Source organism: Sphingobium sp. SA2 (genome assembly GCF_032227065.1).
GTDB lineage: Bacteria > Pseudomonadota > Alphaproteobacteria > Sphingomonadales > Sphingomonadaceae > Sphingobium.
On the sequence record NZ_JAPMXX010000006.1, the window covers coordinates 2315368 to 2373038 of the forward strand.

Here is a 57671-nt window from a genome sequence, read left to right on the forward strand (position 1 = left end):
GTGCGCCTCAACGACACCCGTCGGCTCGCGGCCGTCATCGCGCACGCCTTATCCCTGCAGCTGCTCGAAGAGGGCGGGACGATCCGCTTGTCCCCGACATAAAAATCTTTCGTCCGGTTTAGGGTAGAGCCGGACTTTCACAATGTCCCCGTCAGAGCCCGCCAACACCGGGCCTGCCACAACTGGGGGACATTCCATGCATAACGCCCGTCATTGGGTGGCAAGCAGCCTGCTTGCCATCGCGGTCGCTCACACCCTTCCAAAGGCATCCGCGCGCGACGAGGTCAGCGCCCCTGTCATGATCGATTTGCCAGCGCAGCCGCTTACCAAGACATTGCTGGCGATCGGGACACTGACAGGAAGGCAGATCATTTTCCCTGGAGATGCGATGGCTGGCCTCTCCGCGCCCGGGATTGAGGGGCGTCTCACCGCACCGCAGGCACTGGCACGTGCCCTGATGGGGACGGGTTTTAAGGTCGAAATGGGTTCGGACGCCATTTACATTCGCCTTCCCTCCGGGGCTGCCGGGGGACAGGGAGCCGAGCAAAGGGGCGAAGCCATTGTCGTGACAGGATCGCGCATAAGGGGCGTGGCATCAGCGTCGCAGGTCTACAGCTATGAGACCGCACAGGCGCGAGACCAGGGGATTACCGACATGCGCGGTCTCGCGGCCGCAATCCCGCAGAATTTCACCGGTGGTCAAAGCCCAGGGGTCGGCAACGGCGCCGAGGCATCGGGAAGCAGAAACACGGATTCCTCAACCGCGCTCAACCTGCGCGGGCTTGGACCCGGCTCCACATTGACGCTGCTCAACGGTCACCGGCTCGCCTATAATCTGAGCAATCAGTCGGTGGATTTCTCCAGCATCCCTTTCGCGGCGGTAGAACGGGTCGAAATCATGCCTGATGGTGCGTCCGCGCTCTATGGTTCCGATGCGATCGGCGGCGTTGCGAACATCGTGCTCAAAAAGGATCTTCGCGGCGTAACCGCCAACGCCGTGCTCGGCGCGGCGACGGACGGAGGCTATTCCACCCAGAATTACAATATCGCCGCCGGCACGCTCTGGCGATCCGGCGGCGTGCTGCTGACGGGCAATTATGACCGCAACACGGAGATTCTGGCGGGGGACCGCAGCTTCGCTTCCGGCGTGAATGAACATCTCACCCTGTATCCCAAGATCGAAAGCTACGCTATCGTCGGCAGTGGCCATCAGGATGTTGGCGAAAATCTGGTCCTCGCGCTTGATGCCCTCTATTCACACCGGGACGCCGTGCGCGCCAGCCCCTACACCAATAACGCGCCGGTCGAGGTGTCGGGGATCGTCTTTTCGACGTCCAGCTGGAATTTGAGTGTCGCGCCCTCAGCGACGCTTCGCATGAGCGATTGGCAATTCTCGTTAGTCGGCATCTATGGGCGTAGTCATCTCAGGAGCCGCTCGCAAATTTTCCCCAGCTATTTCAGCAGCGCGGTACTGGAAAATGAGACGATCGGAAGCGAAATCTCGGGCGATGGACCACTGGTCGCCATTCCTGGCGGCGACATCCGCCTGGCTTTTGGAGGCGGCTATCGGCGGGACGCCTTCATCTCGCGTGCGGCGAGCAATCCGATCGATGCACATCAGGAGAATATATTCGGCTATGCCGAACTCAGCATCCCACTGTCTTCGCCAGACCAGGAGATCCCTGGCTTCTATCGCACCTCGCTTTCAGCGGCCGTTCGTTATGAGGACTATCCCGGCATCGGAAGGCTCGCGACGCCAAAGCTGGGTTTCGTCTGGTCACCCAATGCGGATGTCGACTTCAAACTGAGCTGGGGCCGCTCTTTCAAGTCGCCGACCCTCTATCAGCGGCTCAATCCCGTTACCGTCTATCTGTTTCCCGGAAACCTCTACGGCGAGCGGCCGGGCGCTCCAGCGGGTCAGACGATATTGGCCGTCTATGGCGGCAATAGCGAACTGAAACCCGAAAAGGCGGACAGCCTTTCCGCGAGCCTCGTCTTCCATCCAAGTCGGATACCTGGTCTCGATCTCTCGCTCAGCTATTTCAGGGTCAACTACCGGAATAGAATCGTCGACCCGATCTCGTCGCTGAACCGCGTGCTGATCGATCCGGTGTTTGGAAACCTCGTCCAATTCTCACCCACGCCCCAAGACATAGCCGCTACGATCGCCATGGCACCGCTGGGCCTTGAAAATCAGACCGGGTCCGGTGCTCCGTTCGACCCTGCAAGCGTCTACGCCACTATCGATGGCCGTTCGCAGAATGTAGCGAAAGACCAGATTTCAGGCGTCGATCTTAGCTTGAGCTATCGCTTCGATGCCGGAATCCTGGGAACGCTCTCCCTCTTTAGCAATGCAACTTATCTGCGCTCCAGCCGCATTCTCATCGAGGGGATGCCGAAGATCGACCTTGCAGGCACCATTTTCAATCCTCCCCATTTCAAGCTGCGCGGCGGGGTGGGCTGGTCGCTCGACAGCCTTCTCGTGAATGCCGTGATCAACTACATCGGAGGCGTCACCGATAATCGGCGCGTTGACACCGTCGAACTCAAGGGCATGGCCAGCGTCGATTTGTCGGTCAAATATCATGTCGATGTTGCAGGTGGCGTCGATGTACAGGTGAGCGCTCTCAACATCCTCAATGCCAAGCCTGATATCATCCGGAACTCGGGCAATTATATGCCAGTCGACAGCACCAACTACCCTACCATCGGCCGCTACATGAGCCTCTCGCTCACCAAGAGCTTCTGACGATGCTGGCTCTGATGGCTGTCGCCGCGCTCGCCCTGTCCCAGGCGGCACCGCCGCCGCAGGCAGATCGATGCACAGAACGTCTGCACTGGCGTTCGGCTGAAGGCTCGACGCGACCTTCCGATATCGAAGTCCTGGTGGAACTGCGCGATATCGGCGGACAGGCGGATGCCGAAGCGCCCTTCACCGTCTCGCCCGATGGAAGGAAGATCGCTCTGACTCTACGACGCGCAGACGCAGGACGGAATGACTTTTGCCAGGGCATAGTGATCCTCGATATCCGGTCCGGGCAGGTTAGTGCGCCCATCCTCGTAGGAGGCGGCGTTTCGCTTAATCGTTACGATCTTCCCGAAATTCCCGATTTTTCAGGCGGGGTCATAGCTGCCGTCATACCGCGCTGGTCACCTGATGGAAAATGGCTGGCCTATACCGAGCGCCGCGATGGCATCGTTCAGATCATGCGGGTGGCAGTGGCCGGGGGAGATCCTCTGCAGGTGACGCGCTCGCCGGTGGACGTTCGGGATTTTTCCTGGACCAAGGACGGCAAGGAGATCGAATATGCCACGCGGCCGGATGACCCGTCCGCCGCTCAGGCCGTGATTGAAGAAGGAAAGGACGGCTATCGTTTTGACGAGCGGTGGATGCCCGAATGGCGCTTCTCGCCTTTCCCCGGGCCTACGGCGACCAGGCGCTTTGCCGTAGCGCTAGCTTCAGGGGCCATTAGGGCAGCAGATCCTGCTACTGCGGAAAGCGTCGGACCAGGAAGCGCGATCAATGCGTCAGGCTTCGAGGCGCGCATCGCTTTTCGGACCACGGGTCTGATCAACGGGCCGAAATTTATCACGGCGTCCAGGAAGGGTGGCGAACGAATTGAATGCCGTGACGCCGCTTGCGCCAAGGCGCGCCAGCTCTGGTGGCGCGATGAGCGCAGACTGTTGTTTTCCAGCGAAACCGGACCCGCCGACAGCCTGACCGAGATTGTGAGTTGGGACCTCACCACGAGCCAGAGGCACCGCCTGCTACTGACATCTGATCACGTGGTTGGCTGTCGGCCCTCCGCGGAAGGTCTGGTCTGCGCCGTTGAAAGCTCGACGGTTCCGCGTCGGTTGGTGGTGATCGACTATGACACGGGCGCCGAGCGAGAGCTGCTCGACCCCAATCCCGAGTGGCGGGCGATCGCGCTGGGCGAGGTTCGTCGTCTCCACTGGAAAAACGATATCGGCCTCGAAAGCTCTGGCGATCTTGTCCTTCCACCGGGCGTGACCAAGGCGGCCGGCTTGCCGCTCGTCGTCGTGGGCTATCAGTCGCGCGGCTTTCTGCGCGGAGGCACGGGCGATCTTTTTCCCATATTCCCTTTGGCCGCCAGGGGGTTTGCCGTGCTCGTCTACACGCGCCCTGCGTTTTTTGGCTATCTGAAGCCAGTGGAGACTCAAGCCGAGGCCGATCGCCGGGGCTTTGACGGATGGGCGGACAAGAAGAGCGGGGCCTCCTCGATCCTGGCCGCAATTGCGATGCTGGAGAAGGAGGGTGTCGTTGATCCGAACCGCATCGGCCTAACCGGCTTTAGCGACGGCGTCGACAAGGCGACCTATCTGCTCATCCATCATAATGTCTTTCGCGCAGTCGCCATGGCGGGCTGCTGCAGCGATCCTCTGATGGTAAACGCCTCGATTGGCCCCTATCTCGCGAAGGTCGCCACGGCGGCAGGCTTTCCCGCCTATAAGGACCGCAACAGCGAGCGCGTTCGAGAATATTCGCTTGCCGCCAATGCGGCCGATGTCGACACGCCCATCCTGATCCAGTCGGCCGACCGCGAATATATGCATTCGCTCGAGGTCGAGGCTGCATTTCGGCAGGAGGGCAAGCCGCTCAGCCTCTATGTTTTTCCAGACGAATATCATATATTCTGGCAACCCGCGCATCGCAGGGCTGCCTATGCCCGCAATATAGAGTGGTTCGAATATCATCTGCTTGCAGATGGCAAAGGTCCGCTGCCGCGCTCGCTTGCTCCGATGGTGCAGCCGCAACAGGCGAGCTATCCACGCTGATAGCGGCACCAGATTTCGGCATCGACAAGCTCTAACAGGCGCAGATAGTCCAGGTCTCGAACGGGAGGTTCGCGCTCGCAATAGCGTCTAACAGCGTCCGCATCGACAATCTGTTTTTCGACGAGCATACCCTCGATGAGGAACGCCTTCAGGTCGTGGCGGTAGGTCTCGAAATAGCGGGCATGCATCTGGAGCGGCGACCCCTTGCTTCGTCGTTCTGCAATCTCGGGCGGGAGTGTGGTGGCGGCCTGTCGGGCGATGGACCTGTCGATGCCGCCGTCACACCACATCCAGCTGGGGATGCTCAGACACGCCTCAACGATCGGTGCCAGGAGAAGGGGTGACAGGCTGACCGTCGATGCTGATCGCGGAAAGCGCTCGAGATAATTATGCGCCCTGATGAGCACGGCGATATGGGCTGTCGATCCGCGAAGCGCATCGCAAGGCGCATCCAGCCAGGGATGGAGCTTCCGGGGAGCGGTCCGCTCCGCGACCTCCGCGGTGAGAAAGATGGGCTCGCGCGGCCAGGCATAGGCGTTCACCGGTTGAAATCGCGTGCGCAGCGTTCTTGCGACATGGCGTGCAAGATCCATATAGGAGGCCGATGTGATCCGTCTGAGGTCGCCAAGCATCTGCCAGACGCCAGCCAGAGAGGGACGAGCCTGGAGCAGATCGCCAAGCGCATAGGGCGGTGCCATGCCGCAAAAACTATTGTCTCCCCCAAATCCGCCCAAGACGGCGCCATGCCCGCCTAGATAGCTCTGATCGAGCAGCCTTGCGTTGATCAGCCCAGCGATCGTTCGATAGGTCGGCCGCGGCAGAAACATGTCAGACCGGCAACTGGTCGGAAAATCTGGCGCTCGATAAGGGACCGCTGTCAACGGTGCTTCGCATGTCCTGGCAACGATCGCGGCAAAGGCGCGTTCATCTCCATATGGATCGCCGTCGGTGTAGAATGTAAGAAGCCGCGCGTCCTTCGTGAACTGCGCTATCTGTGTGGCAACGATGGAGGAATCGAGGCCGCCCGAGACCGTGATGAGGGGGTGTGAATATCTGGCCGCAAGCGCCTGATGCACAAGAGTGAATGCGCTTTCGAGACGGTCGATCGCTTCCTCCACCGTCTCCACCGGTGACATTGCAGGATCCCAGGGAGTCCATGCGGCTTTCGTCTCGATCCCCTGCGCTGTGACGGTCATTTCTTCGCCGGCGAGCAGTTCGTATACCCCCGTCAGCCCCGTCCGGGCTGTGAAATGGTTGATGAACAGAAGCTCTTCGGCAACTTCCGTCCAGTCGATGTCCAGGGGACGTCGATCATAGAGGCGCAGCAGATCGACATCGGAGGCGACTATCCAGCCACCCTCATGTCGTCGATAATAGCAGGGCAGTTGACCGGATGGATCGCGAACAAGGCTGACCTGCCCAGGCTCTGTGGCGTGGATGGCGACAAAAGCACCCCAGTGTCGGGCCAGAAGAGCTTTGGCCGGGTCGTTCGTGCCGGACTCATCCGCCCTCGTCATCTCTCTTGGGAAGGCAAGGCCCAGGACGACATAGTCTCCTTCCGCTGGCTTTGAGACCTCGATCGGTCCGCTCACATGCAGGGAAAGTCCTTGTGCTTCCAGAACAGCGCGGAAGCCGGAAGGCGCCTTTTGGGGGAGCGTTCCGACAGATCGTCTGTCCATCGCCATGTCGATGAAGCAGATATAGCGGCCGCCCATATCAGACCGTCAGGATCGGCGAGAAGCTGCGCGCAGTCTCGAGATCGTCATTGACCAGCAGCCCGTCGAGCTGGACCCAGCAATGGGCCGAGAAAGGGGCCGTTCGCACGCCAATGACCAGCGTTGCGGGAATGTCCCGGTCGAGCATGGCCATCATGAGGGCTATCGAAATCGAGAGGCAGCGATCGTCAGTCGGGAAAAAGGGGCCAGTGCGTGCGAATGCCTGCGCCACCAGTCCCGCTTTGACCTGATCAATGCGCGATTTTTTGAGGTTCCGTTTTCTTGCTTCCAGGCGGCCGATCACCCGATCGACAGGCGCGATGCGGAGCCAGGCAATGGCATAGGCGCGCAGAAAAAGGGCGCGCGCAAAAAGCGCCCCCCCGGCTGACTGTTGTTGGCATGGGAGTTTGCCCTCCACCGCCTGGAGCCTGTCGGTCCTGGAATCGGCTTGAGGCGAACCCGGCTGCAGGCCAGCAGGGCCGAGCAGGTCGGCAAGTGCGGCCAGGTCAGCGGCATTCTGCTCCCCAGCCGCCACGACACGCAGGAAGCTTCCATGCAAGACCCGTGGGACAGCAAAATAGCGGTCCTGTTCGAGGTCGAGAAGGATGATGTCATCCTGGCAGATGGCGTGAACCAGGCCGGGCCGTAATTGCATGGACATGGAGAGCCTCCCCCTAGCCGGACGCGCGCGGACGCGCGTCCGGTGCCGATCACTCGGCGTTGAGGCCCATCTGGAAAATGCGCTGGGACGAGGGATCGTCCTGCGGTCCATTATTGTTGAGGCCCTTGGTCACGATCGTCGCCGCGCCGAGGTCGATGAGCTGGTGGCTGTCCTGATCCTTCTTCGTCATGTCATGCTCCTTGGTTGTACCGCCGAATCGCGGTTTCCAGAGCATCGCGCCAGAAGCGATTTTGATAAAATGGAGATGGTCCGAAAGTCGGACAATGTTGCGCGAATATTTCGCAAATATCATCTGGTATCAGTAGTTTTTGGAACATGGCTAATATTTGATGGAAGCCGTTTGAGGGGAAGGGTGAGCGGCTTGCATATAGATTTTTGCAGGCGCTTTCCCATGACTATCAGTTCTCTTGGCCTCGCAGCGGCGAGGCTCGTCCATCGGCTTGGCGGCAAGTGGCAGACGCACGGCGCGATGTGTCACTGCCCCGCGCATGACGACAGGATCCCAAGCCTCTCGATCCGTGTCGGCCACAGCAGCCTCCTGTTCAAATGCTTTGCAGGATGCGACACGCTCGATGTCCTGCGGGCGATCAGGCGCCTTGACTTGCGCGTGCCCGTGGAAAGGTCCGCGGCCTTTGACATGGCGCGCGCGATCGCGCCAAGGACGGGCGAGCTTGCCCGGTCGCTCTGGAACTGCGGCCACGGACTCGCCGACACGCCGGGCGACATCTATCTGCGCGCGCGGGGCATCGATGCCTGCTCGCAGGCGCTGCGCTGGCATCCACGAACGCCATTGGGCCGCGGCAGGGATGTGCAGTTTCGGCCAGCGCTCCTGGCGGGGATCGAGGCGCAAGAGAGGATCGTTGCGGTGCAACGGCTCTTCCTGGAGCGCGATGGCCGCGCGCTCGCACATGATCTCAGCCGACCAAAACGGACCCTGGGCCGTCCCCTCTGCGGCGCTGTCCGCCTGTGCGAAGCAGGGCCGCGCCTCGGACTTGCCGAGGGTATAGAGAGCGCCCAGTCCGCGTCGATCCTTCTTGGGCTCCCCGTTTGGGCCGTCCTCGGCGCAGAGCGGCTTCACCAGATTCGCGTGCCCCCGGCGGTGGAGGAGATACTGCTTCTCCCCGACTATGATGCTGCAGGCCAGAGAGCCGAACGCCTGGCTCGTGCAACCTATCTTTCCCAGGGCTTCGCAGTCGAGACCCTATGGCCCTGGCGCGGCCATAACGACTGGAACGACGTGCTGCGGGAAGGGGGGAGGGAGAAAGTGAGCCGGGCGCGGATAGCGGTCTGACAGGCAGGCGGCTGCGCGTTCACGGAGAAACAGGATGACGACACCCTCCATCGCTTATGTGCTCGCGCGCGACTGCTTCAAATCGCCCGACAATGTGCGCACGCACAGCGACCCCTCGGCCGATGCCGAGCTCAAAGCCAATATCGCTGCCAGCGGCTTCCTGCTGGAAAATCTGATCGGCGTGCGTGTGAGCCGCGGCGCGCGCAAGGGGCAGGTCGAAATCTATGGCGGCGGCCGCCGACTCGAGGCGACCCGCGCCAATATCGACGAGGGCGCGCTCCATCCCGACTTCATGGTCCCCGTCCTTATCGCGAAAAATGCGAGGGACGCGATCGAGATGAGCCTTGCTGAAAATTTCTACCAGCTGCCGATGAATCCGGCGGACGAGGGCTGCGCCTTCCGGATGATCATTGAGCGCGAGAAGAAGTCGCCCGCCGAGGTCGCAAAGCGCTTCGGCAAGACTGAAACCTTCGTGCTTGGGCGCCTGCGCCTCGCCAATCTGGCCGATCCCGTCTTTGCCGCCCTGCGCGCGCTCGAGATCACGCTCGACGTCGCCAAGGCCTATGGGAGCACGGCGGACAAGGAACGGCAGGCCCGGGTCTTCGAGCAGGTGCAGGCGAGCTATCATCGCAACAATCCAAACGAGATTCGTCGGCTACTCGCCACAGGTTCATTCTGCGGTGCCGATCCCAAGGCGATGCTGGTCGGGCGCGACGCCTATATTGCGGCCGGCGGACGGATCGAGGAGGATCTGTTCACCGACGCCGGCAGCGAAATCTGGCGCGACGGCGAGATCGTCGAGAGACTAGCGCAAGAGGCGCTTGAGACAGCCGCGCAGGCGATCCGGGCGCGCGAAGGCTTTGCCGAGGTGCGCGTCGTTCCAGCGACCATGATCCCCTACAGCATGACCTATCAATTGCCGTGTGCGATCGAACCCGAGCCCGGTCCGCTCAGCCCCGATGGCGCCGAGCGACAGGTCGAGATCGAGGCCGAACTGGCGACGATTGAGGAAGCAGCGCAAGGCGCTGATGACTATTCGCCAGAGCAGGTCGAGCGCATCGAGGCGCTCCATGCCGAGCTCGACGCCATGATGCCACAGGAGGCCGCCCTGACGCCTGCCCAAAAGGCCGGTGCCATCGCCTTTGTGATGATCGATGCGGACGGTAAGCCCCGGCTACACGACAGTTTCTATGCGCTCGAGGACCTGTCCGCCGAAGACGACGGTCTCGATGATGACGATATGACGGACGAGGCCGGTGAGGATGACGCTGGCGGGCGCGATCCCGGCGCGGGGGACGAGGAAGGCGAGGCCGACGGGGCCATCGCCTATAGCGGACGGCTTCGCGATGAGCTTGCGATGATGAAGACCGAACTGCTTGCGCTGCACGTCGCCAACGATCCCCAATTCGCGCTCAACCTCGCCATCTTCATCATGGTCGACAAGGCGCTCGGTACCGGCTGGACGGGCATGCCAAGCGAACTTTCCGCCCGGGCCGCGACAGCGCGGGTCCATGGCTATGAAAGCGACACCGCGGCCGCCAGGGGTTGGACGCAATTTGAGCAGGGGCTCGAACGGGCATGGCATGATCATGACACGCTCGAGGCGCGCTATGACGCTTTCTGCGCGCTCGATGAGGCGGCGCGCGCCGCCTGGCTCGGCTGGGCGGTCGCCCGTACGATCAATGCGGTTCCCGACGGCCACAGCGGCAGCAGCTTCCTCACCCATCTGGGTGCCAAGCTTGGTATCGACGCGGTGCGCTGGTGGCGGCCGACCGCGCGCAACTTCTTCGATCGGCTGACCAAGCCGATGATCCTTGGCCTATTCGAGCTGATCGGCGGCCTTGCCCTGAAGAACCGCTATGCCAGCTCGCGCAAGTTCGAACTTGCCGTTTCGGCTGAGAAGCTCTTCGCAGGAGACGTCATCGCGGACGCCGACGTCAAGGCGCGTGCCTTGTCCTGGCTTCCGGACGAGATGCGGTTCGGACCGGACGCGGGGCCGCCCAGCGACGATGCACTGATAGGTGAGTTCGATGACGAGGGCGCCCGGGAGCCTGAAGCGGCGGCGCAATCGGGCGATGACGCCGCTTCGCCGGCAATACCGCAGGCGGCCTGAGCATCGAGACGAACCAGGGACCGCGCGCCATCGCGGTCCCTGGCGCTTTTTAGCCCTCAGTAGCGGTGACGTCCCCTCAACCCATCGCCGGGAGGAAGGGGGGAGAGCGTCAGGCGAGGGCGCTTGCGTCCTTTGTGCCCATTTCGGAGAAGATCATGACCCTGCCTCTATTCGCTGCGCCCATTGACGGGCCTTGTTCCGATCCCATGGCCCCGGCGCTTTTTGCGACCGCCCGAATCCTCGCCGAGCGGCTCGGCCAGGGCGGTGCGATCAGCCGCAAGGCCCTATCCAGCCTGATGCGTGCGCATGTCGGCGGTTCGGACGCCTGCGGCGACTGGTCGATGCGCGACGCCTATGATGCGCTCGAGATGGCGCAGGTCCTGCGCGTGCTCGACGTGGGGAGCAGCCTTGTCGCCTGGGACGACCCGGCAAGCGCGTTCGCCGCTCGTGCGGCCCTTGGCCATCAGCTTCCGACCCAGCGCTATCGGTCCGAGCGACAGATCGACCTTCAGCAATTCTCGACCCCGCTCGGCCTCGCCTGGTTCGTCGCCTGCGCCGCAGGGATCGAGCCCACTGATCTTGTCCTTGAACCCTCGGCCGGAACGGGCATGCTCGCGGTCCATGCCAAGGCTCGCGGCGCACGGATGCTCCTCAACGAGCGCGACCCGCGCCGCGCAGCCCTGCTTTCACTCGCCTTTGGGCAGCCCGTCACGCAGCATGACGGCGAGCATATCGATGCGCTGCTTGGCCAAGGCAAGCGTCCGAACCTCATCCTCATCAACCCGCCCTTCGCGCGGTCGCAAAGCCGGGGCCAAGACCCCCATGCCGGCGCGCGTCATCTTCACGCGGCCCTCGAGTGCCTAGCGCCCGGTGGGCGCTGCGTCGCGATCATGCCGCCCGGCTTTGCAAGGAACGGGTCGGGCGCCAAAGACTATGGAACCGTTGCAGAGCGCGTGCCACCCAGATGGGAATGCACGATCGACGGCCAGACCTTTGCCGCCCACGGAACCTCGATTTCGGTACGGATCATTCTCTTCGACAAGGGTTGGCACGGCAGTGCCCTGCGGCACCATGTAGAAAGTCTTGGTGAGGCCGAGGCGCTGCTCGCGACAATCCCTTCGCGACTGAGTGGTCCTGGAGCGGCGGTATCGCCGCTGTTGCCGCGGCCCGGCGTGCCGGCCCTTCCACGCGGCTCGGGCGGCGTTTTTGCAGGGCTCAGCGCCAAGCGGCCGATCGCACCCACCGCAGCGGGCGATGACGGCGGCGAGCCTGAGCTTCTATCCTACGACATCATTGAAGAGGCGCCCGCGGCGCAGGAACCGATCGGCATCTATGTCCCCTGGCAAATGAAGCGCATGCGCATTCCTGGCGCTGCGCCGCATCCCGATCGCCTTGTCGAGTCGATGGCGATGTCGTCGATACTGCCGCCCGTTCCAAGCTACCGGCCGATGCTTCCGCCGCGCGCGGTCGGGACCCTGTCGGACGCGCAGATCGAGACCGTCATCTATGCAGGCCAGGCCTTCGAGCGCGATTTGCCCGGGCGCTTTGTGCCCAATGAAGCAGGCACGCTGCTGCACGCCCATGCCGAGGGCGCGACCTACCGCGCGGGCTTCATGGTCGGCGACGGGACCGGCGTCGGCAAGGGACGTCAGATCGCAGCCTGTATCATGGACCAGTGGTGCGGGGGTCGGCGGCGCGCGGTCTGGATCTCGAAGAGTGCGAGCCTCCTTGAAGATGCGCGGCGCGACTGGACCGCGCTTGGCGGCCTCTCGATCGACATCCAGCCGCTTGATGCCACGCCGGTCGGCGGCCGTCTTACAATGGAGAGCGGCATCCTCTTTCTCACCTATGCGACGCTGCGATCGCAGCGCGACGATCGTCAGTCGCGGCTCCAGCAGATCCTCGCTTGGCTGGGATCCGATTTCGAGGGCGTCATCGCCTTCGACGAGGCCCATGAGATGGCGAACGCGGCGGGGACGCAGACGATATTCGGGGGGCAGAAGGGCTCCGAACAGGGGCTTGCGGGCGTGCGCCTCCAGAACCTCCAGCCGCGTGCGCGGATCCTCTACAACAGCGCGACCGGCGCCACCGATCCGGCCAATCTCTGCTACGCCGCACGGCTTGGCCTCTGGGGCAATGCCGCGTTCGCGACACGCGAGGCGTTCATGGCTGCGATCAGCGACGGCGGGATCGCGGCGATGGAGATTGTCGCGCGCGATCTCAAAGCCATGGGCTTCTATACAGCGCGTGCGCTGACCTTCGAGGGCGTCGAATATGATCCGCTCGAGCATCGCCTGACGAGCGAGCAGATCGAGATCTATGACGCCTATGCGGACGCCTGGGCGCTCATCCACCGCAATCTCGATGAGGCGCTCAAGGCCACCGCGATCACCGACCGCATGATCGGCAAGTCTCTGAACGCGCAGGCCAAGGGCGCTGCGCTGTCACGCTTTGAAAGCGCCAAACAGCGCTTCTTCGCCCAGCTCCTCATCGCGATGAAGCTGCCGACGCTAATCAAAGCGGTCGAGACTGATATGGCAAGCGGCCGACAGGCCGTGATGCAGCTGGTGACCACCGCCCAGGCAATGCTCGACCGGCATCTGGCCAGCCTGTCGGCGCAGGAGCGCGCCCATCTCGATATCGAGCTCAGCCCGCGCGAGCTCATGATTCACTATGTGCAGGCCGCCTTTCCGACCCGGCAGATGAAGATATTCAAGGATCCAGGCGGTGAGGCCCGCTCCGAGCCGATGACGGATGCGGTCGGCAATGCGGTTCATTCCCCCACTGCGCTGCGCGCCCGCGACGATCTTGTCGAGCAGCTGTGCGCTATGCCCGCCATTCCTGGCGCGCTTGATGCCCTCATCGCGCATTTTGGTCCCGACCAGATCGCCGAGGTCACCGGCCGGTCCCGCCGAATACTGTGCGATGGTAAGGGCCGGCAAAGACTCGAGCGCCGTACGCCAGCCAGCAATATTGCTGAAACCAACGCCTTCATGGCAGGCCTAAAGCCCGGCCTCATCTTCTCCGATGCAGGCGGGACGGGCCGAAGCTATCATGCCGACCGCAGCTGCGGCTCTGCGCACAAGCGGCGGGTCCATTATCTGCTCGAGCCGGGCTGGCGCGCCGCTGCTGCGATCCAGGGACTTGGACGCACGAACCGGACCAACCAGGTGACGGCGCCCATCTTCCGGCCAGTGACGACCGACTGCAGGGGCGAGCGACGCTTTATCAGTACGATCGCCCGCCGGCTCGACAGTCTGGGGGCGCTCACGCGCGGACAGCGACAGACCGGGGGCCAGAATCTTTTCGATCCGATGGATAATCTGGAAAGCGACTATGCGCGCGACGCGCTCCTGCAATGGTATTCGCTGCTGTATCGCGGCAAGCTCAAGAGCACGACCCTCGAGCGCTTCGTCGAAATGACGGGATTGAAGCTGCTGTCCGACGAGGGTGGCGGCCTGCTTGACGACCTGCCGCCAATCCAGCGCTGGCTCAACCGCCTGCTGGCGCTGCGGATCGGGACCCAGAACGCCATCTTCGAGGAATATATGGCGCTCATCCAGGCGCGCATCGATGCGGCGCGCGAGCGCGGCACCCTTGATGTCGGCGTCGAGACCATCATCGTCGAGAAGATCGTATCGGTCGAAAAGCTGCTCCTGCGCCGCGATCCTGGTACCGGGGCTGAGACCTGGCTTTCCCGCCTCGAACTCCATCGCCGTCGCCGACCGACCTTGCTGGCCCATGTCCAGGCACGCTGGGAGACGTCGCAGCGTGTGGCGTATCTTCGCAATGCGCGGTCCGGGCGGGTGGCGCTGCGGGTCCCATCCTGGTCGATCCTCGACAATGAGGGCGAGGAGATATGCGTCTGGGAGCTGGTGCGACCCGGGGGTGCCGAACGCGTGCGCGACGACCGGCTTGCCGAGACCGCATGGGAACCGGTCGGGCGGAGTGAGTTTGCAGCCGCCTGGGCCGTTGAAGTCTCAGAACTGGGCAGCCGCATCGACGTCGAATCAATCAATATCGCTACCGGTCTTCTTCTCCCGGTCTGGAACCGGCTACCCGACGATGATCTAAGGGTCTGGCGGATCGCGGATGCTGAAGGCAAGTCAGTTCTGGGCCGCATCATCTCGCCAGCGGGCCTTGCCAAGCTGGCCTCGGCCTTTGGCATCGACATGGCCCTCGCTTTGTCGCCTGGCGAACTGATCGCGGGTGCGCGAGGGGTGCATGGTGTTCCCATCCCCTGGCTCTCGGGCGCGCGTCTGGCACGGGTGCATGTGAATGATGCGATCCGCCTCGAGATCAAGGACTATCCGACCGCGCAGCTCTCCGCGCTCAAGGCGCTCGGCTGCTTTACCGAGATCATTCAATATCGCACCCGTCTGTTCGTGCCAGCGAACCGCGCTGCAGAGGTGCTGGGCAGCATGCAGGCAGCGCTGGACGAAGGACCAGCCAGCGCGGCAGCCTGACCGCCCAATCGTTGCGGGCTGCCCGCACTGATCGTCGCACGACCATGCAGGCAAAGGCCTCATCGCCAATCGCAGGAGAGCTGTATGAACGACCCCAGCATCGAGCAGTGGCGCGCGCTGCTCCTCTTTCGCCAGCGCCATGGCCGGACCTGGAAATCGGCGCTTAGCCTGCACTGGATGAACGGGACCGACGAAAATGAGCCCTTGGGCGCTGCGTTGCGCATGGTGCGCAACCAGTTCGGGCCGAGCTGGCTCCACGCGCTGCGGCCCAAGGCGTTTGCAGAGGCCGAGCAGCGTATCGCCTTGCTCGACCGGTTGCCGGTGATGTGCGCGACCTATCATGGAGAGACGGGCGATCCCATCATCCTCAAACGCGGCGAGAGCGGTCACTGGCGGATGCCGGGCGATATGACAGTGGAGCAATTCAACGCCACCTTCTTGCCTACACCCGGCAAGATTGCCGCTATGGGAGCCGGATCGGTCTTGGGGTGGGACATGCCTGCCGCGGATCCGGCGAATTACGACGCTGCCGGGCGACTGAAGTGCAATTCCTGAAAAGCTGCGCCGCCTGTGCAACGCAATGCCGCCGTCTGCTTGGGCATTGTTGAATTTGTTCATCAAGCCTGTTATAGAAAACAAGTTCAACGAGGAGGATCGGGATGACCCGCGCTGTTGCCAAATCGGGTGTCGATATCGATCAGATCCTGCGCGATCGGATTTTGGCAAGCACCGACCGAATCATCAAGATGATGCCGCTCGCAGCCAAGACGGCTGCGGCAAGCAGCGTCGATATCGCCTCGCTCGTCTTCAATATTGCAAGGAGCATCCCGGCGGTCGAAGCCGGTGATCCGGGTGAGGCTGAGGATATCACCAATGCCATCGCCTTCAAGCGGCGGATGATCGAGGGGGCCGGCGGCGCGTTCGATGCCGAGGCTGTCCGCAGGCTCCTTGGCCACAAGACCGTGCAGGCGGTCTACAAGGCGGCGCGCGAGCATCGGCTCCTTATGGTCGATGACAATGGATCCAAGCTCTTTCCGGCCTGCCAGTTCGACGGCAATGCGGTTCGCCCAGCCATAGGGCGCATTCTCGCCGCGTCCGCCGATCTTGGCGGCTGGGCGGTGCTCCAGTTCCTGGTCTGTGGTGACGAGGCCCTGGGCGATGCGCGGCCGCTCGACCTCCTGGCCGGAAGCGAGGCCGATATCGCGCGGCTTGTGCGCGCGGCGCAGGCGCGCGCGGACTGACGATGGCCGGCTCGACCATGCCGCCGGTTTCGCGCATCGCGGCAGGCCAGCGTCTCTTCCGCGTCCATGCTCTTTCCCGCGGCGCGCACTGGTATGGGCGCAAGGATGCGCAATGGCGCTGGGACGATCCGGACCGGCGCTATGGTGTGCTCTATCTCGGCAAAAGCCTTGTCGGACCCTTTGCCGAGACGATCCTGCGCACGCCAGCCGAGCGCGACATTCTCTGGGATGTCATAGCGAGCAAGCGCTTTTCCACGTTCATGACCACGCGCGCGGTTCGGCTGGCACGCGTCCATGGTCCAGGTCTCGCCTGGTTCCGGACCACATCTGCCACCGTCTCCGCAGACTTTGATCCGGCCTTGCCGGGAACGCCCTATGAGGCGACCCAGCGTATCTCGGCGATGGCCCATGCTCTTGGCGGGCTCGACGGCATTCAATATCGCTCGCGCCTGGATTCCGACGCGCTTTGCGTCGCGCTGTTCGACCGCGCCGATGATGCGATCAGGCTCGAGACGGAAGGGTGCAGGCTCGAGAAAGACTGGGTGCGCGCGATCCTCCGACCGCGCGGCTATCGTCTGATCGAGAGCTAAGAGGCGGTATCGGGGCAGGGAGGAAGGGGGAGTGCTGACGTTGGGCTCGCAAGGAAGCGGGTCCAATCTGTCAGCAGGAGACCTCCATGACCGCACTTTCCTCGCTCGACCGGCCCGCCACCGGGGGCTTCAAGGTTGATATCAGCCGCGGCCACAATATCGGCTGCGTCTCGTCCGAATGGTTCAACCGTCCCGACGACGAGCGTTTCCTCTCGCTCGAGACGCTCTACAATCGCGTCCGTGCCCGCGCGGACGTCGCCTCGACACGCATCGTCGAGAGCCGCGCCATCCGTGTCCAGGCGCAGAGCGACAACTCCGAGCGTCTGGCGCTTGTCTCGCCAGGCTCGTCGGCCCCGGTTGCGCCGACCCACTGGTCCTTCGGCCAGCTCTGCAGCCTGGTCGGCGCGCCGGCAGGCTATCTGCGCGACCTTCCCGCCGCCCTTGCCGGCATCAATCTCCAGCATGGCCTCATCGCCCATAGGGGTGAGCATGTGAAGCTGCTCGAGACCAGCGATGGCAGGACGGAACTGCGCGCCGTCACCGGTCCCGACTATGGCCGCATCTGGGACCATGAGCTGGTCGAGGCCGTCATGCGTTTTGCCGGAAACGGCACGGGCGACACGCGCTGGAAGGTGCCCGGCGTCCTCGACTGGGGCAGCATGGTCTACAACCCCCATGTCGATATCAGCGCCGAGACGACGACCCTTTATGCCTCGGACCGCGACGTCTTCCTCTTCCTCGTCGACGACACCCACCCGATCGAGGCGGGCAAGCTGCCCAATGGCGATCCCGATCTCTATTTTCGGGGCTTTTACTGCTGGAACAGCGAGGTCGGTGCCAAGTCGCTGGGGATCGCGACCTTCTATCTCCGGGCTGTTTGCATGAACCGCAATCTTTGGGGCGTCGAGAATTTCGAGGAGATCAGCATCCGCCATTCGAAATTCGCCGCGAACCGGTTCGCCGCCCAGGCAGCGCCCGCTCTCACGCAGTTCGCTGACTCTTCGCCCGGCGATTTCATCCAGGGCATCCGCGCCGCTCGGGACCGGATCGTCGCGCGCAAGGACGAGGACCGCGAGAGCTTCCTGCGGACCCAGGGGTTTTCGAAGGGCGACACGGCAAGGATCATCGCCCAGGTCCTGGACGAAGAAGGCCACCCGCCCGCCAGCGTCTATGATTTCGTGCAGGGGATCACCGCGCTCGCCCGCACGCGCGCCAACCAGGATTCCCGTCTCGAACTGGAAGGCAAGGCGAAGCGGCTCCTCCAGAAGGTCAACTGAAACAGCGGTACCCGAGCCCGGTGTCCGGGCGCCAGCGCATCTCAGACAACCCTAACATCAGGAGAATGGCGATGACCCATCAGCTGCACCAGCATCCGTGCGCCTATATCGTATCGATCCGGTTCGAGACCGACGGTATTAATTTCGCGCAGGAGCGTTACCGGATCGAGGCATCCGACCCTTGTGAGGCCGCGCGCCTAGGCCGGGCCCGGGCGCGCGACAGCGTCTATCATAATGAGCGCATTCCTGGCCTTCGCCTTGTCGCGCAGGTTGAGGAAGGGGGCCGCACGAGCCGGATGACGATCCCGATCATGATCCAGGCGGGACGCCTGGGGCGCCGGCTTCAAGTGCCCCGGGGCGTAGCAGAAGACGGCGATCTTCGAGGGCCTTGTGCAGGATGAGCGGGATGCCCAGATTTACCCATTCGCGCTGGCGCCATGGCGGCTGGTATGTCCACGGCATCCTCTATCCTGGCGGCGCTATCGGCTGCGTGTCGCGCAACTATGCCGATCGACGCTGGCGCATCGTCTGTGACCCGCGTCCGTTAAAGGTGCGCCCGACCTTCAGGAGAAGGGGCGATGCGGCGCTTGCCGAATGGCGTCTGGCGGACGCCGAACGCCAGTCCGGCGCCGTGTTCTGCACGCACTGAGGTGGCGCGACCTTGGTAAAGGGGAGGGGGCGATAGGGGGGCGCCGCAGGCTATGGCGCCTTTCGGTTGCCTGGGAGATTGTCCATGGAACTTGTCACCCCTGAAATTACGCAAATGCTGCTGGAGAATGGCGCGCGGCTCGTGCGCGAGCCGGATTTCGATCCCTGTCCTGTCGTGAAGTTCTTTACGCCGGACGCGGCAGGTACCTGGCTCATCGCCTGGGCCGAGGCTGACGGGCAAGATCTCATGCTTTGGGGGCTTTGCGATCTGGGCCTTGGCTATCCCGAACTCGGGCCTGTCCTCCTCTCCGAGCTGCTGGCAGTGCGCGGACATCTTGGACTGGGCGTCGAGCGCGACCCCAGTTTTTGCGCGCGCAAGCCGCTCAGCGACTATTGCGCGCAGGCGATCATCGCCGGGGCGATCCGGACGTGAGGCGGGAGGCGGCCAATGACGAGGGCGCGCCGGACCTCTTGTGCAACGCTGCGCATAGTGCGCCCTTCGCGCATGCGGCCCGCGCCCGGCTCGCCTCCTTCCCTCACGCCTATGCGGTTGCGGTCCGTTTGCGCGAGAGCAGCGGCGACAGGCAATATGTGATCCGCACGGCCTGTCCCCTGCAGCCGGTGCGGGTGAGCGTCTCGCCGCCAGCTATGCATGAAGTGCTGATGGCGCTTGTGGTCTGAGCGATGGGGTTGGCTTAATCGCCGGTTTTCAGCCCTGCAGCCTCGAGCGCGTCCCAAAATCGCGTGACAAATTTCTCTGCCCTTCGCGCCGACATCACCGCCAGAGCGTCTATGGGCGTGAGGTGGGTCGTTTGCATGAGCCGCGGCGGCAACAGCCTGCGGTTGAATGCACGGGTCTGAATATGTTGGGTGGCGGCCCTGGCAGCGCCCATGAATGCGCGCAGCTGTTCCGCGCGACCAAGCTCGCGGGCGACCTCGAACACCAGGTTGGGGAAGATGACAGCCCGGGAGATGCCGGCGATCTGGCTGGAATTGAGCAACAGCTCGGCCATGACCATCGCGGCATGGGTCTGGTCGAGCGTCTCGCTCGTCAGCAGGCGGGCATAGTCGCGCAGGCGGTCATTGGCCGTCCACGCGCTGTCCTGCAGTTCACCTATGACATCGGCGGTGTTGAACTGGACGAAGGCATGATTGGCATCGAAGAGGGCACCTATGATCTGCCGATATTCTGGATGGGTGATCGCCTGCAAACTCAGCGCCACCTGGGCCAGCGGCTGCGTCCAGCAGACCTGTGCGCCGGCCGCCTGCGCGATCACCCGCAAGCCCAGATCATCGGTCAGGAGCGCGCGTCTGGGCGCCAGGGCCGCGATCAGGCTGTCATGATAGGCTGGGTCGAGGTCGGCAATCAGTTCGGCGACACCCTCAGGCAGGGCCTGATCGGATTCGGCGGCCACGAGCGGAAGGCTTCGGGCGAGATCGAGCGCGGACCTGGCGTCGGCGAGCTGCTGCGCAGCGGCCTCCGGCGTCATCTCGATAAAGAAATATCGCTCGCCATCATAACCGAACGTGCCCGTTTTGCGGCCGCGACGGCCTTCGCGTTCCTCGACCAGCTGCCGCAGCGAATCGATGGTGGACTGAACGATGGCGAGGCGATTGGAGAGCTTGGCGATCACCGCGCCAAGACCCATGCGCGCCCAGGCATAGACGCAGAGTGGGGCCACCACCGCGATGCCAGCCTGTGCTCCCGCCCGTCCGGTCGCGAACTCGTCTTCCACGCCCATCGCGACTTTGAGACCAAGGCTGTTCTTCTGCCTGAAATTCTCCCAAATTTCGAAAATATCCGCCCCGCTCAGCCGCGCGAACATGGGGATCGGGATTACCCCGTCGCGATAAAGCGTTTCGAGCTGCTGCCCCTTCGCGGCCCGGTTGCGGGCCATGGCGAACATCTCCTCGAACCGGTCATCGCCCTTGCTCTCGTCGATCGTGAACGAGCCGAACGCAGGATTGTCGGGGAAGAGGGTCGGAAACTGCCGCATGGTCCGACGAAAGGCGAACAGGGATGGGGTCTGGATCTCGCCCACCCGATAGCTTTGCGGTCCGACGCCCAGCTTCGTAAACGCGATGCTGTCGCCCACGTGCAGTCCCAGTAGCCGTTTTGCCAAGGGGTCGTCGGGGGAGAGCTCGTCCCGTTCGACAGCCGGGGCCGGCCCCGTCTCGATGATCCTGTGCAGTTCCTCACCCGTCGCGTCATTGATGAGGACGACGCCCGCGCCGGCTTGGATCACCTGGGGCGCCGCCATCGTCACGCTGCTGGCGCGGCCGCCCACGATCAGGCCCAGGGCGTAAGCAAGATGGATCCTTGGCTGCCCATAGCCGGTTCGCAAGGCACGATAGCCCAGCGACAGCGCCTTGGTTGCATTACTCAGATAGCGGTCGACCAGCTGCGCGAGGGCGATAAGCTCGATCGGCGTACCCTCGATATCTTCAGATACCCGGTCCAGCCAGCCGCGCATTTCGTCGGAGCGGCCGAGGCGGACGAGAAGCTGGATCCAGATGAGCCTGTTGCGCAGCACGTCATGCTGCTGGAGCGCGCTCTCCAGAAGCTTGAGCGCCGGCTTCAACAGCCCGGCGCTTTCGTAAATGGCGACGCCGACGGCGAGATAGGCATCCGAGGCGCGCTGCGCAGGTGGGAGCGTTTCGAACAGCCTGCGTGCCTCTGCCCGCCGGTCCGCAAGGTTGAGCGACTGCAGCCGGCGTCGCAGCGCGTAATTATCTTGCCCTCCGTGCACGGCCGCATAAAGATCCGCGGCCATGCCATAATGGCCCTGCGCATAAAGGGTCTCGGCCGCGTGCATGCGCTCGCGCAGGCTCAGGTCACCCTGCGCAAGACTGCTGATTTCGCTCGCCAGCTTTGCGCGCAGAGGATCCTCCGCCTCAAGGGCATCGTACAGCACGGATCGCACGACGATCGATCCTGGTCGTTTCGCAATGGCGTCGGTAATGAGCGCAGCGGCATCGGCGCTGCCCAACATAGCGGCATGGACCTGCATCGCCTCGACGAGTTCGGCCCGTTCGGCCATCGCGGGCTGCCCGACATCGGCCGACTGCATCCGCCCGGCCCAGAGGACCGCGCCGGCGCCATCCTTCAACTGGAGTGCGGCGTGGGTCCTCAACAAGAAAGCGTCGAAGGTCAGCGCGTCCTGCGGCAGCGCATCGAGCGTGGCCGCGACTGCGCGCCAGTCGTCGTTGGCTGCAGATCGGCGAGCCGCGAATATAGCGAGCGGCTCATAATGGGGAAAAACGCCAAGCGCTTCATCGAGAATCTGATCGGCCTCCGCCTCGCGCCCGACGATGCCGAGCAGGCTGATAAGGTTCGCCGAAACATGCCGCCCCTGAAAGCTGGAATCCTGGTCTAGAAGCTTCCTCCATGCTGTCTTGAGGAGCCCGATCGCGCGTTCCACGTCTGCGTGGAGATGGGCAGGCACATCATGGGTGATCCCCAGCCCGTCGAGCGCGGAGAGCGGCTGGACCAGCGCTTCTCCCAGCGTCGCCATGGCGCGCCAGTCCTCAGGCGCGATTGCAAGAGCCGCCTGCGCACGGGCAAGGTGGCGATCGGCATCGCCAATTTCACCCGACCGCAGCGCCAGACGAAGCTGGATGTCGAGCGTGTCGACAAGCGCGGGTGGGAGCGCGGTTTCGATCTGCGCTATGGGCCGATCGAGCGGCATCGTGTCGATCCAGATGCCTGCATTGCGGACCGACGTCCGGTCGTCCTCGAAAGCGGCGCTGGCGATCGGCTCGGCCTCCTCGCGCTTGCCCTCCAGGAGAAGCGCCATCGCCCTGGTTGCCCTGGCGTTGGAGAAATCCGGATGCGCCTCGAAGGCTGCATGGAACAGTGCGATCGCATGGTCTTCCTCGCCCAGCGCATAATGGGCATTGCCGAGGCTTGCGAGGAGGCGATAGCGCGCGAGCGGGCTGGCGGTTGCGTCATGGTCTGCCTGTATCCGCTCAAGCGCCCGGATGGCGGCACGCGGCGATCCGTCGCTGATGAGCTTGCCGATCTCCGTGACCTGCGCGGCGAGGGGATCGTCAGGGCTGGTCGCTTCCCGGGATTGCGTGAGCATCCGCGTAGCGCTGCGTATCAGCATGTCCATCTGTGCGAAGCCCGCGGCATTCTGCTCGGCGCCTGCGGCGATCTGGCCAATCACGTCGACGGGCGCGAGATCCCGATAATATTTGAGCAGCACTTCCTGATCGTCGGCGACAAAGCTGCGCAGCGTCGTCCAGCCCGTGACCCTGACGTCGAACAGGCCAAGTCTGGCATGAGCTTGGCTAATCTCACGCGCGATTCTCTGGATCGCCTGGTCATTGGGCGCGGTGGTCGCCAGGATGAAGACGTCGAGCGGCGGCTGGAACGTCCGCGCCTTTGCAACCTCGTCCCGCAGCTCGGTTGCCGTGACCGCCGCGCGCAGGTCGCCATCCTTCCCCTTGCACTGGACACCGATATATTTCTGCTCGACCCTGTCGGTGCCATAGACATCGACGCCCGCCTGCGGCTGCCCCTGGCGCCCATGCAACTCGGCATCGTTGGTCTTCCACAATCTTCGATAGACGTCGAAGGCCAGATTCTCAAAATCCTGCCAGCTTTTAGGCGCTGGCAATTCTCGCGATATGACGGACATCGCCCCAGCCTATATGTTCGTGCTTTGATCTGGAAGCGCGGATTGCCGTCGCATGCCTCAGCAATGCGGAAAGGGCGTGGCGAACAGGCCATGTGCTGGCGCGGGAGAAGGGCAATGGGTGGCGGCTGCCCGCTGCGCGGGCACCGCGGCTCTTATCTCCGCTGCGCTCCGACCGAGCGCCGGCTTCGCCGGATCTCGGCCCTGCCGGGTTGCGATCCGCTGCCGGAAAGACAGGGCGCGGGCGAGAAAGGAGAGATGAGTCAGCGCGGGCGTGCGAACGGCTTTGGGTGCGTCGGCGCTTGCATCGAGGTCGGCCTCCCGTGCGCTGCGCGCCGGCGCTGGCGCGCGTGGGCGGCGATCGTCCTGACTGTATCGCGTTCATGGCCGCTCGAACTGCCTGCAAAATAGCTTGTGACCGGCGATATTTACTGGAGGCCAAGACCGTCCCGTCGATGCTGCGGCGTGTCTGGAACAGGCTGAGCGCAGGAGAGTGGAGGGGGCCTTTGGCGGGTGTCGTTTCGGATTGGCCGAGCGACAAATTGTCGAAGGAAAGTCTCATGAACATCGGTGAATTCAAGATCGTCAACGGCCGCATCATCGGCTGGATCGCCACGCGGACGATCGACCTCCCCAAGCTTGGTCTCCGCAAGGTCGACAGCGCCCACGCCATGGCGCCCGTCTTCGAGATACTCGCGCTCAATGTCGGCAACCGCTGGGTGCAGATCGGCGCGCTCTGGGAGGCGGTCGCCAAGAACACGACCGGCGAACTGTTCCTCCAGGGATCGATCGACGATCCGAGCCTGGGTGAGCCGCTCCCGATCGCGCTCTTTGGCAATGAGGAGGAAGGCTATCGAGTCGCCTGGCGGCGCAAGCAGCCGCGCGATGCCTTCGGTCCGAGCCGGAGCGCGGACAGCGGCCGTGACTATGCGCCGCGGGGCGAGGGCGGCTTTGGCGGCAGCACCGCGGGCGATGACGGCGGCCTGATGGAGGCGGGCACCTCCCTCGATCAGGAAATCCCGTTCGCCTGATAGCGTGTCCCCGGGGAGGCCCAGCCCTCCCCGGGGCCTTTCTTCTCATGCCCATGGAGCATCGTCATGACCAGTATCGCAGCGCAGAGCGTGCACCGCTTCGCTGACTTGAGCCAGCTATATTCAGAGATGACCGCCAGCCCCGAGTTCCAGGCCGTGTTCGGAGAGCCGCTTGGCCTCACCGTCTCCGGGCCGGGCGAAGCGCCCGCCGAACTCGACATGCCCGAACCGCTCGCGGTCCAGGCCGATTGCGGGGGCGTCATTGCCTGTCTGTTTGATCTTCTTGGCGACACCCGGCTCGAAGCGCTCGCGCCCGAGATCGCCTGGGGGTTCGTCAACTCCTTCCACTTTGTTGCCAGCAAGCTCGAGCGGCGCGAAGACGGCCTTGCGCGGGAACTGGGCGACCTTGCCCGTTCCTATGATCCAAGCGAGGTCTATGCGCGCGAGCTCGAGGAAAAGCAGCTGCTGTGCCAGACCGTGGCCGAGCAGCGCGCCGCAGTCGAGACGATGCGCGATTTCGCTGCGGAAACCTATCGCGCGCTCTCGGGCTGGCCCTGGTCACCGTCCCGTGGCAGCAAGCCCACGGCGCGCGGCGCAAGCCAGATCGACGCGCTCGATTTCCTGCGCGCCCGGCAGCTTGCGGCCCGTGAACGGCACATGCCCCAGGGCCCCATCGTGGTCTTTTCAGGACCCGCGCTCTGGCATGATTTCCAGCAGATCTGGGACAGGCTCGATGCAATCCACGCGCGCGTGCCGAACATGACGCTCGTCACGACAGGGCAGCGCAAGGGAGCTGACGCGATCGCCGCGGCCTGGGCAGCGCGGCCCGAAAAGCGGGTTCCGCTAGTGACCTACGGGCTCTACGGCACTGGTTCCAAGGTCGCCTTTGCGCGCAACCGCAAGCTGGTCGATCTCGCGCCCGTCGAGGCGCTCCTGTGCGAGGGATCGGGGCTTCAGGCCAATCTCTACCAGCTCCTGCGCGAGGCGGGCGTCCCGATCCACGCCTTCAGGCGCGAGGGCCAGGCACCCGATATAAAGCTGCGTCGGCGCAACGCGGCATAAGGAGGCGGATATGGCTATTCCCGAAGGATATAGGCGCAATTTCGAGACCCTGCTCCGCGCGGCGGAGCAGGGCGATCTGGCGCTGCTCGAATGCAGGGACGCTGCAACAGGTGTCCCGCGCTATGTGATCTGTGCGGTCGGACGAGAGGAGAGGGATTATGTGATGACGCCCTTCGGGCATCTTCACGACGGCAATCCCTACGATGCCTATGTACCGCCCGCCTGAGCCGCCCCCAAGCAGGCCTCCAGACCCGCGCAAAGCGCCGCTTGAATTTGGAAAGCATCTTGTCGTCAGCACCGCTCATGTGAGCCTTGCAACCTCACAGCTTCTGGCGAACTGGGCCAGTCTGCCGGTCGAATTCCAGCCCCTCACGGTGGCCGCGACCTGGTATGGATGGTTCGTCTCGACCTTTGTGGTCGAGGGCGATGATGCTGCGCGCATACCGCCAGAGCTTGCCGAGGTTCAGCGGTTCGCCCGGTCGCTGGACTGTGCCTACATCCTGTTCGACTGCGATGCTGACGAGGTGGACGGGTTGAAGAGGTTCAACTGGTAAGCCCTGCCATTCTCTGGAGCAACAGGAGAAGGCCAGAGGTGCCTGGGGGCGAGCGCGGTGCCCTCCACATTACCCTGCGGGGGGCATCGAGCCCCCCGCAGGGTAGCTCTTCCTCTCTCTCAAGACGTCCGATTGTGGCACGGGACCGCGTCGGCCTCAAGGACGGCGGGGCCCCACCATTTTCCCTGGCGGAGCGGACGTCGGCGTTTCCTTCCTTGCTCCGCGGCCGCCAGAGAAAATCGTTGCCCCCACCGCCGCGGAGCGGCCGCTTCGCGGTCCTTGACCCCGCCGCTCGGAGCCCGTGCAGGGGGACAAACCTCTTCAAAAAAAGGAGGTTTTCATGACGACCGATACCACCACCGCCGCCCGCTTTGCCGATATCGCCGGGTTCTTCGCCGAAGAGACGAGGCAAGCATCAGACCGCTTCGCCGCCGCCTTTGCCCAAACCGCCGACGCGGTGCGGCTGGGGAGCAGCGACGAGGCTATCACAGCCGACATGCCTGACCCGCTGGCGATGCAACTTGGGGTCGAGTTGATGGTGACGACGCTGTTCGATCTGCTGCGGGACACGCGGCTCGAAGCCCTGTCCGAACGGCTCGCCTGGGGTTTGGTGCACAGCTTCCACAGGCTCGCCGATCAGCTGGATGGCGAGGCCGACAGGGCCGCGCGACAGGTGGGCCAGCTCATCCGCGAAAGCGACGGCGGCGAGATTGCCACGGCCAATCTGGAGGAGGCGCAGGCGCTCTGCCACGGACTCGACGAGGCGCGCGAGGCTATCGCCTGCATGCGCGACCATGGCGCCGATCTCTTCCGGGTCGAGACCGGACGGCCCTGGTCGGCACCACGCGGCACGCTGGTCTCGAGCAAACGCACCGCTTCGGTGATCGCCGCCACCGACTTCCTGGCCGCACGCCGCAACAGGCGCAACGAAGCGCTGGCGCCGCAAGGTCCGGTTGTCATATTCTCCGGGGGACAGCAATGGGAGGATCACGCCCAGATCTGGGAGCGGCTCGACCAGATCAAGGCACGGGTCCCCTCGATGCTTCTTGCGACGACGGCCCAGGCCAAGGGCTGCGACGCGATCGCCGCTGCGTGGGCCGCGAGCCGGAAGGTGAAGCTCATCGCCTTCACGCTCAATCACCGGCTGGGACAGCGGGCCGGGTTCGCGCGCAACGAGGCGCTGCTACGGTTGAAGCCGGTCGAAGCGATCGTCTGCGAGGGATCGGGAATACAGTCGAACCTCGCGCGGATGGTGCGGGAGGCTGGGGTGCCGGCGCATTTCTTCACGTTGGCAGGCCAGCAACGCCGGGCAGGTTGACGAACGGGGCAGTGGCGCTGGTGGAAGGGTTCGGCCCTCCGCCAGCGCCCTTTTTTTGTGCCTGGGGAGAGTATCGCCGGGCTCAGGGAGCCGGCCTGCTGCCGGCCCCGTCGCCCGGCGATCCGGCGCTTGGAGGAAGCGCTGGCCTCCTGCGCGCGGCTCCGCCGTGCTCGTCGCTGGGACGCCGTTCCGGCGACGTCTGGGTTATGGCGGCGGTGATGGGCAACGCCTTGAGGGCCGTGATAGCGGCCGCGCCGCCGACCCGGATTGCATGCGTGAGCAGGTCCTTGAACTCGCGCTCGCTCAACTGTTCGACGGCAATCTGGGATATGTGCGCGGCATATTGGGCGCGAAGGGATTGCCGCACGGTGTCGGCTTCCTCGTCGAGTTTGCGGCGACCGGCTTCGATCTTCGCGAGCCGCTCGCGATCGGTCATTTTGGGCATGATGTTTATCCTTCAGCTGAAGGTCTGCCCGCCACGCTCCACTATTCACATCGGGAGGATATCTGCAATGCAATTTTGGGGCCGGCTGGTGCCGGCGAAGAAAAAGAGCCCCCTGCCGGGGGCAGCCCGCCCTTGCCTGGACGCGGCTGCGCAGCGCGCAAGGCGCTGCGAAGAAAAGACGCACGGCTCGTGGCCGTTTGTAATGCACCGTACGCACGGGTGCTGCGGGTGCGAATCGCCAGCCTTTCTGCTGTTTTTCATAAATTTCCGGTATGACGAGCGGTGGCACAACTGGGTGCCACCGGCACGCTCTGGCTGACCACAAAGGTCGGCGTCCAGCCAAGCGCCTGATCTTCTTTGGCAACCTTTGGCTGCCGTAGACATGACGCATATTGTCTTGAGATCAGGGCGAAATAGCTTTATTTACGGACCCGCTTCATCACCCCGATCAGGCGTCGAACAGGAGTTCGGCGTGTGGCAAGGGTTACCATCAGATTCAAAGATGCGCTCTATGAGCGTCTCGTTCTCGGCGCACGTGCCACCGATACCAGCGTTGCCGACTATGTTCGCGGCATTCTCGATCGCTATGAAGGCATGGACGCGGGCGGCTATCATGGCCGTTTCGATGAACTGCATGCGACAAACATCCAGGTGTTCGCGATCCTTGCTGCCTATGTGAGCGCCCGTCATCCCGACCTCCTGGCCCGCGGTACGGCCGACGCCCGCAAACTCCTCCTCGAGCGGGGCCTTATCGATCCCGTGGAGATAAGCTCATGAGCATCTTCCGCAACGACACGCTCGGGTCCTGGACAAGGGGCGGACAGGCCATCGTCCATAATGTGCGCATGACGACCCAGGTGTTTATTCAGACCGTGGCGGCAGGGCTCGTCCTGTGGGTCGGCGGCACGCTCTGGTATGTTCTGGAGAAAGCGAACGACTATCAGCGCTATGTCGCGTTCAAGATCGTTGAAGCGACCCTTAAAAGTGACGTGCCTGGTGGAGCGCCGCTCCTGTTCAGGGGACCGGAGGGGCCGGAATATTGGACCAACTCCGATACGCTGCTGGAGTCTGGCGTCGCCAAGCAGGCGCTTCGGGCGATGGAGCATCATCTCCTTGTCGGGGCGGCGCTGGTCGGCTGCTTCTCGCTTCTCATGCTATTTTGGGCATGGTTTTATTTTACGAGGACTGGGCGTGGGCTTGGATCCAACCAGTTCCTACGCGGTGCCCGTTTCGGGACCCCTCGACAGCTACGGCGCCTGCTTTGGCGAAGCCGAAAGGGTAGCTTTGAGATCGGCGGCGTGCCGGTTCCTGACGCGTTCGAGCCCGAACATATTCTGATTTGCGGCGCGCCCGGGACGGGCAAGACTAACATCATCGTCAAGATGCTGGCCGGCATCCGCAAGCAGGGCCGCAGGGCGATCGTCTATGACGCCGCCGGAACGTTCGTCGAGAAATTCTACAGGCCCGGGCACGACATTCTGCTGAACCCGCTTGATGCCAGGGCCGACAGCTGGTCGCCCTGGGTCGATGTGCCGCGCGACTATCATTATGACCAAATCGCCGAGTCGACCATTCCCGACAAGTCCGGCGATCCCTTCTGGGCGAAGGCCGCCAGAGGCACGCTCGTAGCTGTCTTCCGGAAACTCGCGCGCGACAATAGTATGCTCGTTTCGGTGTTGCTCGATACGATCTTGCGTTCCCCCTTGAAGGACCTCGCGACTTTTGCGGAGGGGACCGATGCTGCCGCTTTCATCTCGACGGAGGGCGATCGGACGTCGGCCGGCATCCGCGCCGAGCTGGCGTCGGTCATGCGCAGTTTCTCCTATCTCGATGACACGCTCGACGGCTTCTCGATCCGCGACTGGGTCGCCAATGAGGAGGATGACAGCTGGCTTTTCATCACTGTGAAAGCCGATCAGTTGCCCTCGCTTCGACCACTGATCACGGTCTGGCTCGACATCGCCATCAGCGCGATCATGAGCCTCGCGCCCGATCGCGCCCGGCGTCTCTATTGCGTGATCGACGAACTGCCGACCCTTCAGAAGCTGCCTTCGCTTTCAGACTTTCTTGCTCGTGCCCGCAAATATGGTGGGTGCGGCATATTGGGGTTTCAGAGCTACCCGCAGCTCGAGGCGACCTACGGCATTCAGGATGCAGCCGCGATCACCGGATATTGCTCGACATGGGTCGCACTGCGGGCGAACGACACGCCGACAGCCAAGCATGTCTCGGAAAATCTGGGACAGGTCGAACAGGTCGAGGCCAATGAAGGCATGTCCTACGGCGTGAACGATATGCGCGACGGGGTGAACCTTTCGCGCATGCAGGTGACTCGCCCGCTCGTCATGCACACGGAGGTGACCAATCTTCCCAACCTGACCGGCTTCCTGCGCTTTGGTCGCGACCTTCCGGTTGCCCGCTTCAAGGACAGTTACAACCGATCTCCTACCTGCTTTCCAGCGTTCGAGGAGCGGACCGCCCCCGCCGTGCGATTGTCGCCAGTCTTGGCGGCTCAAGCGCGGGACGCCCCCAAAGACGCGAAGAAGAAGCTGCGACCTCCCAGCAAGGCCGTCGCGTCGCCCGAACTTCCTCTCGATGCCGAGATACCGCTGCGCGCAGAGGTTCCGCCTGCATCTGCACCAGGGGCCGCATCGCAGGAACATCTGCCATCCACATCGGGACCGGAGCTTTTGGGGCGTTCCTCCGGCTTTGGCCTCTCCCAGCATGGCCGCAGGGGCGGCATGCGTAGCGCGTCGAGGCCGGCATGATGCATCCCAGGCGTTTGACCGGAACGGCCGGCAACATAGCGCGCTATTATGCGATCGGCGATTATTACACCAAGGGCGGGACGGAAGGCTCCCAATGGGGCGGCGTCCTCGCAGAGGAGCTTGGGCTTTCCGGCGAGGTCGATCCGAATACCTTCGAGAGTCTCCTTCGCGGTGCGGTTGCGGGCCAGCAACTGGGCCGACACCGCGAGGGCGGGATCGAGCATCACCCGGGTTGGGACTTCGCTCTGAGCGCGCCAAAATCGGTATCGGTGATGGCCCTTGCGGTAGGGGATTCGCGGATCGCCGATGCCCACGAACAGGCGGTCAGCGTCGCGCTCTCCTGGCTTGAGGAGCAGGCGCAACTTCGTCGGCGAGAGGATGGCCGCGTGCTGCACGAAACGACCGGTCGGCTCCTGTGGGCGCGCTTTACCGAACATGCGAGCCGGGAGCTCGATCCGCATCTCCATACCCATGTGGTGGTCCTCAACATGACCAACCGGCAGCGCGACGCCCCCATGGCGAGCCTGGAAACGCGGGCCATGTATAGCGAGCAGATGAGCGCAGGGCAGATCTACCGTAACGAGCTCGCCCAGGGCCTGCGAACGCTCGGCTACGAAATCGCCGCCGACCCCCGCCGGGGCCTGTTCGAGATCCGGGGTGTACGCCCAGAGTTGATCGTGGACATGTCGCAGCGTGCCGAACAGATCGATGCCCATGCCCGTGAGCACGGTCTGGAAGGACAGGCTGCGCGGCGAAAGTCCTTCTATGCGACACGCGGGCCAAAGGAGAAGATCGGCCTTGAGACGCTGCATCTCCAGTGGCGAACGCGGCTGGGCGAACATGCGCCCGCGCTCGACAGCCTGCGGGCGGAAGCGGAAAAGGGTGGCGAACGCATCCTCCTTCTCGCACCTGCAGAAGCGGCACGCGCGGCCCTGTTCGGTGTCCGACAGACCGAAGGTCGAGAGGCGGTCAATCCGCTTGGCCGGTTGATCACAAAGGCTCTTGCGCCTCATGTCGGCGAGGTCCGCTTTGGCGACGTTCGCCCGCTCCTCGAAGGGCATGAGGCGCGCCGCAAATTGCTCGCGACCCGGGAGCAGACCGGCGATCAGATCCTGAATCGCGGACGGACGACGCGCCGCTCAGTCCGCTTCGAGCAGGCCCTGGCGCAGCATCTCGCTCTCTCGATCGAAGATGGCCGACCAATCGCATCTTCCGATCGCTTGCTGGGCGCGCTGGAAACGGCCGGATTGTCGCCCATGCAGGAGCGAGCGCTCGTGAACCTGGCGTTGAGCCGCGACCGGGTCACAGGCGTTCATGGCGTCGCGGGTGCGGGTAAATCGATGCTGATCGCCACTCTGCATCGGGCTGCCGAGCCGGGGGCAACGCTTCATGCCCTGGCGCCCACCTCATCAGCTGCGGCGAACCTTGGCGACACGGCCGGCATCAAATCCCGGACCGTTGCGAGCCTTCTTGCCGAGGGCGGCTATGGCCTGTCCGGGCGCGACGTCCTCGTGCTGGACGAAGCGGGGCAGCTCGGTAACCGACAGGCGCTGCGGATCCTGGAGATCAGCCGCAGAACTGGCGCCCGGCTCATCCTCCTGGGTGACAACAAGCAGACTGGGGCCATTGAGCAGGGCAAAGCCTTCTGGCTGATGCAGCAGCTCGGCATGCCAACGGCGCAGCTCACCGAATCGCGGCGTCAGGAAACGGCGCGGATGAAAGATGCCGTCACAAGAGCACGGGCGGGCGACTATGCTGGCTCGCTCGCACAATTGGACAAAGTGGTGTCTGGCGGAGACGCGGAATCGCTCGCAAAGGGCTTGGTGGCCGAGTGGACGCGCCTGCGGCCAGAGACCCGAGCCAGCACCAACATCCTCGTTCTGGACAATGCGACCAGGCTGATCGTCAATACGCAGGTACGGGAGGCGTTGCAGCGTGAGGGGGTGGTGGCTGCGCAGGATGCGCGGCTCAATATCCTTTCGCCTGCCGGCCTCACCGAGCAGGAGAAGCATCTCGCCCGCTTCTACACATCCGGTCAGGTTGTCACATTCGGTCGCGATCAGGCCGAGGCCGGGCTCGCCCGCGATACCGAGTATCGGGTGCTGGGCATCGTGCGCGACGAGCGCGGCCGACCGCAGGTCCGTCTCGTCGATGAACAGGGTCGCATCGTTCGCTGGGATCCGCGGCTCACCAAGGGCGGACAGGTCAACATCTTCGTCTCTGAAACGCGCAGCCTTGCCCAAGGCGATCGCATTCAATGGCGGCTGGTCTCCCATGAACTGGGCATCAAGAACGCCCAACGCGGTACGGTCGAAGCACTCGATGGAAGCTCGGCCACCATTCGGTGGGACAAAGGTGATCGCGCCCAAACGATCGATCTCTCGCGGCACAAGAGTTGGGACCATGGTTACGCCGAAACAATCTATGCGGCGCAGTCCAGAACCTATGCGCGGGTCTATGTTCTGGCCCCGCTCGGGTCACCGCTGGTTACCGGCCAGAACTACTATACGGCAATTACCCGTGCGCGGCTGGGCGTCAAATTGTGGACCCAGGACAAGGACAGGCTCGTTGCAAAACTCGAGCGGTCGTCTGGCGAGAAGACCTCTGCCCTGGAAGGACTGGGCCGGCTCGATCGCGACAGGGCGGACCGGTTCACTGAACGGGAACCGGCGTGGATCGAGGAGATGCGAAAGGCGCATCAGCAAGAGCGGCGGGAGAATAGCGATCGCTTGCTGAGCGCGAGGCTGCACAGGCGAGCGAGTGGCAGGAAAGGGCTTGGGGTTCGGCTCGCCACAAACGCCAGGAGCCTGGCGGAGGCGCTGGACCGGCATTTTAACAGCTTGCTGGATCGCACAGGGCCTGTCGAACGGCAAGCGGATCGCAGCGAGGGCAAACTGCCTCAGGGAGGTCGTCATGGGATCGATCGCTAGAAACTGGCTTAGCTCTGCGGGCCTGCTGTTTACGATTTCAGCTGCCGTCGTGCCCGCCCATTCACGATCCCGCTCTCCCGAGGAAGCCGTCCGGATCAGCGCTTGCATCAAATCAGCATCGCGAGGTGCTCTGTGGCTTGAACGCACTTTGTGGGGGCTGCGCGATCAGGAAGGCGGCTGGATCGGAGCCGCGGTCGCAAACACCAATGGAACGCATGATCTCGGGCCGCTACAGATCAATAGCTGGTGGGTGCCCAGGATTGCCAAAGCGATCGGCCGCCATGATGTGCAGGTTCGTAGTTGGTTGCAATTCGATGCCTGTTTCAATGTCGAGGCGGCGCGCTGGATATTCTTGTCGGGGCTGACCGTCACCGGCAATTACTGGAAGGCCGTCGGCATCTATCATAGCCCGACCGACTGGCGGCAGCGCCGCTATGCGCTAAGTGTGTCTGAGCATCTACGTCGACGTTTCGGCGAGAATAGTTTTGCACGGCAGGCGTCAAAGATCCAGCAAGTGCCGTGACGCAAAGGGGCATCGGCGGGGCGCCGAGTGGAGGGAGCTCTTTTCTCCGACGCAAATTGGGGTATCTTGAAAGAGCTTCATCACGCGCTGGGTTCGATTCGGGAACATCGGTGCATGCAATATCCTCACGACAGCCCTGGCGCGCCCGGCGGTGCACCAGATACCGCTCCGGCTCGGATCCTGAGCCTTCAGGAAGCCGCCGCTTTCCTGGGAATTCACTCAAATACGCTGCGCAGTTACGCGAAAGCCGGGGTCGTTCCTGGCGCGAAATTCGGTCGTGACTGGCGCTTTTTGGAAGCGGACCTTGTCGCTTCCCTGCGCGCTCGATATTCTGGGCGTGCACGGATGCAGTCGAGTGCCGACGAAAGGCAGGCAACATGGCACTCTACAAGCGTGCAAGCACCTATTATGTCAAATGCACAGCACCTGACGGAACGACAGTTAGACGCTCTACTGGAACCTCCGACAGGAAAAAGGCGCAAGAATATCACGACAAGCTGAAGGCCCAGCTGTGGGATCTTGCCAGGTTGAAGCAGAAGCCGAAGCGCACATGGGACGAGGCGGCTTTGCGGTGGCTGAAGGAAATGACGCACAAGAAGTCCTATAGGGACGATGTGAGCCGGATCCGATGGTTTACCAAGCACCTGCGTGGCAAGACAATGGAACAGGTGAGCAGGGACATGATCGACGCGATCATCACCCGACACCATGCCCGATCGAGCAATCGCACAAAGGATCTCTATGTGGCGCTTATCCGCGCCATCTTCCGGAAGGCGCAGCGCGAGTGGGAATGGATCGACCAGATACCGGCGTTCAAGACCTATGAGAGGAGCGGCAAGGTCAGGGTGCGATGCCTCACACACGATCAGGCCAGGGCGCTCATGGATAAGCTACCTGCTCATCAGCGCGAGGTTGTCCTGTTCGCTTTGTCGACGGGCCTTCGCCAGGGAAACATACTCAACCTGACCTGGGACCGGGTCGATATGAACCGGGCCATAGCGACGATTGAGCATGGCGATACGAAGAATGGTGCAGCGCTCGGTGTACCGCTCAACGCAATCGCTCTTGGCGTTTTGGGACGGCAGCAAGGCAAGCATGATACCCATGTGTTTACCTATCGCGGCAATCCGCTGCGATGCGCGAACAACAGGGCTTGGCGCGCCGCCTTGAAGGCCTGCGGGATCGAGAATTTCCGCTGGCACGATCTGCGGCACACTTGGGCCAGCTGGCTCCGGCAGAATGACGTGCCCACCTGGGTGCTTCAGGAACTCGGGGGCTGGAAGTCGGAATCGATGGTGCGGCGCTACGCCCACATGTCGGTGAAGCATCTGGCACCCTATGCTGACCAGCTGATTTTTCCGGACACATCCGGGAAGATCGAAAAGCCTAGAGAAACCGTGACCGATACTGGACACAAAAATGGACACAGTCAGAGCCGTCCGCGGCTCTATCTTGTCTCAAATGAATGATAAGTTGTTGAAAAAAATGGTGGACGCACTTGGGCTCGAACCAAGGACCCGCTGATTAAGAGTCAGCTGCTCTACCAACTGAGCTATGCGTCCACACCGGCATCGGACTGTCTGGAAGAGCCAGTGTCCGTTGGCGTGGGCGGGCAATTAGCAGCGTCGACCGGATTCGCAAACCCTAAATTGCGTTGCGGCGCAAAAAGTTTCAGCGCCGTGACATCACACCGGTCTTATGCCCAGTTTCTATGACCGCTGCTGCGGCGGTTGCTGCGGTCGATGGCCATGATGATGCCCACGCACAACATGACCGTCAGCATCGACGACCCGCCGTAGGACATGAAGGGCAGGGGGATGCCGACGACCGGTGCCAGGCCCATCACCATCATCAGGTTGATCGCGACATAGAAGAAAATCGTGGTGGTCAGTCCCGCCGCGACCAGGCGCGCGAATTTGTCGGGGGTCCGCATCGCCACGCGCAGGCCCCAGCGGAACAGCAGCATGAAGGCGCCGATCATGACGATACCGCCAACCAGCCCCCATTCTTCCGCCATGGTGGCGAAAACGAAATCGGTATGGCCTTCGGGCAGATAGTCGAGATGGCTTTGTGAGCCCTGCAGGAAGCCCTTGCCCCAGATGCCGCCGGAACCGATCGCGATCTTCGACTGGCTGATATGATAGCCGGCACCCAGAGGATCGCTTTCAGGGTCCAGGAAGATCAGGACGCGCTTTTGCTGATAGTCGTGCAGGAAGCTGAAGGCGATCGGGACGATCGCGGCCAGCGCCAGCCCAGAGCCGACGAACAGGCGTAGCGGCAGTCCGGCGAGGAACATGACCGTCACGCCGCCTGCCAGGATCATCGTGGCGGTGCCGAGATCCGGCTGGATCAGTACCAGCGACCAAGGCAGGCCGATCAATAGTAGGGCGGGCCAGATCGCGTTCCAGCGGCGAATTTCTCCTACAGGCAGCCTGGCGTAGAATTGCGCGACGGCCAGCACGATGATCGGCTTCATGAACTCCGACGGCTGGAGCAGCATGAAGCCAAGGTTGATCCAGCGCTGGCTGCCCCCCCTGACCCCGCCGATCAACTCGACCAGGACCAAGGCGACCAGCACGCTGCCATAGGCGGGAAAAGCGAAGCGCGAGAATAGCTCGATCGGAATGCGGCTGAGGACCAGCGCCATGGCCGAGAAGATGCAGAAGCGCACAGACTGGTTGACGGCCCAGGGGAAGATATTGCCGTCCGCCGCGCTGTAGAGCACCAGCGTGCCGAATGTGGCGATCGCGAGCAGCAAGGCCATGACGCGCCAGGGAAACTGGGTCAGTGGCTGCGGGACGAGGCTCATGGTGCGTCGCTCTCATTGCTGGCGGGCGAGGGGGATGCGGTAGCACCATTGTCCGCTTCAGCCGCATTGCTGCCATTGTCGGCGATCGGCGGGGGCACTTCGCCGCGTTCGATCGCGCGCGCCAGACGGAAAGCCGCCATCTGCCGCGCCTGTCGTTCGGTCGGCGTCCCGCCCCAGCCTTTTTCCAGCGTTTCCAGCTTCTCCGTCGCCTTCTTGGGATCGAATAAATAGGAGAGGGTGTCGCTGGCGATCATCGGCGCATCCTCGTTGCGGATCATATGGCCGCCATGTTCGATGATGCAGGCGACGGCATAGCGCGGATTGTCGAACGGCGCGAAGCCCTGGAACAGGGCATGGTCGCGCAGCTTGAAGGCAAGCGATGCATCGCGCCGGACCCCGCCTGCGCGCTCGGCCATGGTGATGCGGCGGACCTGCGCGGTGCCGGTCTTGCCCGCGATCAGCACGTCAGGAATGGCCATCCGCGCCGCGCCGCCCGTACCGCCGCCATTGACCACCGCGCTCATCGCGTCGCGGATCACGGCCAGATGCTCTTCGGATGCGCCCACGGAGGCGGGGGCAGGGCGTTTGGCACCATGAAGGAAGTTGGGCATCAACTGCTTGCCCGTCGCCAGTCGCGCGGCCATCACCGCCATCTGGAGCGGGTTGATAAGCATGTAGCCCTGACCAATGGTGGCATTCACCGTGTCGTAGACCTGCCATTTCTGGTCATATTTCTTTTCCTTCCAAGCCGGGTCGGGCACGGTGCCATAGCTTTGGCTGGGGAAGGGCAGGTCGAAGCGCTGGCCCATGCCGCACCGCCGCGCCATTTCGGCAATGCGGTTCATGCCGACGCGTTGGGCCATTTGATAGAAATAGATGTCGCAGCTCTGGGCGATGGCCGTCCGCATGTTGACCGAGCCATGGCCGCGCCGCTTGTGGCAGTGGAACAGCGTGTTGCCGACCCGGATGGCACCGGAACACCCCACCGTCTCCTGCGGGCCTACGCCGGCCTCCAGCAGCGCCAGCGCCACCATCGGCTTGACGGTCGATCCTGGGGGATAGAGACCCTGCAACGTCTTGTTGCGCAGCGGCACATGATCGTCCTGCGACAGCATCGCCCATTCCAACTGGCTGATGCCGTCGGAAAAGCTGTTGGGGTCGAAACTGGGCATCGACGCCATCGCCAGCACGTCGCCATTGGCGCAGTCGATCACGACCACCGACCCGCTTTGGGTCGCGAGACGACGGCCCGCATATTCCTGCAAGCCTGCATCGATCGTCAGTTTGATCGGATTGCCCGGCATGTCGGGGCGGGTGGTCAGTTCTCGCACGATCTTGCCACGCGCGGTCACTTCCACCCGCTTGGCACCGGGCTTACCGGTCAGATGCTGGTCGAACGCCTTTTCCAGCCCGTCCTTGCCGACCTTGAATCCCGGTGTGATCAGCAGCGGATCGCGCCGTTCCTTATAATCCTCCGCCGTCGCGGGACCGACATAGCCCAGCAAATGACCGACAGTGGAGCCGGCCGGATAATAGCGCGAAAAACCCTGGCTGGGCGCGACGCCGGGCAAGTCGGGCAGGCGGACGCTGACCGCGGCATATTGCTCGTAGGTCAGCTTGTCGGATACCTGAACGGGGCGGAAACGCGCCGACTTGTCCAGTTCCTCGCGAATACGCTCGACCTCGTCCGATTCCAGGCTGAGCAATTGGGCCAGGTGGCGGATCGTGCCTTCGGCATCGACCACCCGTTGCGGGATGAGATCGACGCGAAAATCGGTGCGATTATTGGCGAGCGGACGGCCGTTGCGGTCTATGATCCAGCCCCGACGCGGCGGAATGAGCGTCAGATTGACGCGATTGCTTTCCGACAGCATCGCATATTTTTCATTTTCCGCGACGCTGATCCAAGCCATGCGCGCTGCCAGCATCGCGCCGATGCCACCCTGTATCGCCCCCAACACCATCGTCCGTCGCGAAAAGGTGAAGGTCTGGCTGGCTTCGGTGACGCTCTTGGGCTTGAGCAGGGGAAATTTCATGCCATCACGCGCCAGCGGTCGATCCGGGCGCATTGCCGGACGACGAAGGGGAATAATAATATCGTCCAGAGCATCTGCGGCGCGACCAACAGCAACCTCACTTCGCCGCCACCTGTAATCCGCGCGAAAAACAGACCAGTGGCGATGCAGAAGATAAGGGCGATGGCCGCAATTAACCAGTCCTGCCGATAACTGCGCCACACCATGCGATGTTCGACCGCATCGATCATCAGCAGCGTCACCGTCCACAGGAACATGGCCGATCCGATCGGCTGGCCGCTGACCATGTCGTCGAACAGGCCAAGCGGCAGGCCGATCCAGGCGCGCCACAGTTCAGGGCGCAGCAAGCGCCAGGACAAGAGCAACAACAGGCCAAAGGGCGGCATGACCGGCGACTGTGCGATCAGCGGCAGCGCGGCCGCCAGCGACCCGACCATCACCGTTACCACCGGCGTCCCGGCCAAGCGGAAACGCGATGGATGTTTGCCCAGGCGCGACACATGGCGAAGATGGCGATCGATCATGGCGCGGCCGTGCTGCTGGCTGCGGCGTCCTCCGGCGGCAGGGCTTCGGCGGCGGGATCGGGCCGGGTCACGACATCCTCGAACGGGCGTTCGACCACCACGGCATCGACGCGCGAGGGATTGGCGAGGGGGAAGCCCCAGGCGATCTCACCCTGGACCCGCACGACCACCGCGACCGGAATATTGGGCTGATAGATGCCACCGATGCCGGATGTGACCAGGAGGTCGCCCGGCTTGAACGGATTGCGTCCGGCGGACAGTGCGCGGATCTCCACCGATCCGTCACCCGCCCCGGTGGAAATGGCGGGCACGCTGTCATTCGCGCGGCGGACCGGCACGATATTGCCGGTGTCGGTCAGCAACAAGACTTCGGCGGTGTTGGGCGTGGTGCTGTGGACACGGCCGATCAACCCTTCGGCGGCGCGCACCGGCATACCAGGCCGCACGCTCTGCCAGCGCCCGGCATTGAGCCGCGCGAAACGACGCGCGCTGCTGGACGAAGAACTGATGAGCCGCGCGGTCAATAGGCTGCTCTGGTCGGCATCGACCAGACGCAGCAACTTCTTGAGCCGGGCATTTTCCTGGGCGATCGCCTTTGCTTCGATGATGCGATTGCGATCGGCCTCCACCTGCCGCCGCAGCGCGACATTCTGCGATCCCGCCCGCCAATAGGAGGCCAGCACCTCGTCCACCGAGCTGACGCCGCTGACCATATTGCGCAGGCCCGATGAGAGCGGTCGGGTCAGTTCCGCCGTCGCGGTGCGCAGGCCAGCAAAGCCGGTGGGATCGAATATGGCGACCACGACCAGCAGCAGGGCGGCCGCAGCGCCGCCGACCGCCACGACATAGCCGAAGAACAGGCTATATTGCGCCCTTCGGTTGATGCCGGGGCGTAGGCTGGGTGGCCGCGCCATCTACGCGTCCCTTTCGAAAAAGCCCGTCGGATCAGGCGGTTTGCAAGACGCCTCGGAACATCGGATCTTCCATAGCGCGGCCAGTGCCGATCGCGACGCAGGTCAGCGGATCTTCGGCAATCGTCACCGGCAGGCCGGTTTCGTCGCGCAATTCATCGTCCAGCCCCTTGAGCAGCGCGCCGCCGCCGGTGAGGACGATGCCCTGATCGACGATATCAGCCGCCAGTTCGGGCGCGGTGTTTTCGAGCGCGATCCGCACGCCTTCGACGATCGTGCTGATCGGTTCGGCCAGCGCGTCGGCGATCTGACCCTGATTAATGCTGATTTCCTTGGGCACGCCATTCACCAGGTCGCGACCCTTGATATGGATCGTCTCACCAACGCCATCGGCGGGCGACTGGGCGATGCCATATTGCTTCTTGATGCGCTCGGCGGTGGCTTCGCCGATCAGCAAATTATGATGACGACGCACGAAGGAGACGATCGCTTCGTCCATCTTGTCACCACCCACGCGGACGCTGGTGGTGTAAGCGAGGCCACGCAGAGATAGCACCGCGACTTCGGTCGTACCACCACCAATATCGACGACCATCGAACCGATCGGCTCGGTCACCGGCATGTCGGCGCCGATTGCGGCGGCCATCGGTTCCTCGATTAGGAACACCTGGCGCGCGCCGGCATTGCTGGCGGCGTCACGGATGGCGCGGCGTTCGACGCTGGTCGAACCCGACGGCACGCAGATCACGATCTCCGGCGCGCGCCAGGGGCTATGCTTGCCGCCATGGACCTTGGTGATGAAATGCTTGATCATCTGTTCGGCGACGTCGATGTCGGCGATCACACCGTCGCGCAACGGCCGGATGGCCTCGATCGAGTCCGGGGTCTTGCCCATCATCAGCTTGGCGTCGACGCCAACCGCCTTCACCCGCTTGACGCCGTTGATCGTTTCCACGGCTACCACTGACGGCTCGTTCAATACGATGCCGCGACCGCGCACATAGACCACCGTATTGGCAGTGCCGAGGTCGATGGCCATATCCTGCGAGGTGAATTTGAAGAGACGCGAGAAGATCGACATGCCTTATCCTGTATCGCCCGCCGTCCCCGCGACGCGACTGGGGGACCGGTCGGAAAGCTGTTCCATCTGCCTGTATGTCCGTCGCTTATTGCGCCTTGCAGTGCAAAAAAATCAGGATGGTGGCTCGCGGAAAGCGACCGATTGGGCTAGTCCCTAATCAATGTCAATACGCCGCCTGCCCGAACATCTGGTCAATCGTATCGCTGCCGGTGAAGTGGTCGAAAGACCCGCCAGCGCGCTCAAGGAAATCGTCGAAAACGCTTTGGACGCGGGCGCGACTCGGCTCGCCATCCGCCTGTCGGGCGGGGGGCTGGACCGGATCGAGGTGAGCGATGATGGCTGCGGCATGGATTCGGCGGACATGGTGCTGGCGCTGGAACGCCATGCCACGTCGAAGATGCCGGACGACGATGCCATTGAAAATGTGGCCACTCTCGGTTTCCGGGGGGAGGCGCTGCCGTCGATCGCCAGCGTTGCGCGGCTGACCATCGACAGCCGGGTTGCGGGTGCGGACGGGTGGAGCCGCACCGTCGATAATGGCCAGCTAGTCGCCGAAGGGCCGGCGGCGCTGCCCCCCGGCACACGCGTCACCGTCGAGCAACTCTTCGCCAAAGTGCCCGCCCGGCGCAAATTCCTGCGCTCGGCCAAGGCCGAATATGCCGCCTGTCTCGACATCGTTCGCCGTCTCGCAATGGCACATCCCGCCGTTGCGTTCGCACTCGAACATGATGGCCGCCGGACGCTGGGCGTGCAAGCGGGCGAAGCGCGGGAGGAACGGGTCGCTGCGCTCACCGATCGGGCCTTGGCCGACAATCATGTGATCGTCAGCCTGGAACGCGAAGGCGTGCGCCTGTCCGGCGTTGCCTCCATCCCCACCTACAATCGCGGCGTGGGCGATCATCAATATCTGTTCGTCAATGGACGTCCGGTAAAGGACCGGTTGCTGATCGGCGCGCTGCGCGGGGCCTATGCCGACATGCTGGCGCGGGACCGGCATCCCGTGGTCGCCCTGTTTCTCGACGTGCCGCCGCTCGATGTGGACGTCAATGTCCACCCGGCCAAGACGGAAGTCCGCTTCCGCGATCCTACGATGATCCGAGGCATGATCGTATCAGGCCTGCGCCGTGCGCTCGATGCGGAGGGTTTTCGCGCGGTCCAGAACGCCGATCCCGCCGCGCTGTCCGCCTGGCGCCCGGAGCCTGTCTCGCCAACACCGATCGGCGCGATGCCGATTTTCGACGCCGTATCGGTCAGTTATAATCCGTTGGCTTCAACATCTTTCAGCGACCGGCGGTCGAGTTTCCTGACCCCGCCACCCCAGGCCCGTGCCGAACCGGCTGCGGCTCCGGCGCCTGAAGGGCAGAGCTTCCCGCTCGGCGTCGCGCGCGGGCAGGTGGCGCGCACCTATATCGTGGCAGAGGCGGAGGATGGCCTCGTCATCGTCGATCAACATGCCGCGCATGAACGGCTGACGCTGGAACGGATGCGTCGGGCGATGGAAGGGCAGGGGGTTGCCAGCCAAGCGCTGCTGCTGCCCGAAGTCGTCGAACTGGAAGAGCCAGCCTGCGACCGTCTTGAGGCTCGCGTGGCAGAACTGCGAGACTTCGGGCTGGAACTGGAACGCTTTGGCCCGTCCGCCATGCTGGTCCGCACGGTCCCGGCGATGCTAGGCCAGTCAGATGTGCAGGGTTTGGTCACTGATCTCGCCGACGACCTCGCCGCCTATGACAGCGCCCTGTCGTTGAAAGAACGGCTCGATCTCGTCGCTGCAACCATGGCCTGCCACGGATCAGTCCGCGCAGGCCGCGTGCTGAGCGTCGCGGAAATGAACGCACTGCTCAGGGAGATGGAAGTGACGCCCCGGTCAGGCCAGTGCAACCATGGAAGGCCGACATGGGTAAAGCTGGGCCATGGCGATATCGAGAAGCTGTTTGGGCGGAAATGATCCGAAGAAGTCAGTCCGTAATCACACCGGCCGCGTGCGCCACATCGCGATCGGTATCATGGTTAGAACTGGCTGATCGTCCTGGTTGAGGATCGTCACTTTGTTGCGCACGATCCCCATTTCCGGGCGGCTTTTCGATGCCTTTTTGTCGATCACTTCGCTTGTCCCGCGCAGCGTGTCGCCGGGGCGCAGTGGGCGGAGCCAGCGTAGCTCATCGACGCCGATCGCGCCCAGGCTTGCGGCCTGGCGCCCCGGATTCCTCTGCATTTCGGTCACGAACATTTTCATGAACAGCGCGGTGGTGTGCCACCCGCTGGCCGATAAAGTGCCGAAATGGGTGGTCGCTGCGGCCTCGTCAGACAGGTGGAAGGGCTGGGCGTCGAACTCGGCAGCGAAGGCGATCGTTTCCTCGCGGCTGACCGTCAGCGGCCCGAAGGCGAAGCTGTCGCCGACCTCTATGTCTTCGAAATAGAGAATGTCATCCATCGCCATGCCTATCCTTTTTGCAATGGATACCGTTCTATCACTCCTTACGTTTACGTCAATGTCAGCTGATCTGCAGCGACGGCTGGCCGCGCGGCACAGTCATCGTCGCGCGCGTGCTGATCGTGCCGCCCGGCGTCGATACCTGGTCCATCACGCGCGCCTGCGTCGTCCAGGCGTCGGGCGTGACTTCGCAGACCAGATAGCCGCGCTGGTCGTTGATGAATTTCAGCTCGGTGTTGTTCTTCAGCATGATGTCGCTGCCGGTGCGCAGGTTCGACCCGTCGCCGCCCGACGAGATGGAGGTGGACACGAACTCAACCGCCACGGTCTTGTCGCCATTGTCGAGCAGCCCCGCGAAATTCTGATGCTCGTCGCCGGTCAGCACCACGACATTATCGAGACCACGCATCTTGGCAAGCAATCGGCTGCGCTGCGCCGTATAGGCGGCCCAAGTGTCGATATTGTAGATTTTCTGGGTCTCGTCGGCATAGCGGCGGCGGTCGAGCGACATCATCATGATCTGTTGCGCCACGCAATTCCACTTCGTCTGGCCCCGCGTCATGTTGCGCACCAGCCAGCCTTCCTCCTCGGCGGAAATGACCATCGCCTTGCTGTCGTCGATGCCGGGGCAATAGGGTTTGAACCCATCGTCGCACGGCTGATCGGTGCGGAAGGAGCGGGTGTCGAGAAAGTCGATCGACAGCAGATCGCCGAACCGCGCTTCGCGATAGGCGTTGGTGATGAGGCCGTTGCGCGGCATCATCGCCGCGCGCACAGGCATAAATTCATACCAGGCCTGCAGTCCGGCCTGGCGGCGCAGGCGGAAGATTTCAGCGGGGCTGTTCCCCTTGCCGGCGAAATCCTGGACCCAATTATTGTCGATCTCATGATCGTCGAACGTCGGGAACCATGTGTGCCGGGCGCGTGCCGCTTGCAGGTCGTAATCGCTCAGATATTGGGCGTAGCGGAGCCGATAGTCGACGACGTCGATGCAATCCTGGCCGATATGCTGGCGCACCTGCGCCTCCGGCAGGCCGTCTTTGTCATAGTTCGGTCCGCGCTTCTTATATTCGTAGATGAAGTCGCCATAATGATAGATGAAGGCAAGGTCATCCTCGCGCGCCAGATGGCGAAAGGCGGTGAACAGCCCGTCCTCATAATTTTGGCACCCGGCGACACCGAATTTCAGCGCCTTGGGGCTGGTCGAGGCCAGCGGCAACGTCCGTGCCCGGCCGCGCGGCGACTGGTCGCCTGCCAGCGTGAAGCGATACCAATAGGGCCGGTCAGGCTGCAACCCCGCGACCTCGACATGGACGCTGTGCGCCAATTCAGGCCGCGCGGTCGCTTCGCCTGACGCCACGATCGTCTTGAAGCGATCGTCGCTGGCGACTTCCCACTTCACCGGCAGCGGCACCGTCGGCATACCGCCATGCGGCTCGAACGGCTTGGGTGCCAGCTTGGTCCAGATGACAAAGCCATCCGCCGCCGGATCACCCGACGTCACCCCCAGCGAAAAGGGATAGCCCGCATACCAGCTTTGCGCCTGCAACAAAGCGGGTGCGCCGATGGCGGGTGCAGTGGCGGCGGCGGTCAATATCTGGCGACGGGTCAGCATGGCAAATGTCCTGAAGGAAGGTCAGTGTGCGAGTATGGGGGCGAGCGCGGCCGGATCACCGTCGCCGGGCATCGGCGCAAGGCCGATCAGACGCGCGAGCAGGGGATAGACATCGACATTGGCGAAATCGCGCGCCGGCTGCGTGCCCGCCGCGAAGGCCGGACCATGGGCGATGAACAGCGCGCGCATTTCGGGTGCCTGATCATCCCAGCCATGGCTGCCGCCAGTCACGGCGCGGGTCGGGGTCGTCGCCTGTATCTCCCAACCGGTTTCGCCCAGGCAGAAATAGGGCGGGATGCGCCGATGGGTGCCATAATGGAAACGGGCGGGCATGGCTTCCTTGCGCCAGCATTGCATATGGGCGTGGGGCTTGAGCAAAGCGGCTTCCAGCGCCTTTTCGCGTCCCGGCTGTGCCGCCAGCGTGGCATAAGGACCGGATTCGACAACGCGATAATCGGCCGGATCAGCGATCTTGTCCAATATCACCACCCGGTCGCTGGCGCTGGCGGCCATGCCGTGATCGGACAGGATGACGAGATTGGCGGGCTGCCCCATAGTCTTCAGACCGTCGATCAGGTCACGAATATGGCCGTCCACCTCTGTTGCCGCGCGCGCGGTTTCCGGTGCATCCGGTCCATAAATATGACCGGCCGTATCAACGATGTCGAAATAGAGGGTGACGAAGCGCGGGCGGATGGCGGCCGGGCGGCGAAGGACGTCCAGCACCATGTTGACGCGCTGGGTGCCACTGACCTGTTGATTGAACTGCGCCCAGTCGGTCGGGCGGGTGCCGCCGTCGAGCGTATAGGGCCATTGCTGCATCCGCGTGCCGCCCCAGGCTACGTTCGAGCCGGGCCAGAACATGGTCGCTGTCCGCACTCCGGCCTTCTCCGCCGTCACCCAGATTGGTTCCGCCTCATTCCACCAATAGGGATCGTCGCTGGCCATGGTGAAGCGTTCATCGGGGCGGGTGACATCCTCCATGCTGTTGGCGACGATGCCATTATGATCGGGCCGCTTGCCCGTCACGACGGTCCAGTGATTGGGGAAGGTCTTGGTCGGAAAGGACGGGCGCATGGGTGCTTCGACGCCCCCCGCTGCCAGCCCGGACAGGACAGGCGTCACGCCCCTTTTCAAATAATCGGGGTGAAAGCCGTCGATCGACACCAGGATGGTGACCGGCGCGCGTTCCTCTGTCGGGGCAGCGACGACCGGACGCTGTTCGACCGAAGTGCAGGCGCCTAGCGCCCCGGACAGGGCGAGGCAAAGGGCAACGGCTATCGAACGGGGGATCATGGCGACTCTATGATTAGGGGCTTTTGAAGCATGGCGCTTAGCAGGGATGCCATGACGGTAAAGTGACACTAAGCGGCAGGTGGGGCAATCCACGACCGCAGGGCGGCCCAGCGCTCGGCCTTTTGCGCGCGCGACAGGCTGGCATAGGCGCCGCTGGAGGAGGGGAGGTCGATCAGCGTCAGGCCCGGCCGGTCACCCAACTGCCGCCGCCCCTGCATCGCGGCGGTCTTGCCATTGAAGCCGATCGCTTCGAGCATTGGTAGCCGCGCGACGAACGCCCCCAGATCGCGGACTTCCGCCCCCCGAATGGCCCCGTCAAGGCTCCCCTCACGCTGCGCGCTTTCGATCACATCCCATAGGCCGACGCCCCGTGCCCGCAACCGCTTCAGCCGCATGGCATAGGGTTGGCCGCGCAGATCCTCGCCCAGCACGTCCCCCATCAGCATCCAGAAGGCGTTGCCGCGATGGGCATAATATTCCCCCTGCCGGATCGACGCATCACCGGGCAGGCTGCCCAGGATCAGCAGCCTCGTGTCCGCATCGACGCTGGGCGGGAAGGCGGCCTTGCGCTGCGCAGGCGATGGGCCGGGGCGCAGCGCCAAAGGTCAGACGTTGAACCGGAACAGCATGATGTCGCCGTCCTGCGTGACATATTCCTTGCCTTCCGACCGCCATTTGCCCGCTTCCTTGGCGCCGGTCTCGCCGTTGAACTGGACATAATCGTCAAAGGCCATGGTTTCGGCGCGGATGAAGCCTTTTTCGAAATCGGTATGGATCGCGCCCGCCGCCTGCGGCGCCTTCGATCCGCGTGCCACGGTCCAGGCGCGCGTTTCCTTCGGACCCACGGTGAAGAAAGTGATGAGGCCGAGCAGCTCATATCCGGCCCGGATGATCCGCGCGAGACCGGCTTCGGCCAAGCCCAGCGCTTCGAGATATTCCGCCCGTTCCTCGACCGGCATGGTGACGAGTTCGGCCTCGATCGCGGCAGACACGATCACCGCCTTGGCGTTTTCTGCCGCGGCCTTTTCGAACACACGCGCCGAATGAGCGTTGCCGCTCGACGCGCTGTCTTCCTCGACATTGCAGACATAGAGGACGGGCTTGGCGGTCAGCAATTGCGCCTGCGCAAACAGCCGCGCTTCTTCCTCGTCGCGCGGCGCCGTCAGCCGTGCGGGTTTGCCGTCGCGTAGCAGGTCGAGCGCCTGGGTTAGAACGGCAGCGGCCGCCTTGGCTTCCTTGTCGCCCTGCGCGCCTTTTTTCAACAGGTTGGGAACGCGCTTTTCCAGGCTTTCGAGGTCGGCCAACATCAATTCCGTCTCAACCGTCTCCGCGTCGGCGATCGGATCGACTTTGTTTTCGACATGGGTGATGTCGTCATCTTCGAAACAGCGCAGCACATGGACGATCGCGTCGGTCTCGCGGATATTGGCCAGGAACTGGTTGCCCAGCCCTTCGCCCTTGGACGCGCCACGCACAAGGCCCGCAATGTCCACGAACGCCAATTGCGTCTCAATAATCTTCGCAGACCCGCCGATCTTGGCGATCGTTTCCAGGCGAGGGTCAGGCACAGCCACGCGCCCTTCGTTCGGCTCGATCGTGCAGAAGGGATAATTCGCCGCCTGCGCCGCCTGCGTCTCCGTCAGCGCGTTGAACAGGGTGGACTTGCCCACATTGGGAAGACCGACGATACCACAACGAAAACCCATTTGACTGCCTTTGAAGATCGGAAGGATTGGCGCGCGCGATAGCGCCTTGTGCGCCCCTTGGCCAGTGGCGCGCAAAGGGGTAGGACAAAAGGGCCAATTGCAATGCGCTTCGCACGCGCCACATGGAGCGTCATGACAGACATGCAAAGCCAGGCCCATTGGGTTGACGAGACCGGCCGCCAATGGCCCAAGCGCCCGGCGCATGAGACGGGTGTGCTCGGCCGCTGTCCCCGCTGCGGCGAAGGGCATATCTTCAACGGCTTCCTGACCATGCGCGATCATTGCGAAGTCTGTGGCCTCAATTACAGCTTTGCGGACCCTGCCGATGGCCCGGCCGTGTTCGTGCAATTATTCGCCTGCGTGCCCGGCGTCATCTTCATCATCATGCTCGAAATCATGGCGCGACCGGGCGTGTGGGTGCATCTGGCCGTTGGCGTGCCGGTGCTGATCCTGACCACCATATTGCCCATGCGCCCGATCAAGGGGTGGCTGGTCGCCGCGCAGTTCACGATGAAGGCGCAGGAAGCGGGCACGGCGGGCCTGTGGGCGAAACTGCACGATGGCCAAGGCACGAAGCCCTAACCCTATCGCTTACCCAATCCAGTAAGGAACGATCTGCCGATTATCCGGGTCGACATGGATCGGCCGATCGGCGGGCGGAAAGGCGCGCTGGTCGCAGCTTTGGCGCGAACAGAGGCGACAGGTGATGCCGATCGGCGTCGCTGCGCCTTCGACGTCCAGTTGCAGCCCGTCGGCATAGACGAAGTTCGCCGCATGCGCCGTCTCGCACCCCAGTACCACGGCAAAGCGGCGCGGCGTCCGGCTGTAGCTGCCCGATGGCTTTACCAGCCCCTTGGCCATGGAGACGTAGCGCACGCCGTCGGGCGTTTCGCCCAGTTGCACGTTGATCCGGTCGGGAATCGCGACTGCCTCATGCACGTTCCATAAAGGGCAAGCGCCGCCAAACCGCGCGAACTGCAAGCGGGTGGCGCTGTGCCGCTTGGTGATATTGCCCGCCATGTCGACGCGGCAGAAGAAGAAGGGGATGCCGCGCAGCCCCGGTCGCTGAAGCGTCGAAAGCCGGTGGCAGGCCTGCTCGAAACTCACGCCGAAGGTGCGGGCGAGCCGGTCGATGTCGTGGCGCATCGTGCGGGCGGCTTCGCGGAAGGCGGCATAGGGCATCAGCAGCGCGCCTGCCGCATAATTGCCGAGGCCGATTGCCAAAAGCCGATCCGCGCCGGTGACGGGCAGCCCCGCCTTGCTCACCACATCGGCGATAACGGCCTGCCCCTCCAGCATCATGAGCTGGTGCGCCAGCATGAATTTGCGGCTCTCGGTCGGCAGCGCCGCGTTGACGAACAGCCGCTTGGTGCTGCTGGTATAGGATCGCAGCGCGCTGTCGGGCGTGTCGGCGATCAGCGTTTCGATGCCATGCCGCCGCGCCAGCGCTTCGACCAACATACCTTCGTCCAAGGTCTGCCCCGCGGTGAAGCTGGCGGCCATATCTTCGGCCAGGCAATCGATACTGTGGACATAATTGCCCGCCTCATGAAACCAGTCGCGCGCCGCCTCCCACGGCAGCCGCGCCTGCACCGTGCTGTCATTGGCGATCGCTTCCTCGATCATGTTGATCCGCTCGTTCGCCCGCAGATGCGCATTATAGAGGTCGAGATAGCGCGCCGCGAATTCTGGGAATTGCAGATGCAATTTCTCGATCCGCTCCGGCTCCAGCGCGACACCAGGTAATTCGGGATGGCTGAGCGCGAAAGTGAAGGCGCCCAGCATCTGCTCATCCTCGCGTGCGTCGAAGCTGGCCCAGTCGGTCGGAAAGGCATTGGCGAGTGCGGCCTTGACCTTGGCGGTCAGGGGGCGGTCATCATTCTCCATCTGGGAGAGGTAGGACACGGATATACTCAACGCCTGCGCCATCGTCGCCTGGTCCATGCGATGGTCGAGGCGCAACTGGCGTAGCCTTGGTCCTGCAAAGATACGATTGCCGCGTGCCATGTCTGCGTTCCCTCCTCAGTAGCTCCCAACCGCCGTTCGTTTCGAGCGAAGTCGAGAAACCTGTACGCCCGTTTCTCGACTTCGCTCGAAACGAACGGATGGTGGGGTGTTCGACACTAATTTGCGAAGTCGTGATTTGCAAATTAGCAAATTTACATTTGCGAAAAGTCGCAAAGCTTGGGACAGAGCGCTATAAGACGTCCGCGCAATGACCGGAGAGATATGCCTATGTCGAAGCTCGCCATTATCGAACAGCTTGAAGCCAAGCGCGAAGGTGCGCGCATGGGCGGCGGTCAGCGCCGCATTGATGCCCAGCATGGTAAGGGCAAGCTGACCGCACGCGAGCGGATCGAGGTGTTGCTGGACGAGGACAGCTTTGAAGAGCTGGACATGTATGTCGAGCATAATTGCGTCGATTTCGGCATGGATGAAGCGCATATCCCCGGCGATGGCGTGGTCACCGGATCGGGCACGATCAACGGGCGGCTGGTGTTCCTGTTCAGCCAGGACTTCACCGTCTATGGCGGCGCGGTGTCCGAACGACACGCGATGAAAATCTGCAAGATCATGGACATGGCGCTGAAGGTCGGCGCGCCGGTGATCGGGCTGAACGATAGCGGCGGTGCGCGGATTCAGGAGGGCGTGGCTTCGCTCGCCGGTTATGCCGAGATTTTTCAGCGCAATGTACTGGCCAGCGGCGTGGTGCCGCAGATCAGCGTCATCATGGGGCCGTGCGCGGGCGGCGCGGTTTATTCGCCGGCCATGACCGACTTCATCTTCATGGTGAAGGATAGCAGTTTCATGTTCGTGACTGGCCCGGACGTGGTAAAGACGGTGACGAACGAGGTAGTGACGCAGGAGGAACTGGGCGGCGCGGTGACGCACACGACCAAGTCGGGCGTGGCGGACGTGGCGTTCGAGAATGATATCGAGGCACTGTTGGCGGTGCGCGATTTCGTCGACTTCCTGCCCGCGTCGAACAAGGAGCCGGTGCCGGAGCGGCCGAGCGCGGACCCGTGGGACCGGATCGAGCCGAGCCTCGACACGCTGATCCCCGCCAACGCGAACCAGCCCTATGACATGCACGAACTGATCAAGAAGATCGTGGACGAGGGCGATTTCTTTGAAGTGCAGCCAGCGCATGCAGGCAATATCATCTGCGGCTTCGGCCGGGTCGAGGGGCGGACGATCGGTATCGTCGCGAACCAGCCCTTCGTGCTGGCGGGCGTACTGGACATCAACTCATCCAAGAAGGCGGGGCGCTTCGTCCGTTTCTGCGATGCGTTCGAAATTCCGATCGTGACGTTGGTGGACGTGCCGGGCTTCCTGCCGGGAACCGCGCAAGAGCACAACGGCATCATCAAACATGGCGCGAAACTGCTGTTCGCCTATGCCGAAGCGACCGTGCCCAAGATCACCATCATCACCCGCAAGGCCTATGGCGGCGCCTATGACGTGATGGCGTCCAAGCATCTGCGTGGCGATTTGAACTATGCCTGGCCGACCGCCGAAATCGCGGTGATGGGCGCGAAGGGCGCGGTCGAAATTATCTTCCGCGGCAAGACGGCGGACGAGATTGCCGAACGCACGGCAGAATATGAAGCGCGCTTCGCTAACCCGTTTGTGGCCGCGTCAAAGGGCTTCATCGACGAGGTGATCCAGCCGCATTCGACGCGCAAGCGGATCGCGCTGGGCCTGCGGAAACTGCGCAACAAGGCGCTGGAGAATCCGTGGAAGAAGCACGACAATATTCCGCTTTAACTAAGGCCCGTCATCCCCGCGAAGGTGGGGAGCCATCTCCGGGCCTCGCGCCTTGGGATGGGGTGGGAGATGGGTTCCCGCCTGCGCGGGAATGACGAAGTTTAGGAACGCATGATGAAACTCGGCCGTCTCAACCATATCGGCGTCGCTACGCCCAGCTTGGAAAAGAGCATCGCTTATTATCGCGATGTGATGGGGGCGACGACAATCCACGACCCGTTCGACCTTCCCGCGCAGGGGGTGAAGGTGTGCTTTGTCGATACGCCGGGTGAAGGTGGCACGGCGGGGACGCAGATCGAGTTGATCGAGCCGTTCGACGAAAGCTCGCCGATCACTGCCTTCATCGCCAAGAACCCGGCCGGGGGGCAGCATCATATGTGTTATGAAGTGCCCGACATTCTCGAAGCCAAGGCTTGGTTCGAGGCAAAGGGCGCGCGGGTGCTGGGTGAGCCGCGGATCGGGGCGCATGGGACGCCGATCTTCTTTGTGCATCCCAAGGATATGAACGGGGTGCTGACCGAGATTATGGAGACGCCGAAGGGCGGGCACTAGGCATGAAAACCTCCCCTCGGCGGGGGGAAGCAGCGAGACTTGGGGCTGCGCAGCAGACCCTTAGTCGCAGCGGAGAGGGGTACGAAACCCGATGGGCCGAACACCCTCTCCAACTTCGGCTAGTCAGACAAGCTGACAAGCCTTCGTATCCTCCCCCTCAAGGGGGAGGGAGCAGGATCGAATGACAATGACCGACAAGCCGACACTGGACGACTGGGCCGCCGCTGCCGCCAAGGAAGTGAAGGGCAAGGATTTGACCTGGGCGACCCCGGAAGGGATCGCGGTCAAGCCGCTCTACACCGCCGACGACGTGACTGTCGATCCGGGCTTGCCAGGCTTTGCGCCCTTCACGCGCGGCGTCCGGGCATCCATGTATGCCGGGCGGCCCTGGACCATTCGCCAATATGCGGGCTTTTCAACGGCTGAGGAATCCAACGCCTTTTACCGCCGTAACCTCGCCGCCGGGCAGAAGGGGCTAAGCGTCGCGTTCGATCTTGCCACACATCGCGGTTATGACAGCGACCATCCGCGCGTAACCGGCGATGTCGGCAAGGCGGGCGTGGCGATCGACACTATCGACGACATGAAGATCCTGTTCGACGGGATTCCGCTCGACCAGATGTCGGTTTCCATGACGATGAACGGCGCGGTGATCCCGATCCTCGCCTTCTTCATCGTCGCGGGCGAAGAACAGGGCGTCGACCGCAAATTGCTCGACGGGACCATCCAGAACGACATCCTCAAGGAGTTCATGGTCCGCAATACCTATATCTACCCGCCCGAACCCTCGATGCGGATCATCAGCGACATTTTCGGCTATACGTCGCGTGAGATGCCCAAGTTCAACAGCATCTCCATTTCCGGCTATCATATGCAGGAAGCGGGCGCGACGCAGGTGCAGGAATTGGCCTTCACCATCGCCGACGGCATGGAATATGTGAAATATGGCGTCGCGTCGGGCCTCGACATCGACAAGTTCGCCGGACGCCTGAGCTTTTTCTTCGCGATCGGCATGAACTTCTTCATGGAGATCGCCAAGCTGCGCGCAGCACGGGTGCTGTGGCACCGGGCGATGACGGAACTGGGTGCCAAGGATGAGCGGTCCAAGATGCTGCGCACTCATTGCCAGACCAGCGGCGTGTCGCTGACCGAGCAAGACCCGTACAATAACGTCATGCGCACCACGATCGAAGCAATGGCCGCGATGCTGGGCGGCACGCAATCGCTGCATACCAATGCGCTCGATGAAGCCATCGCGCTCCCCACCGATTTCTCTGCTCGGATCGCGCGCAATACGCAGATCGTGATCCAGGAAGAGACGGGGATGACCAAGGTGGTCGATCCGCTGGGTGGTAGCTACTATGTTGAAGCGCTGACGCAGCAATTGGTCGATGAAGCCTGGGCGATCATCGAAAAGGTGCAGGCCGATGGCGGCATGGCCAAGGCCGTGGCGGCAGGTTGGCCCAAGGCGATGATCGAAACCGCGGCCGCCGCCCGTCAGGCGCGGGTAGATCGCGGCGATGACGTGATCGTTGGTGTCAACAAATATCGTCTGGCGACCGAGGACTTCCTCGAAACGCTCGACATCGACAATGCCAAGGTCCGCGAAGGCCAGATCGTCCGCATCAACCGGGTGAAAGCGGAGCGTGACAGCGCCGCATGTGAAGCCGCTTTGCAGGCGCTGCGCGACGGTGCGGCGAAGCCCTCCAGTCTCGACAATAATCTTCTCGCCCTTGCCGTCGAGGCGGCCCGCGCCCGCGCGACGCTGGGCGAAATTTCCTCCGCCATGGAGGAAAGTTTCGATCGCTACGGCACGCAGCCGACACCGGTAAAGGGCGTCTACAGCGCGCCTTATGCGGGTGACAGCCGCTGGCAACAGGTTCTTGACGGCGTGCAGGCCGTCGAGCGGCGCCTCGGTCGCAAACCCAAACTCCTCGTCGCCAAGATGGGGCAGGATGGGCATGACCGGGGCGCCAACGTGATCGCGTCGGCATTCGGCGACATGGGCTTCGACGTGGTGTCGGGACCGCTGTTCCAGACGCCGGAGGAAACCGTGGTGCTGGCGCTGGAAAGCGACGTCGATGTCGTGGGCGCGTCGTCTCTGGCGGCGGGCCACAAGACGCTGATCCCCGACCTCATCGCCAAGCTGCGTGAAGCGGGCCGCAACGACATCAAGGTGATCGCAGGCGGCGTCATCCCGCCCCAGGATTATGACTTCCTCCGTGACGCGGGCGTCCAGGGCATTTATGGACCGGGTTCCAATGTCGTGGAATGCGCCGCCGACGTGCTGCGCCTCCTCGGCCACAACATGCCCCCGGTGGAGGATGCTGCATAATGATGACTTTAAATCCGTTCGTCCTGAGCCTGTCGAAGGACCAGCCTGAGCTTGTCGAAGGCTACATGCTTCGCTCCGCTCAGCGGACGGCTTCGACTTCGCTCAGCCTGAACGGAGTTGGGCAATGAACGCCGTGACAATCGCCCGCACCGACTGGACCCGCGCCGAAATCGCCGCGCTGTTCGACCTGCCGTTCGCCGACCTGATGTTCGAGGCGCAGACCATCCACCGCGCCAATTTCCCGCGCAACGAAGTGCAACTCTCCACCCTGCTGTCGATCAAGACCGGCGGCTGCCCGGAGGATTGCGGCTATTGCAACCAGTCGGCATCGGCGGAAAGCGGTCTCAAGGCCGAAAAGCTTATGAGCGTGCAGGCCGTGATGCAGGCGGCGGCGCAGGCGAAGGATGCGGGCAGTTCGCGCTTTTGCATGGGCGCGGCGTGGCGCAATCCCAAGGAGCGGGACATGCCCGCCATTGTCCAGATGGTGCAGGGCGTGCGCCAGATGGGCATGGAAACCTGCATGACGCTGGGGATGCTGAGCGAAGGTCAGGCCAAGATGTTGGCCGATGCGGGCCTCGATTATTACAACCATAATATCGACACCTCGCCCGAACATTATGAGAAGGTGATTACCACCCGGACCTTTGATGACCGGCTGGAAACGCTGGAGAATGTCCGCAATTCGGGGATCAATGTGTGTTCCGGCGGGATCGTCGGCATGGGCGAGACGCGCGAGGATCGGGTGGGTTTCCTGCACGCGCTGGCCGTGCTGCCAAGCCATCCGCAGAGCGTGCCGATCAACGCGCTGGTGCCGGTCAAGGGCACCGTGCTGGGCAATATGCTGGCCGACACCCCGCTCGCGAAGATCGACGAGATCGAGTTTGTGCGGACGGTGGCGGTGGCGCGGATCGTGATGCCTGAGAGCATGGTGCGGCTGAGCGCCGGGCGCGAAAGCATGTCGGATGCGTGTCAGGCTTTGTGCTTCATGGCGGGTGCGAACAGCATCTTCACTGGCGACAAGCTGCTGACGACGGCCAATGCGGGCGACAATGCGGACGCAGCGCTGTTTGCGAAGCTGGGCGTGGTGCCGATGCAGGCTGAGGTGAAGATCGCGATGGAGGCGGCGGCGTGAATTTCACTCCCACCTCCGTCACCCCGGACTTGATCCGGGGTCCCGCTCCTTCGCTGCGGTTGCGCGAGAAGAAAGCGGGATGCCGGATCAAGTCCGGCATGACGATCGTGTGGTTTGTTTCGGAGCCGACTAAATGAGTTTTGGTCGCTACGTCATCGTGAAAATGTTCGTCAGTTTTGGCGTATTTCTCATCATGTGCCCTCTCTTCTTTTTGGCAGTAGGGATCGTCGGGAAGTTCCTACCCGAAAACGCACATGGTGTTCTTCTGCTATTTCCAGGTTTGCCGGTCATCATTGGCGGGCTGTTAGCTACCCACATAATTACAGAACGTATAAGTCGGAGCAGGCAAAAATAATGGCAATCACCAAGATCCTGATCGCGAACCGTGGCGAAATTGCGTGTCGTGTCATGCGCACGGCCAAGAAGATGGGCATCAAGACCGTCGCGGTCTATTCCGATGCCGATGCGCGCGCGCCGCATGTGCTGATGGCGGACGAGGCCGTCCATATCGGCCCGTCGCCTGCAGCCCAATCCTATCTGATCGCAGACAAGATCATCGAGGCCTGCAAGCAGACCGGCGCGGACGCGGTCCATCCCGGCTACGGCTTCCTCTCCGAACGCGAGAGCTTCCGTAAGGCGCTGGACGCGGAAGGCATCATCTTCGTCGGTCCCCCCGCTAATGCCATCGCGGCGATGGGTGACAAGATCGAGTCCAAGAAGCTCGCGCTGGGAGCGGGCGTCAATGTCGTGCCGGGCTTCGTCGGCGTCATCGACGACACCGAACATGCCGTCAAAATCTCGAACGAGATCGGCTACCCGGTGATGATGAAGGCGTCGGCCGGTGGCGGCGGCAAGGGGATGCGCCTCGCTTATAATGAGCAGGATGTCCGCGAAGGCTTTGAAGCGACCAAGCGCGAAGGCCTGGCCAGTTTCGGCGACGATCGCGTGTTCATCGAGAAGTTCATCGAAAGCCCGCGCCATATCGAAATTCAGATATTGGGCGATCAGCATGGCAATATCGTCTATTTGAACGAACGCGAATGTTCGATCCAGCGCCGTCACCAGAAGGTGGTGGAGGAAGCGCCGTCGCCCTTCGTCACACCCAAGATGCGCAAGGCGATGGGCGAGCAGTGCGTCGCGCTCGCCCGCGCGGTCGGCTATTTCAGCGCCGGGACCGTCGAACTGATCGTCAGCGGCGCGGACACGACGGGTGAGGGCTTCTACTTCCTCGAAATGAACACCCGGTTGCAGGTCGAACATCCTGTGACCGAAGAAATTACCGGCGTAGATCTGGTCGAACAGATGATCCGCGTCGCCAATGGTGAGGCGCTGACCTTCACCCAGGATGACGTCAAGATCAACGGCTGGGCGATCGAGAACCGCG

47 protein-coding genes, 1 tRNA gene and 1 pseudogene (2 of these 49 only partly in view) are annotated in these 57671 nt (G+C 63.1%); 33 read left to right on the forward strand and 16 right to left on the reverse strand.

Features of this window, described 5'->3' with window-relative positions; translation table 11 throughout:
- The 3 genes from OVY48_RS18940 to OVY48_RS18950 all read left to right on the forward strand — a co-directional run.
- Positions 1-102, forward strand: the 3' end of a protein-coding gene (locus OVY48_RS18940) for a FecR domain-containing protein (RefSeq protein ID WP_313923995.1). The gene continues 936 nt to the left of window position 1, outside the view; the window shows 102 of its 1038 coding nt (coding positions 937-1038); its start codon lies off the left edge, out of view; its stop codon occupies positions 100-102.
- A 94-nt stretch (positions 103-196) separates the two neighbouring features.
- On the forward strand, positions 197-2749 hold the full coding sequence (locus tag OVY48_RS18945) for a TonB-dependent receptor (protein ID WP_313923997.1): 2553 nt from the start codon (positions 197-199) through the stop codon (positions 2747-2749).
- A 2-nt stretch (positions 2750-2751) separates the two neighbouring features.
- Positions 2752-4797, forward strand: a complete 2046-nt coding sequence (locus OVY48_RS18950; protein WP_313923998.1) for an Atxe2 family lasso peptide isopeptidase — start codon at positions 2752-2754, stop codon at positions 4795-4797.
- Here OVY48_RS18950 and OVY48_RS18955 read toward each other — a convergent pair.
- The 3 genes from OVY48_RS18955 to OVY48_RS18965 are packed head-to-tail and all read right to left on the reverse strand — an operon-like array spanning position 4785 to position 7363.
- Positions 4785-6512, reverse strand: coding sequence for an asparagine synthase-related protein (locus tag OVY48_RS18955; protein WP_313924000.1), 1728 nt, complete (start codon positions 6510-6512; stop codon positions 4785-4787). The genes OVY48_RS18950 and OVY48_RS18955 overlap by 13 nt on opposite strands.
- Position 6513: 1 nt before the next feature.
- Entirely contained in the window at positions 6514-7173 is a 660-nt protein-coding gene (locus OVY48_RS18960; protein WP_313924001.1) for a lasso peptide biosynthesis B2 protein, read from the reverse strand.
- 49 nt (positions 7174-7222) lie between these two features.
- Positions 7223-7363 (reverse strand): hypothetical protein, encoded by a 141-nt coding sequence (locus OVY48_RS18965; RefSeq protein ID WP_169574587.1) that lies wholly within the window; start codon positions 7361-7363, stop codon positions 7223-7225.
- A 222-nt stretch (positions 7364-7585) separates the two neighbouring features.
- On the opposite strand from OVY48_RS18965, the gene OVY48_RS18970 reads away from it, so the two are divergent.
- The 11 genes from OVY48_RS18970 (at position 7586) to OVY48_RS19020 (ending at position 19501) form a co-directional block, all read left to right on the forward strand.
- Positions 7586-8485, forward strand: coding sequence for a toprim domain-containing protein (locus tag OVY48_RS18970; protein ID WP_313924002.1), 900 nt, complete (start codon positions 7586-7588; stop codon positions 8483-8485).
- A 34-nt stretch (positions 8486-8519) separates the two neighbouring features.
- Positions 8520-10598 (forward strand): ParB/Srx family N-terminal domain-containing protein, encoded by a 2079-nt coding sequence (locus OVY48_RS18975; protein ID WP_313924003.1) that lies wholly within the window; start codon positions 8520-8522, stop codon positions 10596-10598.
- Between the two features lie 155 nt (positions 10599-10753).
- Positions 10754-15064 carry a strawberry notch-like NTP hydrolase domain-containing protein gene (locus tag OVY48_RS18980; RefSeq protein ID WP_313924004.1) on the forward strand — a complete coding sequence of 1437 codons (4311 nt, stop codon included), beginning with the start codon at positions 10754-10756 and terminating at the stop codon, positions 15062-15064.
- 84 nt (positions 15065-15148) lie between these two features.
- The gene (locus OVY48_RS18985) at positions 15149-15619 is read left to right on the forward strand and encodes a hypothetical protein (RefSeq protein ID WP_313924005.1); all 471 of its coding nucleotides are present in this window, start codon (positions 15149-15151) and stop codon (positions 15617-15619) included.
- A gap of 104 nt (positions 15620-15723) precedes the next feature.
- Positions 15724-16305 carry a hypothetical protein gene (locus tag OVY48_RS18990; protein WP_313924006.1) on the forward strand — a complete coding sequence of 194 codons (582 nt, stop codon included), beginning with the start codon at positions 15724-15726 and terminating at the stop codon, positions 16303-16305.
- Positions 16306-16307: 2 nt separating this feature from the next.
- Positions 16308-16895 carry an RES family NAD+ phosphorylase gene (locus OVY48_RS18995; RefSeq protein WP_313924007.1) on the forward strand — a complete coding sequence of 196 codons (588 nt, stop codon included), beginning with the start codon at positions 16308-16310 and terminating at the stop codon, positions 16893-16895.
- 86 nt (positions 16896-16981) lie between these two features.
- Positions 16982-18172, forward strand: a complete 1191-nt coding sequence (locus OVY48_RS19000) for a DUF932 domain-containing protein (RefSeq protein ID WP_313924008.1) — start codon at positions 16982-16984, stop codon at positions 18170-18172.
- 71 nt (positions 18173-18243) lie between these two features.
- Positions 18244-18573, forward strand: coding sequence for a hypothetical protein (locus tag OVY48_RS19005; protein ID WP_313924010.1), 330 nt, complete (start codon positions 18244-18246; stop codon positions 18571-18573).
- 5 nt (positions 18574-18578) lie between these two features.
- The gene (locus OVY48_RS19010; protein WP_313924012.1) at positions 18579-18821 is read left to right on the forward strand and encodes a hypothetical protein; all 243 of its coding nucleotides are present in this window, start codon (positions 18579-18581) and stop codon (positions 18819-18821) included.
- An 84-nt stretch (positions 18822-18905) separates the two neighbouring features.
- On the forward strand, positions 18906-19253 hold the full coding sequence (locus OVY48_RS19015) for a DUF2958 domain-containing protein (RefSeq protein ID WP_409593459.1): 348 nt from the start codon (positions 18906-18908) through the stop codon (positions 19251-19253).
- Complete coding sequence (locus OVY48_RS19020; protein WP_235955142.1) at positions 19250-19501, forward strand: hypothetical protein; 252 nt, start codon at positions 19250-19252, stop codon at positions 19499-19501. The genes OVY48_RS19015 and OVY48_RS19020 overlap by 4 nt, the downstream gene beginning before the upstream one ends.
- Before the next feature lie 14 nt (positions 19502-19515).
- Here the strand turns inward: OVY48_RS19020 and OVY48_RS19025 are convergent, their stop codons facing one another.
- Positions 19516-23463 (reverse strand): PIN domain-containing protein, encoded by a 3948-nt coding sequence (locus OVY48_RS19025; protein ID WP_313924015.1) that lies wholly within the window; start codon positions 23461-23463, stop codon positions 19516-19518.
- A 557-nt stretch (positions 23464-24020) separates the two neighbouring features.
- Between OVY48_RS19025 and OVY48_RS19030 the strand changes: the two genes are divergently transcribed.
- The 12 genes and pseudogenes from OVY48_RS19030 to OVY48_RS19080 all read left to right on the forward strand — a co-directional run bounded on the left by OVY48_RS19030 (position 24021) and on the right by OVY48_RS19080 (position 35560).
- The gene (locus OVY48_RS19030; RefSeq protein ID WP_169574576.1) at positions 24021-24491 is read left to right on the forward strand and encodes a DUF736 domain-containing protein; all 471 of its coding nucleotides are present in this window, start codon (positions 24021-24023) and stop codon (positions 24489-24491) included.
- Between the two features lie 66 nt (positions 24492-24557).
- Positions 24558-25553: an SLOG family protein gene (locus OVY48_RS19035; protein WP_169574575.1), complete on the forward strand. Its 996-nt coding sequence runs from the start codon at positions 24558-24560 to the stop codon at positions 25551-25553.
- 10 nt (positions 25554-25563) lie between these two features.
- On the forward strand, positions 25564-25779 hold the full coding sequence (locus OVY48_RS19040) for a DUF6117 family protein (protein WP_096063471.1): 216 nt from the start codon (positions 25564-25566) through the stop codon (positions 25777-25779).
- Between the two features lie 79 nt (positions 25780-25858).
- Positions 25859-26107: a hypothetical protein gene (locus OVY48_RS19045; RefSeq protein ID WP_313924016.1), complete on the forward strand. Its 249-nt coding sequence runs from the start codon at positions 25859-25861 to the stop codon at positions 26105-26107.
- Between the two features lie 340 nt (positions 26108-26447).
- Complete coding sequence (locus OVY48_RS19050) at positions 26448-27425, forward strand: DUF2493 domain-containing protein (RefSeq protein WP_313924017.1); 978 nt, start codon at positions 26448-26450, stop codon at positions 27423-27425.
- 271 nt (positions 27426-27696) lie between these two features.
- Positions 27697-28146: a hypothetical protein gene (locus OVY48_RS19055; protein ID WP_313924018.1), complete on the forward strand. Its 450-nt coding sequence runs from the start codon at positions 27697-27699 to the stop codon at positions 28144-28146.
- Positions 28147-28344: 198 nt separating this feature from the next.
- Positions 28345-28647: a hypothetical protein gene (locus tag OVY48_RS19060; protein WP_313924019.1), complete on the forward strand. Its 303-nt coding sequence runs from the start codon at positions 28345-28347 to the stop codon at positions 28645-28647.
- On the forward strand, positions 28644-30638 hold the full coding sequence (locus OVY48_RS19065) for a type IV secretion system DNA-binding domain-containing protein (protein ID WP_313924020.1): 1995 nt from the start codon (positions 28644-28646) through the stop codon (positions 30636-30638). The genes OVY48_RS19060 and OVY48_RS19065 overlap by 4 nt, the downstream gene beginning before the upstream one ends.
- Positions 30635-33568 carry a MobF family relaxase gene (mobF, locus tag OVY48_RS19070; protein WP_313924021.1) on the forward strand — a complete coding sequence of 978 codons (2934 nt, stop codon included), beginning with the start codon at positions 30635-30637 and terminating at the stop codon, positions 33566-33568. Before OVY48_RS19065 ends, mobF begins: the two co-directional genes overlap by 4 nt.
- Positions 33552-34091: a lytic transglycosylase domain-containing protein gene (locus tag OVY48_RS19075; protein ID WP_313924023.1), complete on the forward strand. Its 540-nt coding sequence runs from the start codon at positions 33552-33554 to the stop codon at positions 34089-34091. The genes mobF and OVY48_RS19075 overlap by 17 nt, the downstream gene beginning before the upstream one ends.
- A 114-nt stretch (positions 34092-34205) precedes the next feature.
- Positions 34206-34406: pseudogene (locus tag OVY48_RS23915) on the forward strand (helix-turn-helix domain-containing protein); the annotation flags it as partial.
- Between the two features lie 62 nt (positions 34407-34468).
- Entirely contained in the window at positions 34469-35560 is a 1092-nt protein-coding gene (locus tag OVY48_RS19080) for a site-specific integrase (RefSeq protein WP_313924024.1), read from the forward strand.
- Between the two features lie 17 nt (positions 35561-35577).
- Here OVY48_RS19080 and OVY48_RS19085 read toward each other — a convergent pair.
- The 6 genes from OVY48_RS19085 to OVY48_RS19110 all read right to left on the reverse strand — a co-directional run bounded on the left by OVY48_RS19085 (position 35578) and on the right by OVY48_RS19110 (position 41452).
- Positions 35578-35653: transfer RNA gene (locus OVY48_RS19085), tRNA-Lys, on the reverse strand.
- A 134-nt stretch (positions 35654-35787) separates the two neighbouring features.
- Positions 35788-36900 (reverse strand): rod shape-determining protein RodA, encoded by a 1113-nt coding sequence (rodA, locus tag OVY48_RS19090; RefSeq protein ID WP_096063479.1) that lies wholly within the window; start codon positions 36898-36900, stop codon positions 35788-35790.
- Positions 36897-38936, reverse strand: coding sequence for a penicillin-binding protein 2 (gene mrdA / locus OVY48_RS19095; RefSeq protein ID WP_313924025.1), 2040 nt, complete (start codon positions 38934-38936; stop codon positions 36897-36899). The genes rodA and mrdA overlap by 4 nt, the downstream gene beginning before the upstream one ends.
- Positions 38933-39460 (reverse strand): rod shape-determining protein MreD, encoded by a 528-nt coding sequence (gene mreD / locus OVY48_RS19100; RefSeq protein WP_313924026.1) that lies wholly within the window; start codon positions 39458-39460, stop codon positions 38933-38935. The genes mrdA and mreD overlap by 4 nt, the downstream gene beginning before the upstream one ends.
- Entirely contained in the window at positions 39457-40374 is a 918-nt protein-coding gene (mreC, locus tag OVY48_RS19105) for a rod shape-determining protein MreC (RefSeq protein ID WP_313924027.1), read from the reverse strand. The genes mreD and mreC overlap by 4 nt, the downstream gene beginning before the upstream one ends.
- 31 nt (positions 40375-40405) lie before the next feature.
- Positions 40406-41452: a rod shape-determining protein gene (locus tag OVY48_RS19110; RefSeq protein ID WP_313924028.1), complete on the reverse strand. Its 1047-nt coding sequence runs from the start codon at positions 41450-41452 to the stop codon at positions 40406-40408.
- A 160-nt stretch (positions 41453-41612) separates the two neighbouring features.
- Here OVY48_RS19110 and mutL point away from each other — a divergent pair, with 160 nt between their 5' ends.
- A complete protein-coding gene (mutL, locus tag OVY48_RS19115; protein ID WP_313924029.1) occupies positions 41613-43397 on the forward strand; it encodes a DNA mismatch repair endonuclease MutL in 1785 nt (594 codons plus the stop codon).
- A 21-nt stretch (positions 43398-43418) separates the two neighbouring features.
- Here mutL and OVY48_RS19120 read toward each other — a convergent pair whose 3' ends face one another.
- The 5 genes from OVY48_RS19120 to ychF form a co-directional block, all read right to left on the reverse strand.
- A complete protein-coding gene (locus tag OVY48_RS19120) occupies positions 43419-43883 on the reverse strand; it encodes a MaoC family dehydratase (RefSeq protein WP_096060467.1) in 465 nt (154 codons plus the stop codon).
- Between the two features lie 61 nt (positions 43884-43944).
- A complete protein-coding gene (locus OVY48_RS19125; RefSeq protein WP_313924030.1) occupies positions 43945-45498 on the reverse strand; it encodes an alkaline phosphatase D family protein in 1554 nt (517 codons plus the stop codon).
- Positions 45499-45519: 21 nt separating this feature from the next.
- On the reverse strand, positions 45520-46794 hold the full coding sequence (locus tag OVY48_RS19130; RefSeq protein ID WP_313924031.1) for an ectonucleotide pyrophosphatase/phosphodiesterase: 1275 nt from the start codon (positions 46792-46794) through the stop codon (positions 45520-45522).
- Between the two features lie 68 nt (positions 46795-46862).
- Positions 46863-47396: a DNA-deoxyinosine glycosylase gene (locus tag OVY48_RS19135; RefSeq protein WP_313924032.1), complete on the reverse strand. Its 534-nt coding sequence runs from the start codon at positions 47394-47396 to the stop codon at positions 46863-46865.
- Between the two features lie 3 nt (positions 47397-47399).
- Positions 47400-48500 carry a redox-regulated ATPase YchF gene (gene ychF / locus OVY48_RS19140; RefSeq protein ID WP_313924033.1) on the reverse strand — a complete coding sequence of 367 codons (1101 nt, stop codon included), beginning with the start codon at positions 48498-48500 and terminating at the stop codon, positions 47400-47402.
- Between the two features lie 141 nt (positions 48501-48641).
- On the opposite strand from ychF, the gene OVY48_RS19145 reads away from it, so the two are divergent.
- Complete coding sequence (locus OVY48_RS19145) at positions 48642-49082, forward strand: DUF983 domain-containing protein (RefSeq protein ID WP_069066813.1); 441 nt, start codon at positions 48642-48644, stop codon at positions 49080-49082.
- A gap of 9 nt (positions 49083-49091) precedes the next feature.
- Here OVY48_RS19145 and OVY48_RS19150 read toward each other — a convergent pair whose 3' ends face one another.
- On the reverse strand, positions 49092-50507 hold the full coding sequence (locus OVY48_RS19150; protein ID WP_313924034.1) for a short-chain fatty acyl-CoA regulator family protein: 1416 nt from the start codon (positions 50505-50507) through the stop codon (positions 49092-49094).
- A gap of 228 nt (positions 50508-50735) precedes the next feature.
- On the opposite strand from OVY48_RS19150, the gene OVY48_RS19155 reads away from it, so the two are divergent.
- The 5 genes from OVY48_RS19155 to OVY48_RS19175 all read left to right on the forward strand — a co-directional run.
- Positions 50736-52268, forward strand: a complete 1533-nt coding sequence (locus OVY48_RS19155; protein WP_313924036.1) for an acyl-CoA carboxylase subunit beta — start codon at positions 50736-50738, stop codon at positions 52266-52268.
- 114 nt (positions 52269-52382) lie between these two features.
- Positions 52383-52820: a methylmalonyl-CoA epimerase gene (mce, locus tag OVY48_RS19160; RefSeq protein ID WP_313924848.1), complete on the forward strand. Its 438-nt coding sequence runs from the start codon at positions 52383-52385 to the stop codon at positions 52818-52820.
- A gap of 187 nt (positions 52821-53007) precedes the next feature.
- Positions 53008-55155, forward strand: a complete 2148-nt coding sequence (scpA, locus tag OVY48_RS19165; RefSeq protein ID WP_313924038.1) for a methylmalonyl-CoA mutase — start codon at positions 53008-53010, stop codon at positions 55153-55155.
- A gap of 124 nt (positions 55156-55279) precedes the next feature.
- The gene (gene bioB / locus OVY48_RS19170) at positions 55280-56287 is read left to right on the forward strand and encodes a biotin synthase BioB (protein ID WP_313924039.1); all 1008 of its coding nucleotides are present in this window, start codon (positions 55280-55282) and stop codon (positions 56285-56287) included.
- A 354-nt stretch (positions 56288-56641) separates the two neighbouring features.
- Positions 56642-57671, forward strand: the 5' portion of a protein-coding gene (locus tag OVY48_RS19175; protein WP_313924040.1) for an acetyl/propionyl/methylcrotonyl-CoA carboxylase subunit alpha. 971 nt of this gene lie beyond the right edge of the window; 1030 of the gene's 2001 nt are visible here — the first part of the coding sequence; its start codon is at positions 56642-56644; its stop codon lies off the right edge, out of view.

What these genes read in the sequence shown, in the direction of transcription:
- mutL (WP_313924029.1), top strand. Translation starts at nt 41,613, where the DNA reads ATGTCAATACGCCGCCTGCCCGAACATCTGGTCAATCGTATCGCTGCC.
- OVY48_RS19065 (WP_313924020.1), top strand. Translation starts at nt 28,644, where the DNA reads ATGAGCATCTTCCGCAACGACACGCTCGGGTCCTGGACAAGGGGCGGA.
- OVY48_RS19150 (WP_313924034.1), bottom strand. Translation starts at nt 50,507, where the DNA reads ATGGCACGCGGCAATCGTATCTTTGCAGGACCAAGGCTACGCCAGTTG.
- mrdA (WP_313924025.1), bottom strand. Translation starts at nt 38,936, where the DNA reads ATGAAATTTCCCCTGCTCAAGCCCAAGAGCGTCACCGAAGCCAGCCAG.
- OVY48_RS18995 (WP_313924007.1), top strand. Translation starts at nt 16,308, where the DNA reads ATGGCCGGCTCGACCATGCCGCCGGTTTCGCGCATCGCGGCAGGCCAG.
- OVY48_RS19055 (WP_313924018.1), top strand. Translation starts at nt 27,697, where the DNA reads ATGCGTGAGCAGGTCCTTGAACTCGCGCTCGCTCAACTGTTCGACGGC.
- OVY48_RS19015 (WP_409593459.1), top strand. Translation starts at nt 18,906, where the DNA reads ATGGAACTTGTCACCCCTGAAATTACGCAAATGCTGCTGGAGAATGGC.
- OVY48_RS18950 (WP_313923998.1), top strand. Translation starts at nt 2,752, where the DNA reads ATGCTGGCTCTGATGGCTGTCGCCGCGCTCGCCCTGTCCCAGGCGGCA.
- OVY48_RS19035 (WP_169574575.1), top strand. Translation starts at nt 24,558, where the DNA reads ATGACCAGTATCGCAGCGCAGAGCGTGCACCGCTTCGCTGACTTGAGC.
- OVY48_RS19075 (WP_313924023.1), top strand. Translation starts at nt 33,552, where the DNA reads ATGGGATCGATCGCTAGAAACTGGCTTAGCTCTGCGGGCCTGCTGTTT.
- bioB (WP_313924039.1), top strand. Translation starts at nt 55,280, where the DNA reads ATGAACGCCGTGACAATCGCCCGCACCGACTGGACCCGCGCCGAAATC.
- OVY48_RS19030 (WP_169574576.1), top strand. Translation starts at nt 24,021, where the DNA reads ATGAACATCGGTGAATTCAAGATCGTCAACGGCCGCATCATCGGCTGG.
- ychF (WP_313924033.1), bottom strand. Translation starts at nt 48,500, where the DNA reads ATGGGTTTTCGTTGTGGTATCGTCGGTCTTCCCAATGTGGGCAAGTCC.
- OVY48_RS18985 (WP_313924005.1), top strand. Translation starts at nt 15,149, where the DNA reads ATGAACGACCCCAGCATCGAGCAGTGGCGCGCGCTGCTCCTCTTTCGC.
- OVY48_RS19125 (WP_313924030.1), bottom strand. Translation starts at nt 45,498, where the DNA reads ATGCTGACCCGTCGCCAGATATTGACCGCCGCCGCCACTGCACCCGCC.
- OVY48_RS18955 (WP_313924000.1), bottom strand. Translation starts at nt 6,512, where the DNA reads ATGGGCGGCCGCTATATCTGCTTCATCGACATGGCGATGGACAGACGA.
- OVY48_RS18975 (WP_313924003.1), top strand. Translation starts at nt 8,520, where the DNA reads ATGACGACACCCTCCATCGCTTATGTGCTCGCGCGCGACTGCTTCAAA.
- OVY48_RS19025 (WP_313924015.1), bottom strand. Translation starts at nt 23,463, where the DNA reads ATGTCCGTCATATCGCGAGAATTGCCAGCGCCTAAAAGCTGGCAGGAT.
- OVY48_RS18945 (WP_313923997.1), top strand. Translation starts at nt 197, where the DNA reads ATGCATAACGCCCGTCATTGGGTGGCAAGCAGCCTGCTTGCCATCGCG.
- OVY48_RS19000 (WP_313924008.1), top strand. Translation starts at nt 16,982, where the DNA reads ATGACCGCACTTTCCTCGCTCGACCGGCCCGCCACCGGGGGCTTCAAG.
- OVY48_RS18965 (WP_169574587.1), bottom strand. Translation starts at nt 7,363, where the DNA reads ATGACGAAGAAGGATCAGGACAGCCACCAGCTCATCGACCTCGGCGCG.
- mce (WP_313924848.1), top strand. Translation starts at nt 52,383, where the DNA reads ATGAAACTCGGCCGTCTCAACCATATCGGCGTCGCTACGCCCAGCTTG.
- OVY48_RS18960 (WP_313924001.1), bottom strand. Translation starts at nt 7,173, where the DNA reads ATGTCCATGCAATTACGGCCCGGCCTGGTTCACGCCATCTGCCAGGAT.
- OVY48_RS19080 (WP_313924024.1), top strand. Translation starts at nt 34,469, where the DNA reads ATGGCACTCTACAAGCGTGCAAGCACCTATTATGTCAAATGCACAGCA.
- OVY48_RS19155 (WP_313924036.1), top strand. Translation starts at nt 50,736, where the DNA reads ATGTCGAAGCTCGCCATTATCGAACAGCTTGAAGCCAAGCGCGAAGGT.
- OVY48_RS19050 (WP_313924017.1), top strand. Translation starts at nt 26,448, where the DNA reads ATGACGACCGATACCACCACCGCCGCCCGCTTTGCCGATATCGCCGGG.
- OVY48_RS19005 (WP_313924010.1), top strand. Translation starts at nt 18,244, where the DNA reads ATGACCCATCAGCTGCACCAGCATCCGTGCGCCTATATCGTATCGATC.
- mobF (WP_313924021.1), top strand. Translation starts at nt 30,635, where the DNA reads ATGATGCATCCCAGGCGTTTGACCGGAACGGCCGGCAACATAGCGCGC.
- scpA (WP_313924038.1), top strand. Translation starts at nt 53,008, where the DNA reads ATGACCGACAAGCCGACACTGGACGACTGGGCCGCCGCTGCCGCCAAG.
- mreC (WP_313924027.1), bottom strand. Translation starts at nt 40,374, where the DNA reads ATGGCGCGGCCACCCAGCCTACGCCCCGGCATCAACCGAAGGGCGCAA.
- OVY48_RS18970 (WP_313924002.1), top strand. Translation starts at nt 7,586, where the DNA reads ATGACTATCAGTTCTCTTGGCCTCGCAGCGGCGAGGCTCGTCCATCGG.
- mreD (WP_313924026.1), bottom strand. Translation starts at nt 39,460, where the DNA reads ATGATCGATCGCCATCTTCGCCATGTGTCGCGCCTGGGCAAACATCCA.
- rodA (WP_096063479.1), bottom strand. Translation starts at nt 36,900, where the DNA reads ATGAGCCTCGTCCCGCAGCCACTGACCCAGTTTCCCTGGCGCGTCATG.
- OVY48_RS18980 (WP_313924004.1), top strand. Translation starts at nt 10,754, where the DNA reads ATGACCCTGCCTCTATTCGCTGCGCCCATTGACGGGCCTTGTTCCGAT.
- OVY48_RS19145 (WP_069066813.1), top strand. Translation starts at nt 48,642, where the DNA reads ATGCAAAGCCAGGCCCATTGGGTTGACGAGACCGGCCGCCAATGGCCC.
- OVY48_RS18990 (WP_313924006.1), top strand. Translation starts at nt 15,724, where the DNA reads ATGACCCGCGCTGTTGCCAAATCGGGTGTCGATATCGATCAGATCCTG.
- OVY48_RS19120 (WP_096060467.1), bottom strand. Translation starts at nt 43,883, where the DNA reads ATGGATGACATTCTCTATTTCGAAGACATAGAGGTCGGCGACAGCTTC.
- OVY48_RS19040 (WP_096063471.1), top strand. Translation starts at nt 25,564, where the DNA reads ATGGCTATTCCCGAAGGATATAGGCGCAATTTCGAGACCCTGCTCCGC.
- OVY48_RS19130 (WP_313924031.1), bottom strand. Translation starts at nt 46,794, where the DNA reads ATGATCCCCCGTTCGATAGCCGTTGCCCTTTGCCTCGCCCTGTCCGGG.
- OVY48_RS19010 (WP_313924012.1), top strand. Translation starts at nt 18,579, where the DNA reads ATGCCCAGATTTACCCATTCGCGCTGGCGCCATGGCGGCTGGTATGTC.
- OVY48_RS19110 (WP_313924028.1), bottom strand. Translation starts at nt 41,452, where the DNA reads ATGTCGATCTTCTCGCGTCTCTTCAAATTCACCTCGCAGGATATGGCC.